Genomic DNA, 56,713 nt, shown 5'->3' with positions numbered 1-56,713 from the left:
GCACCACGGCAGAGCACGTACGCATCCTCGCCGACGTCCTCGGCCGCACCATCGAGGTGCGTACGGCCGCGACGGCCGAGGACGCCGTCCGCGCGCGTTACGCGAACGGCGCTCCGCCAGCTCTCGCCGCCGCCCTGCTGGAAGCGATCACCGCGATGCGCGCCGACACGGACGGCTTCCGGACCGACGACGTCCGACAGGTGCTCAGGCGCAGCCCGCGCACCTTCGAACCCTGGTGCGTGCGCCACGCCGAGGCATTTGATCGGTAAAGCGCAACGGCGCTCTCGGCGTGATCAGTGCAGGCCACCCTTCCCATACACGTCGCGCATGACCAGCGCCGCGATGGCACCGAAGATGCCGAAGAATATGACACGAGGAACGCATCGTCGCCGTCGCCCAGTTGGCTGGCGAGGACCGCACCGACGGCGAACGAGAACGCGCCGACCCCGGACGGCACGGTCAAGGCGTGGCGCCATGGCGAACTGGTGAGCGGCGTGAACAGCGACAGCAGCAGGGTGAGGACGAACAGAGTGCACAGCGCCGTCGCGATCATCCAGTTGAGATACAGCTGCGTCACGATGCTGGGAGCATCGAGGGTGTCGTACTCCTGGTTGAGTTCGAGTAGCCCGACGAGCCGGCCGCGCCAGACCAGCGCGCTGGACTCCGCGAGGCCGGTGAGCTGGTCCCACGAACGGGTCAGCTGGACCGCCCCGTTCGCCGGGGCATCCCCGACGAGCTGGACGTAGTAGGTGGTCGTTTTTCCATTGCCTTTGGTGGTCTGGCTCCACGCCCGCTCGACCATGATCGGAATGGTCAGCACGCAGTCGGGTCCTGCCTTAGCGGCAGACGCGCAGGCCGGAGCGTCCTGATAGGCCCGCGCGCTGGAACTGTTCTCGTCATAGCTCGCCGCCAGCCAGGTCGTCAGCGTTGCCGCGCCCGACAACAGCAGGAGCAGGACGGCCAGCATACGAGGGCTGTCCCGGTACGTTCTACGTCTGATACTTCCTTGCGCGCTCGTCCGGCGCGTTCCCCCCCGCCATGTTGGCATCTTAATGCGAGTTGATGATCGGTTGAGTGCTCGTGGGCGTGGTGGTCTGTCGGGTCGGGGTGTGGGCGGCCGCTTCGCGTCGCCCGGTTCTTCTGTCCACCCGTTGCGCTGGCAGGGCGAGCTGCGGTTTCAAGACGAAAAGCGCCGCTGGCAGGCCCTTCCCTCGGAGAGAATGCCGGGTTCGTGTGGGTGCTGTCGTTGGGAGGGCGGGCTGGGGTTGGGGGTGGTGGGGTTGCGGGGGTGTGCTCTCTCCTCGGTCGGTCCCCGGAGGCAATCAGGGACCTGCCGGGAGGTCAAGCGGCGGTGGTTTCCGCTGATGGTGGATTGTGCATCGCGCCGCTTGACCTCCCGGCAGAACCCTGATCGGGCTTCGCCTGCCCGACCGAGGAGAGAGCCCGCCCCCTGGGGAGGGGTCTGAGCTGCGCTCGGGCCGAGTCCTGTCCCGTGGCCCGGTCGCGCTCGATCCGGAAGAATCCTGCATCACCGTTCTGGGCCGCTCTCTTCTCTACTACTCGTTCAACGCCGGGGAGCGCGCTCGAGTGCCCGGAAATCTCCAGTATTTTTGCTTATCCGGTGAAAGCCGGATACGCGGCTTTTGTCGGTAGTGGCGTCTACCATGGAAGAGTACGGGGGATCGGGGCTTGCGACGGGAGGGGTGGTGGGCGGGATGGCTGCGCGGACGGCGTCAGGGGCATGGCCGAGAACGGTGCAGGAATACCCCTCGGAGTGCGACAGGGCCAGGCGATCCCGCCGACCGAATGAGCACGGGGTGGATTGGATCAGGGCGATGCAGGATTCTTCCGCGCCGAACGCGACCGGCCTGCGGGATTCTGCCGCGGGGTCTGGGATCGGGATCGACAGCATGAGGGCGATGCAGGATCCGACATCAAGCGCGATCGGACCACCGACCCTTTGCACGGATCGGGAATCGGGACGCTCGGATCAAGGTGATGCAGGATTCTTCCGCGTCGAGCGCGGCCGGGCTGCGGGACGGGACCCGGGCCCGAGCGCAGCTCGCACTGCTCCCTCAGGGGGTGGGTTCTCTCCTCGGTCGGGCAGGCGAAGCCCGGTCAGGGTTCTGCCGGGAGGTCAAGCGGCGCGATGCAAGATCGAGCATGAGCGGAAGCCTCCGCCGCTTGACCTCCCGGCAGGTTCCTGATTGCCTCCGGGGCCCGGCCGAGGAGAGAGCACGCCCCCGGCACCCGACCACCCCGAACCCCAGCCCGCCCCGCCAACGCCAGCACCCCACAAACCCCGGCATCTCTCTCCGAGAGAAGGGCCCGCGCCGGAGGCGGAATCTTGAAACCCCAGCCCGCCCCGCGACGCAACGGGTGGGCGTGCCCCTATGTCTTCCGTCAAGTCTGGGCTGCTCGCTGTAACGGGCATGTGGGTGGGTGTTGCTCGGGTTATGTGGTGGCGGTGTGGGGCGTGTAGAGCGTGGCGTTGCGGAGCATGGCGTGGAGGACGTTGATGCGTCTGCGGGCGAGGCGGATGATTGCTTGGGTGTGGGTTTTGCCTGCGGCGCGGTGTTTGTCGTAGTAGGCGCGGGAGTCGGGGTCGGCCAGGGCGGCGAAGGCGGAGAGGAACATGGCGCGTTTGAGCTGCCGGTTTCCGCGTCTGGGTGCGTGTTCGCCGCGGATGGAGCTGCCGGAGGACTTGGTGACCGGGGCAAGTCCTGCGTAGGAGGCGAGGTGGTCGGCGGTGGGGAAGGTGGCGGCGTCGCCGACGGTGGTCAGGATGGTCGCGGCGGTCCTGATCCCGATGCCGGGCATCGAGGTCAGGAGCGGGGAAAGAGGGTGGGCCTCCAGCAGGGCACTGAGCTGTCCCTCGAGCGTGCGGCGTTGGGCGAGGATCTCGGTCAGCTGGCGGGCGAGGGAGGGGATGACGAGGGCTGCGGCCCGGGTGCCGGGCACCACGACCGTCTGTTCTGCGAGGGCCTCGGCGATCTCCTCGGCCAGGCGCTCGGCCAGGCGCGGGGCCAGGGGTTTCAGGAGTTTGACGATGCGTCGGGTGCCGGCCTCGGCGAGCAGTTCAGGGGAGCCGTACCGGGCGAGTAGCGCGAGGACGGCCTGGTGCTGGATGCGTGGGCCCAGGACGCGTTCGAGGGAGGGGTGGATCTGGGTGAGCAGGCCGCGCAGCCGATTGGAGGTGCGGGTCGACTCGCCCGCGAGGTCCTGGTCGAACCCGACGAGCATGGCCAGTTCCGCCTCGGTCTCATCGAGCACGGTCAGGGTGCGCAGCGCCCTGGGTGCGGTGCGGGCGACGTCGGCGATCACGGCGGCGTCGCGGGCGTCGGTCTTGGCCTCGCCCTCGTAGAGGTCCGCGGCGCGGCGCATGGCCAGGCCGGGCAGGTAGGCGACCTGGCAGCCGACGTCGCGGGCGACGCTCAGCGGCAGCGCGCCGATGTTCGCGGGCTGATCGACGATCACCAGGACGGTGGCGAACTTCGCGATCAGCTTCTCGAACAGGGCGCGCAGTTTCGGTTCGGTGTTCGGCAGGCGCTTGTCGTAGACGGTCTTGCCGGGGCTTGTCAATTGGAGTGTGTAAGTTTGGGGACGGTTCTTCCTTCTTCGGGTCTCCGTCGGCGGTTGCCGTCGGTGACGGTTTTGCTGGTCAGACCGGGAGTTTGCCGGGGAAGCGGATCGCGAAGTCGTTCAGGGCCCGCTTCCAGCCGTAGGTTCCGGTGCCGCGTAGCTGTCCGGCCGGCACGTGGCGGCCCTCGCCGTCGATGTGGCGGCCCTCGATGCGGCGGATGCCGAGGTAGAGCAGTTTGATCGCGGCGTCGTCGTCGGGAAAGTGCCCGCGGGTCTTGCTGATTTTGCGGAGCTGGAAGTTCATCGACTCGATGGCGTTGGTCGTGTAGATGACCCGTCGCAGCTCGAGGGGGAAGTCGAGAAACGGTATGAACGTCTCCCAGGACCGCTCCCATGCGGAGATCACCCCGGGTGCGCTGCGGGCGAACGTGCCGCGCAGCGCTTCGAGCGCGGCCTCGGCGGCCGAGGCGTTCGCGGCGGTGTAGATCGGGCGCAGCGCGGCGGCGATCTTCTTGCGGTCGGCGTAGGCGACATACCGCATCGAGGTGCGGATCAAGTGGACCACGCAGGTCTGCACGATCGCCTCGGGCCATACGTGCCCGATCGCCTCGGGCAGCCCGCTCAGCCCGTCGCAGCACACGACGAGGGCGTCTTTCAGGCCCCTGTTGCGCAGGGAGGTCAGGACGTTGAGCCAGAACCGGGAGCCCTCCTTCTGCTCGATCCAGATGCCGAGCACCTGCTTGTACCCGTCGGTGTCCACGCCGATCACCAGGTGCGCGGCCTTGTTCACGACGCTGCCGGACTCGCGGACCTTCACCACGATCGCGTCGATGTAAAGGATCGGATACACCGCGTCGAGCGCGCGGTTCTGCCATTCGGCGATCTCCTCGCGCACCACCTCGGTCACGTTGGAGACCAGCGCGGGGGAGATCTCGGCGCCGTAGACCTCGGCGAGGTGGTCGCGGATGTCGCGGGTGGACATCCCCCGGGCGTAGAGCGAGAGGATCATCTCGTCGACCTGCCCGAGCCTCTTGGTGCGCTTGGGCACGATCCGCGGCTCGAACGAGCCGGCCCGATCACGCGGGACCTGCAGGCGCACCGGCCCGGACGCGGTGACCACGGTCTTGGGGTAGGAGCCGTTGCGCGAGTTGGGCGAGCCGACCCCGGCCGGATCCCCCTTCTCGTAGCCGAGGTGATCCGCCATCTCCACCTGCAGCGCCCGCTCGAGCACCGCCTTGGTGATCGCAGCCAGCAGCTCCTGCGCCCCGCCCCCGGCCTTCTCGGCCTCGGCCAGCAGAGAGTCGATCGCCTCCGGAGCCAGGATCGCAGCGACCCGACGGGCACCCTCGACCTGCTCGAGCTCCTCCACCAGATGCTCCTCGGCCTCCACCGACAGCACCTGGTCCATCTTCTTGCCACTCACAGCGTGTCACCATTTCTAGCAGCCAGGCACTACCACCTGCTGCTCAACAGGTCACCCGCTTACACACTCCATTAGACACGCTCTCTTGCCGGCCGGGGTCAGCCCGTGGGCGTGGTGCTCGCCCTTGCCCACGTCCAGGCCGAGGAAGACCCCGATACCGCTGGTGTCGTACACGCTCGCCGCCTTCTACTTCGCATGGCCCTGGCCTCGACCATCGCACCGCAGCCGGCAACCACGTTACACAGGCCGCCCCGAGAAAACGCCCGGCGTTGCGCCGGGCACGGGATGCGGACCAGGCCCCTTATCAGCGGTCAGGCAGTGCTCCAAAACCCGGCGGCAACACGCCCAAGGCCATAGACACGGCAGGGTGGCAGAGCCATACCGGGCCCGGAGGCCAGGCGCCCCCATTGCGGGGACACGTAAAAGGTAACGGGTGGTCAGACAAACCGGGCGACGCGAAGCGGCCGCCCACACCCCGACGACCACCCCGACTCAAGAGGCCACCACACCCCACCAACACCTATCCGATCATCAATTCGCCTGAGAACCTCTCGCCGTTCCCGGAAATTTCTTGAGGAGAGCGTGTGAACGCCGCCCCGCGTGGCTGACCGAGCGTCAGCCGCGCGGCATCACCCGCAGGTCGCCGACGGTGGTGTCGGCGGGCAGCCGTAGCGCGTCGGCGATGATCCGGGCGACCACGGCGGGGCGCAGATAGTCCTCTGGCCGGTACTCCTCGCCCTCGTAGGCGCGCAGCTCACGCTGCATATCCGTGGCCGTACGGCCGGAGAACACGCTGGTTACGCGCACGGCCGGCTCCTCGAGCCGGAGTGCTTCGGCGAGCGCCACCAGCGCGTGCTTGCTGGCCGAGTAGACCCCGTTGCCGCGGCCGCTCACGGCCCGGCCGGCGCCCGAGTTCACGAACACGGTCGTGCCGCGGGCCGCTCGCAGCGGGGGGAGGACCAGCCGGGTCAGCTCCGCGATCGCCGTGACGTTGACCGCGAACACCTCGTTCCAGGTCTTCAGCGAGAGCTCCTCCACCCGGCCCAGCTTGATCACCCCGGCCGCGTGCACGATCCCGTCGAGGTGCTCCGGCAGTCCGACCTCCTCCACCGCCGCGGCGATCGTCTCGGGCCGGCCGAGGTCGACCGGCATCGGCCGGGCCGCACGCAGCGTCCGGCACAGCGCCGCGAGCGCGTTGCCGTCGCGGGCGGCGAGGATCAGGTCGTCGTCGGCGAGCTCGTCGACCAGGGCTCGGCCGATACCCCTGGTGGCGCCGGTGATCAGGTAGCTTCCCATGCCTCCAATCTAGATCAACTCAGGAAGCTCAGTCTCACTTGCCGGTCCGGATTGTCGCGGTTCGTGTCGACCAGGACGACCGACTGCCAGGTGCCGAGCTCCATCCGGCCCTCGATCACGGGGAGGGTGGCGTGCGGGGCGACGAAGGCGGGGAGCACGTGGTCGCGGCCGTGTCCGGCCGAGCCGTGCCGGTGGCGCCAGCGGTCGTCCGCGGGGAGCAGGTCGCGCAGGGCGGCGAGCAGGTCGTCGTCGCTTCCGGCGCCGGTCTCGAGTATGGCCACGCCGGCGGTCGCGTGCGGAACGAAGATGTTGAGCAGGCCGTCGCCACGCTCCGCGACCTCGTCGAGGAAGGCCTCGCAGGTGCGGGTGAGGTCGTACACGGTCTCCGTCCGGCCGGTGCGCACCGGCACGACCTTCGTGCTGAAGTTCGCCATGAAGCCATGGTCTACCAGACCTTCCCGGCCGGCGTGCGCAGCGCGCGATTGATCCGGTTGAAGAAGTTCGTCAGCGCGACGCAGAGCAGGATGGACGAGATCTCGGCCGGGGCGAAGTGCTCCGCCGCGGCCTGCCAAGTCTCGTCGTCCACGCCCGGCTGGCCGTCCTCGATCCGGGTGGCGGCCTCGGCCAGGTCGAGAGCGGCGCGCTCGGCGTCGGTGAAGAACGGGGACTCGCGCCAGACGGCCACGGCGTGCAGGCGCTCGTCGGTCTCGCCGAGCTTCTTCGCCTGGGCGACACCCGCGTAGACGCAGGGGCTGCAACCGTTGATCTGGCTGACCCGCAGGTGCACCAGTTCGGTCGTCTTCTGATCGATGCCGGAGGAGCGGACCGCCTTGCTGAGCAGTTGGATCGCGTTGACGACGTCGGGGTTCACCGTGGTTTCCATACGTGCTTGCATGGTTCGTACTCCCTCGTGGCGGGGGTCGGGTGTCGGGTCGGTTACCTCGGGCCGGTTCGGCCCGTCATCCCCCATGACGGAGCGGAACCGAGGAAGGTAACACCATGGCCGACACGCCGACGCCGACACCCACGCCGACCCTGACCGACGCGTTCGAGCGTGAGCGCGGCCGCCTGCGCGCGGTCGCCCTCCGGATGCTCGGCTCGCACGCCGACGCCGAGGACGTGGTGCAGGAGGCCTGGCTGCGGCTGTCACGGCAGGACGCGGCCGAGATCGGCAACCTCGCGGGGTGGCTCACGATCGTCGTCGGACGGCTGAGCCTGGACGTCCTGCGGACGCGGCAGACGCATCCGGTCGCGTCCTCGACGGAGGCCGAAGAACGGATGCTGATCGTGCTCGACGAGGCACCTGCCCCGGACGAGGACGCGGTGCTCGCGGACGCGGTCGGGACGGCGTTGCTCGTCGTGCTCGATTCGCTCGCGCCGAGCGAGCGCCTCGCCTTCGTCCTGCACGACCTTTTCGCAGTGTCCTTCGACGAGATCGGACGGATCATCGGCAAGTCGGCCGACGCGGCCAAGATGACGGCCAGCCGGGCGAGGCGCAAAGTGCGGGCCGGCGGCCGGGTTCCGCCCGCCGCCGGGGCGAGGGAGCAGCGGGCCGCGGTCGACGCCTTTCTCGCCGCTGCCCGGGAAGGTGACTTCGAGGCCTTGCTCCGGGTGCTCGATCCGGCTGTGAAGCTCGATTTCGAGACCGCCGAAGGGAAAGTCGTGCTGCTCGGAGCCACCGAGGTCGCGGCCGGCGCGCGCCGTGCGGCGGGGGCGGCGTCGCGTGGCGTCGCCGTGTACGTCGACGGCTTGCCGGGCATCGCGGCCTTCGGCCCGGACGGCCGGGTGATCTCCGTCATGGCCTTCACCGTCGAGGGGGGCCGGATCGTCGGCATGCACGGGGTGACCGACCCGGCCAGACTCGCGGCGGTGGAAGTCCTCGGCGCCGCCTGATCCGAGTCCAGCGGCGCCGAGGAGGCAGGGGGCGGGCGCCTACACCGAGGCAGGCACCGGCTTGGCAGCCGGCACCTCCGCGCGCTGATACACCAAACGGGTGAGTACGCCGCAGACCAGGTAGCAGGCGATGAAGGCCACGTACGCTCCGGTGGCCGAATGGTAGGTCAGGAAGGACTCGCGGAAGGCCAGGTTCACCAGCACGCCGCCGAACGCGCCCACCGCCCCGGCGATCGCGATCAACGCGCCGCCGAGGGCCTGGTCCCGGGCCGGATCGCCGGTGCGGCCCTTGAAGATGCCCGGGATCAGCTTGTAGACCGAGCCGTTGCCGACGCCGCTGAGCGCGAACAGCCAGACGAAGCCGGCCACGAAGCCGGGCAACGAGTGGGTGCGCGAGGACTCCCACACGGCCGCCGCACCGACGGCCATCGCGCCGAAGCTCCACACCGTCACCCGGGCCCCGCCCCAGCGGTCGGCCGCGCGACCGCCCAGGGGCCGGGCGAGTGAGCCGATCAGCGGGCCGAGGAAGGTCAGGCCGGCCGCCTTGACCGGGGTGGCGAACTGGCCGGCGAACTGGATCTGCAGAACCTGGCCGAAGGCGAAGCTGAAGCCGATGAAGGAACCGAAGGTGCCGATGTAGAGCAGTGACACGATCCACGTGTGCGGCTCCTTGCACACCTCGCGCACCGCCCGGTACCGGGTCTCCGGCCGCGGCAGGTTGTCCATCCACAGGGCCGCGCCGGCCGCGCCGATCACGATCAAGGGCAGATAGATCCCGGCGAGCAGCCGCGGGTGCCCGGCGCCGGCCCAGGACAGCACGGCCAGGCCCACCAGCTGCACGACGGCGACGCCGAGGTTCCCGCCGCCCGCGTTCAGGCCCAGCGCCCAGCCCTTGCGATGCTGCGGATAGAAAGCATTGATATTCGTCATCGATGAGGCGAAGTTGCCACCGCCGACTCCGGCCAGCGCGGCCAGCAGCACCAGCGTCCCGTAGCTCACGCCCGGCTTGACCGCGATCGCCGCCGCTCCGCACGGGATCAACAGAAGCAGCGCACTGATGACGGTCCAGGTGCGGCCGCCGAAGCGCACCACCAGGATGCTGTAGGGCACCCGCAGGCATGAGCCGACCAGCGTCGGCACCGCGGTGAGCAGGAACTTCCCGGCCGCGTCCACATGGTCGGCCGGGCCGAGGAAGAGCACGAGCACCGACCAGAGAGACCAGACCGAGAAGCCCACGTGCTCGGTCAGGATCGAGAGGAACAGGTTGCGCCGGGCGACGCGGGCGCCGCCGTCATACCAGAATCTCGGGTCTTCCGGGCGCCAGCCGGTCAATGGTGCGCGCGACGAGGAGCGGAATGTGGCCACTAATTGCCTCCAGCGACGATCGGGGGAGCGGTGTGGATGTACACGACGCCTTCGTCGCAGCGCACGGGGAAGACGGCCAGGGCATACGGCTCGCGCCCGGCCGGACCGTCCACGCACTGGCCGGTGGCCAGGTCGTAGACGTGCTTGAGCATCGGCGAGGCCACCGTGGGCGCGCCGTCGCGGGAGCCGGTCAGACCGCGCGAGATCACGTGCGCGCCGGTGGCCGGGTCGAGGTTGCCGACGCCGAAGAGCCGGCCGTCGAAGGTGCGGAAGACGGCCGCCTGGGTCATGTCCGGCAGTAGCACGGCCACCCCGCGCCCGGCGATCAGGTCCTCGTACCGGCACACCCGTGCGGCCGGGCCGGGCGGCGTGTCTGCGGCGAACGCCACTGCGGTGTCCATCTCGGCGGTGTCCATCTCGATCGTCATCGCGCACCCACCAGGTCCTCGGCTCGTCCGATGGTCAACAAGGGTTTGATCTGCTCGCGCTCGGCGGTAAACTCGATCGAGGGATCGGCCTCGCCCGGCGCGTTCACGAAGGAGACGAAGCGGCTGAGCGTGTCCGGGTCGTCCAGCGCCGCCCGCCACTCGTCGGTGTAGTTCGCCACGTGCGCCGCCATCAGCGCGTCGAGCTCGGCGCCGAGGCCGAGGCTGTCCTGCAGCACGACCGCCTTGACGTGCTCGAGCCCGCCCTCGATCCGCTCGATCCAGGTCGCGGTGCGCTCGAGCCGGTCGGCCGTGCGGATGTAGAACATCAGGAACCTGTCGATCGCCCGGACCAGCTCGTCCTCGGTCAGGTCCTTGGCGAACAGGTCGGCGTGCCGGGGCCGGAAGCCGCCGTTGCCCCCGACGTAGAGGTTCCAGCCGTTCTCCGTGGCGATCACGCCGATGTCCTTGCCCTGCGCTTCGGCGCACTCCCGGGCGCAGCCGGAGACCGCGGCCTTGATCTTGTGCGGGGAACGCAGGCCGCGGTAGCGCAGCTCCAAGTCGATGGCCATCCGCAGCGAGTCCTGGACGCCGTAGCGGCACCAGCTCGAGCCGACGCAGGATTTCACCGTGCGCACGGCCTTGCCGTAGGCGTGCCCTGATTCGAAGCCGGCGTCCACCAGCCGCTGCCAGATCGCCGGGAGCTGCTCGACCCGCGCGCCGAGCAGGTCGATCCGCTGGCCGCCGGTGATCTTCGTGTAGAGCCCGAAGTCGCGCGCCACCTCGCCGATCACGATCAGCTTCTCCGGGGTGATCTCGCCGCCGGGCACGCGCGGGACCACCGAGTACGAGCCGTTGCGCTGCAGGTTGCCCAGGAAGTGGTCGTTGGTGTCCTGGAGTGCGGCCTGCTCGCCGGTCAGGATGTGCGTCTGGCCGAACAGGCGGCCGGAGAGCGAGGCGAGGATCGAGGCGACGGCCGGCTTGCAGATCTCGCAGCCCTCTGATCCCGCCGCCGCGACTCCGTGTTCTGCGATGAGCTGCGCGAAGGTCGTGACGCCGCGCACCAGCACGATCTCGTAGAGCTCGGCGCGGGACTGGGAGAAGTGCGCGCACAGCGCCGAGGACTGCTCCACGCCCGCCGCATCCAGCAGCTTCGTCAGCATCGGCACGCACGAGCCACAGCCGGTGCCGGCCTTGGTGCACGACTTCAGCGCGCTGACGGTACCGCAGCCCTCTGTTGTGATCGCCTGCAGCAGTTCGCCCTTGCTGACGTTGTGGCAGCTGCAGATCGTCGCCGACTCCGGCAGCGAGCCGACGCCGAGGCCTGCCGCGCCCTCGCCGTCCGCGGCAGGCAGCAGCAGCTGGATCGGCGCGGCCGGGAGCTTGGCGCCGCTGCCGACCATCGGCTTGAGCACGTCGTAGGATGCTGCGTCGCCGACGAGGATGCCGCCGAGCAGTTCGCCCTCCTCGGTGACCACGAGCTTTTTGTACAGTCCTTGTGACTCGTCCGCATACAGTGTGTTCAACGCGCCGGGCGTGGCGCCGAAGGCGTCGCCGAACGAGGCCACGTCCACGCCGAGCAGCTTGAGCTTGGTGGACAGATCCGCTCCGGTGAACGGCCTCGGCTCGCGGTCCAGGATGTGCCGAACCGCCGTCTCGGCCTGCGCGTAACCGGGTGCCACCAGGCCGTAGACGCGGCCGTCCACGGCCTGCGCGCACTCGCCGATGGCGTAGACGTGCGGGTCGGAGGTTCGGCAGTGCTCGTTGACGCGGATGCCGCCGCGCTCGCCGAGTTCGAGCCCGTACTCGCGGGCGAGCGTGTCCCACGGTCGCACGCCCGCAGCGAAGACGACGACGTCGGTCTTCAGCTCGCGCTGCTCCTCGCCCGCGGCCAGCAGCATCACGGCGGCCGAGCCGTCCTCGCCCGCGCGCACCGCCTCGGTCCGGGTGCTGGTGTGCACGGACACGCCGAGCTCCTCGATCCGCTGGCGCAGCGCGAGGCCACCGGCGTCGTCGACCTGGAGGGGCATCAGCCGCGGCGAGAACTCGATCACGTGCGTGGTCAGGCCCAGCGAGCTGAGCGCGCCCGCGGCCTCGAGGCCGAGCAGGCCGCCGCCGACCACCGCCCCGACCGCGCCGGAGCCGTCCCCGGCGCGGGCCGCCGCGTACGCCTTGATCGCGTCCACGTCCTCGACCGTGCGGTAGACGAAGCAGCCGGTCAGGTCGTGGCCGGGCACCGGTGGCACGAAAGGCTTCGAGCCGGTGGCCAGGATCAGCACGTCATACGGGTGGACCGCGCCGGAGGCGGTCGTGACGGTCCGAGCGTCGCGGTCGAGGAGGACAGCCTCGTCGCCGAGGTGCACGGTGACGCCGGGCGGGTCCGGATAACCCAGGTCGGCCTCGGTGGCGCCGCTGAACAGAGAGGTCAGATGGACCCGGTCGTAGGCCGGGCGGGCCTCCTTGGCCAGCACGGAGACCTCGGCCTCCGGTCCGAGCTGGGCGAGCAGTTCGGCACACCGGTGTCCGACCATGCCGTATCCGACGATCAGGATTCTCATGGGTGACTTCCCTTCACTGGCGCGATGAGCAGGTCGAGCGGATCGGCCGGCAGCGGTCCCGGCCGGGTGAGCAGGTGGCTCAGGTGCGCGGCCGCGGACACGTCGCCGACCAGCACCGAGCCGAGCAGGCGGCCGCCGCCGACGGTGACGGAGCGGTAGGTCCCGGCGACCGGGTCCACCAGCCGCACGGTGCGCGGCCGTTCCAACGGTTCGTGCGCGTCCAGGACGGCGAGGTCCAGGCCGTCGCCGCCGAGCCGGATGACGCTGCCGGCGCCCTGGTACCGCGGGGTTCGGGTGGGCCGTCCGGCCAGTCGCGCGGCCAGGAACTCGGCCTGGGCCAGGGCCGGGGCGGCGAGGCCGGGCCAGGCGCCGGAGATCGGCGCGGCGCAGTCGCCGATGGCGTAGACCGCCGTGTCGGTGACCGTGCGCAGCCAGTCGTCGACGATGACGCCGCCGGTGCTCGGGCGCACGGCCAGGCCTGCCGCGACGGCCGGCGCGCTCGCCGGGGCGGCGCCGCAGGCGAACAGCACCAGATCGCAGTCGAGGGTCACGCCGTCGGCCAGCCGCACTCCGCGCGCGGGTCCGGGCCCGTCCGCGACGCCGTCGGCCGTGATGACGCCGCGCACGCGGCATTCGGTGTGCACCTCGACGCCGTGGCCGCGCAGCGTGCGCGCCAGGATCGCCCCGGCGACGTCGTCGATCCGATGATCGAGCAGATGAGGGCCCTGATGCAGCAGCTCCACCTTGGGGCCGAGCGAGATCAGAGCCCTGGCGCACTGCACGCCGAGCAGGCCGCCGCCGATGACGACGGCGCGGTGCGCGGCCAAGGCTGCCGGGCGCAGGCCGTCGAGGTCGGCGAGGGTGCGCAGGGTGTGGACTCCTTCGCGCAGCCCGCCCGGGCCGGACGGATCGCGAAGGCCCGTGAGCGCGGGCAGAACCGGATTGGCGCCAGTGGCCAGTACGAGGGTGTCGTAGTGTTCTGAGTCGCCCGACGCGGTGGTCACGGTCTTCGCGGCGCGGTCGATGCGTGAGACGCGCGCTCCGGTGCGCAGCCGCAGCCCCGGGCCTTCCGGCGTGGGCAACGCCAGCAGCGAGCGGTCGGTGCGGCCGGCCAGCACGTCCGGCAGCAGGACTCTGTTGTACGCGGGAGCGGTGTCGGCGCCGAATACGGTGATCTGCGCTTGCGGCAGGTAGGTCAGCAGCCTCCGGGCGAACATGTTCCCGGCCAGACCGTCGCCGACCACGCAGATGTGTCCCAGGCTCATGGCGCCACCCCGTCCGGCCCGGCCGCCGCCCCGATCCGCACGGCGCAGACCTTGAACGCGGGCATCTTCGAGTGGGGATCCAGCGCCGGGTTGGTCACTGTGTTCGCCCGGCCTGCGCCAGGCCAGTGGAAAGGCATGAATACGGTGTCCGGCCGGATGGCCCGGGAGAGCCGAGCCGGCGCGGTGGCCGTGCCGCGTCGGCTGGTCACCGCCACCAGCTCGCCCTCGGCGATGGCATGGGCGGCCGCGAGATCCGGGTGCAGCTCCACGAACGGCTCCGGCGCCGCGCGGTTGAGCACGTCGACCCGGCGGGTCTGGGCGCCGGACTGGTACTGCGAGAGCACTCGGCCGGTGGTGAGCCGATAAGGGTAGGCGGCGTCCGGCTCCTCGGCAGCGCCCTGGTACTGCACGGCGTTGAACCGGGCGCGGCCGTCCGGCGTGGCGAAGCGTTCCGTGAACAGGCGCGGCGTACCCTCGGGGGTGTCGATGCCGCACGGCCAGTACAACTCCGCGCCGTCGCGCAAGCGTTGATGCGTGACTGCGGAGTAGTCGGCCATACCGCCGCGGCTCGCCTCGCCCAGCTCGGCGAAGACCTCGGCGGGGTCGTCGCCGAGCGGGCGTCCGAGCCGGGCCGCCAGACCGTCGATGATCTGCAGGTCGGTGCGCACGCCGGGCGGGGGAGTCAGGGCCCTTTCCCGAAGCAGGATCCTGCCTTCCAGGTTCGTGGTGGTGCCCGTCTCCTCGGCCCACTGCGCGGCCGGCAGCACCACGTCCGCGAGCGCCGCCGTCTCGGAGAGCACGAGGTCTGCGACGGCCAGGAAGCCGATGTCGCGCAGCCGGTCCTCGAGGTCGCCGGCCGCGGGCGCGGAGACCACCGGGTTCGAGCCCATGACCAGCAGCGCGTCGATCCGGTCCGCACGCTCGGCGCCGCAGCGGTCGAGCAGTTCGACCGCGGAAGGCCCCGGGCCGGGCAGGTCGGACGGGTCGATGCCCCAGACCGCGGCGACGTGCTTGCGCGCATCCGGGTCGTCGAGCTTGCGGTAGCCGGGCAGCTGATCGCACTTCTGCCCGTGCTCGCGCCCGCCCTGCCCGTTGCCCTGGCCGGTCACCGGCGCGTAGCCGGAGTGCGGCCGGCCCGGCAGCCCGAGTGCGAGGGCCAGGTTGATCCAGGCCGAGACGGTCGCCGCGCCGTCGCTGTGCTGCTCGCTTCCGCGCGCGGTCAGGATCATCGCGCCGCGCCCGGACCGCGCGGCGTCCGCCAGCTCCTCGGCGACCAGCCGCAGCTGCGCCGCCGGCACCCCGGTAATCTGCTCGACTCGCTCCGGCCAGTAACCGGCCACCATCCGGCGTACCTCCTCGAACCCTGAGGTACGAGCCGCGACGTACTCTTCGTCACAGAGCCCTGTCGCAACCACGATGTGCAGCAATCCGTTGGCCAGAGCCAGATCCGTGCCCGGCACCGGCTGCACGTGCACGTCCGCCTGCTCCGCGGTCCGAGTGCGGCGCGGGTCCACCACGGCGAACCAGCCCCCTGCGTCGCGCTGCGCGGTGAAGTGCCGCAGGATCGGCGGCATCGTGTCCGCGACGTTCGCCCCGACCAGCAGGATCGCGCCGGTCTCGCGCAGGTCGCGGACGGGGAAGGGCAGCCCGCGGTCGACGCCGAAGGCGCGCAGCTGGGCGAAGGCGGCCGAGGACATGCAGAACCGGCCGTTGTAATCGATGTTCGGCGTGCGCAGCACCGCCCGGGCGAACTTGCCGAGCAGATAAGCCTTCTCATTCGTCAGCCCGCCGCCGCCGAAGATCCCCACCGCCGCGGCCGGACGCGCGGCGAACTCGCGGGCCACCCGTTCCAGCGCCTCGTCCCAGGTCGCCGGGCGCAGCGGCGCGTCCTTGGCGTCGCGCACGAGCGGCACCGTCAGCCGGACGGCCGGGTCGAGCACCGCGGCCGCGGCCGCGCCCTTCCCGCACAGCGCGCCCTCGTTGACCGGGAAGTCCTCCCGACCGGCCACCCGGGCCGGCTCGGCCCCGGAGCCCGGCGCGACGGTCATGCCGCACTGCAGCGCGCAGTAAGGGCAGTGCGTCGCCGCGGGAGTCGTTCGCTTCAGGTCCACGCCTCGAGAGTGCGCGACCCGGATGACGCCGCGTTCTCACCCCGGTTTCGCCGGCGGACCAAGATTTGGATGCGGCGTCGGCGACGGATCGCAGCGGGTCCTTACCGGCGCGTAGCGATGAGGCAACCTCCCGGAAACAGTGATCATGGAGATTGCGACCATGACCCGCGCCGTCCCCGTCCTCGCCGAGCAGCCGCTGCTCGGGCTCACGGTCGCGGTCACCGCGGACCGGCGCCGGGAGGACCTCACCGCCCTGCTGCGCCGCCGCGGCGCACGCGTGCTCGAGGCGCCCACGCTGCGCCTGGTCCCGCTCGAAGACGACGCCGAGCTGCGCGCGGCCACCGGCGAGTGCCTGCGCGAGCAGCTGGACTACGTCGTGGCCACCACCGGGCGCGGCTGGCGCGGCTGGATCTCCGCGGCCGAAGGCTGGGGCCTGGCCGAGGAGCTCGACCGCGCCCTGCACCGGACGGTCGTGGTCTCACGCGGCCCGAAGGCCACCGGCGCGGTGCGCGCGAGCGGGCTGCGCGAGGAGTTCTCGGCCGCCTCGGAGCTGTGCAGCGAGGTGCGCGACTACCTGATCGGCCGAGGCGTGGCGGGCAAGCGCATCGCGGTGCAGCAGTACGGCTCGCTCGACCCGGGCGCCGACTGCGACCTGGCGCTGGAGCTGCGCGCGGCCGGCGCGCAGGTGGTCGCGGTGCCGGTGTACCGGTGGGTCGAGCCCGAGGACAAGTTGGCGGTGGACCGGCTGGTGGAGGCGATTGTCGCGCGCGAGGTGCACGCGGTCGCGTTCACCTCCGCGCCCGGCGTCAGCGCCCTGCTGGACGCGGCCGCCGCCCGAGACGCCGTCTTCGGCCGGGACCGCGTGCTCGCGGCCCTGCGCGAACAGGTCGCGGCCGCCTGCGTCGGCCCGGTGTGCGCGGGCCCGCTGCTCGCGCACGAGATCCCGGTCATCCAGCCCGACCGCGCCCGCCTGGGCGCGCTGGCCGCGCAGATCTGCCGCGACCTGCCCGAGCGGATGCGCCAGGAGATCGCGGTGGAGCAGGGGAGAACCCTGATCATCCAGGGCAACGCCGTGCTCGTGCAGGCCGAGCGCGAGCCGGACGTCGAACACCCCGACCCCGACCCGGTGCTGCTGCCCCCGCTGCTCGCCGCGGTGTTGGCCGCACTGGCGCAACGCCCCGGCTGGGTGCTCTCGCGTGCCGAGCTGCTGCGACGGGTCTGGCACCCGCGCCCGCTCGGCGGCAGCGCGGTGCTCGCGCCCGGGCCGCAGCGCGACCAGCACCTGGTCGAGTCGACCATCGCGCGCCTGCGAACCGCCCTCGGTGAGCACGGCGACCTGATCCGCACGGTCACCAAGCGCGGTTACCGTCTGGCCGCCGACGTCTGACGGCCCCTCGAGCGAGTTCTTCGTCCACTGACTCAGCGCTCGCGCTCGTGTCGCTCCGGGCAAAAGGAGCAGACGGCCATATATTGGAATCCATGGCTGATTCCCTCACGCCCGCACCGACCGGTATCGGCCTCAAGCGGGAGATCGGGCTGATCGGCCTGACCTGGTCGTCGATGGGTTCGATCATCGGCTCCGGCTGGCTCTTCGGCGCGCTGTTCGCGGCGCAGGCGGCCGGCACCGCGGCGCTGCTGTCCTGGGGCATCGGCGTCACGGCGATCATCATCCTGGCCTTCGTGCACGCCGAGCTCGGCGGCGCGTATCCGGTGGCCGGCGGCACCGGCCGCTTCCCGCACTACGCCTACGGCTCGGTGGCCGGAGCGTCCTTCGGCTGGTTCTCCTACCTGCAGGCCGTCACCGTCGCGCCGATCGAGGTCTACGCCGCGATCAGCTACGCGTCGGTGCACCTGGGCTGGCTGCAGAAGGCCGACGGCACCCTCACCTGGCAGGGCCTGCTGATCGCGATCGGGCTGATGGCCCTGTTCACCGTGGTCAACTTCCTCGGCGTGCGCCGGCTGGCGAACACCAACTCGGCCGCGACCTGGTGGAAGATCGCCATCCCGACGCTGGTGATCATCGTGTTCGCGGCGAGCCACTTCCACGGCTCGAACTTCGGCATCGACGGCTTCGCCCCCTCCGGCAGCGAGGGCGTGCTCTCGGCCGTCTCCACCGGCGGCATCATGTTCGCGCTGCTCGGCTTCGAGCAGGCCGACCAGCTCGCCGGCGAGAGCCGCAACCCGCAGCACGACATCCCGCGCGCCGTGCTCGGGTCGGTGCTGCTCGGCGCTCTGATCTACATCCTGCTGCAGGTGGTGTTCATCGCCGCGCTGCCGAGCTCGGCCTTCGCGCACGGCTGGGCGAACCTCTCCTTCCAGGGCGACGCCGGGCCGTTCGCCGGCCTGGCCACCCTGCTCGGCCTCGGCTGGCTGGGCACGATCCTCTACGCCGACGCGATCATCTCGCCCTCGGGCACCGGGCTGATCTACACCACCGCGTCCTCGCGCGTGTCCTACGGCCTGTCCCGCAACGGCTACGTCCCCTACCTGTTCGAGAAGACCAACTCCCGCCGCGTGCCCTGGTTCGGACTGCTGATCGCGTTCCTCATCGGCTGCATCGCGTTCCTGCCGTTCCCGACCTGGAAGTCGCTGGTCGGCTTCATCACCTCGGCCAGTGTGCTGATGTACGCGGGCGCGCCGCTCGCCTTCGGCGCGCTGCGCCGGCAGGACCGCGACCGCTTCCGGCCGTTCCGGCTGGCCGCCGGGGGCTTCTGGGCGCCGGTCGCGTTCATGGTCTCCGGGCTGATCATCTACTGGTCCGGCTGGGACACGCTGCAGAAGCTCGGCTACGCGATCATCCTCGGCTACCTGATCATCGGCGCGAACTTCCTGTTCAAGCTCAACCCGCACCTGCCGCAGCCGGACTGGCGCGCGGCCCAGTGGCTGCCGGTCTACCTCGTCGGCATGGGCCTGCTCTCGTGGCAGGGCCGTTACTGCTCGAAGGGCCCGGCCCGGACGACCTCCTGCGGCGCCACGGCCGCGATCGCGCAGTGGTGGGATCTGCTGCTCGTGGCCGCGTTCAGCCTCGGCATCTACTACTGGGCGCTCGCCGTGCGGCTGCCCGACGACGAGGCGCACGGCTACATCGGCGACGTCGACGCGCAGATCGGCTCCGGGGTGGAGACCACCCACGCCTGACGGCCGGTCACGCGGCGTGAGAGCACCGCGCGCGCCCGGTGACTGATGCCGCCTCAGCCCGTATATTCCTCCTCGACGAGGCGGTGGACGATGAGCGGCGATTGGCTGGCCGAGACCGGCGCAGACCCCGCGGCGAGCGCGCGCGAGATCGCCCGCGCGCGAGACGCGTTCCTCTCCGGCACTCCGCGATCAGGCCCGGGTTCGGGCGAATGCGCGATCCGCGACGTGGTGGCGCGCTCCTGGGAGCGCTCGGCCCGCGCCCGAGTCGATCCGGCCAAGGATCCGCCCGTCACCCTCGCCGGTGCGGAACTCGATGCTTACCGCCGGACCCACCCGCTTGCTGAAGTCATCGACCTGCTGCGGGAACTCGTCGGCTCGGTCGCCGAGGACGGCAGACACCTGATGGCCGTCTCGGACGCCTCCGGCCGGCTGCTGTGGGTCGAAGGGCACGCGGCCGCGCGCCGCCGGGCCGAGGCGATGAACTTCGTCGAGGGCGCCGTCTGGGACGAGTCGCACGCCGGAACCAACGCGCCGGGCACCGCGCTGGCCCTCGACCACGCCGTGCAGATCTTCTCGGCCGAGCACTTCCGCCCCACCGTCCAAGCTTGGACCTGCGCGGCCGCGCCCATCCACGACCCGGCCACCGGCCGCATCCTCGGCATCGTGGACATCACCGGCGGCCACATCGTCGCTCATCCGCACAGCCTGGCCCTGGTCGCCGCGGCGGCCCGCGCGGCCGAGACCCAGCTCGCCGCCGGCCCGGTGGTCGGCACCCGGACACTCTGGCTGCCGCCCGCGCCGAGGCTGCTCGCCCTCGGACGCGACCACGCCATGGTCGGGCCCACGCGGCTCAACCGCAGGCACAGCGAAATGGCCGTCATCCTCGCGCTCCACCCCGAGGGCCTGACCGGGGATCAGCTCACATCCGGGCTCTACGACGACGACGCGGCCGAGGCCACCGTGCGGGTCGAGGTCAACCGGCTGCGCCACGCGCTCGGCGGGCTGGTGCGCTCCCGCCCCTACCGGCTCGCCACGGATCTGCCGGCCGACTTCCTCGATGTCGCCAGAGCCTTGCGCGAGAAGGACGCCGCGGCCGCGCTCGCCGCGTACGCGGGCTCGCTGCTGCCGCGCTCCGAGGCGCCCGCGGTGGTCGCCGAGCGCCACTGGATCGACGTACGGCTGCGCTCGTGCGTGCTCGAGTCCGGCGACCCCGGCCTGCTCGAGGACTGGATCGCCCGCTTCGGCGCCGAGGACGCCGACGCTCGCGCGGCGCTGGCCGGGGCCCGGCGCCACGCAACGTTCGGGTAACCTTCGCCGGTCTAGGTTCACCCGCGTGGGCGGCCGTCCGACGGCGGGCGGCCGGACGACACGTGGAGGTCTTCCATGACCCGCTTCGCCGCGCCGGGCACTGCCGACGCGCTGATGAGCTATCAGAACCGTTACGACCACTGGATCGGCGGCGAGTCGCGCCCGCCGGCCGGCGGCAAGTACTTCGAGAACCCGACCCCGGTCACCGGAGCCGCCTTCTGCGAGATCGCCCGCGGCACCGCCGAGGACGTCGAGCGCGCCCTCGACGCCGCGCACCGCGCCGCGCCGGCCTGGGGCCGCACCTCGCCCGCCGCCCGCGCCGAGATCCTCAACAAGATCGCGGACCGGATGGAGGGCAAGCTGGCCGAGCTCGCCGTGGCCGAGAGCTGGGAGAACGGCAAGCCGATCCGGGAGACGATGGCCGCCGACATCCCGCTGGCGATCGACCACCTGCGCTACTTCGCCGGCGCGATCCGGGCGCAGGAGGGCAGCCTGGCCGAGCTGGACGAGGACACCGTCGCCTACCACTTCCACGAGCCGCTGGGCGTGGTGGCGCAGATCATCCCGTGGAACTTCCCGATCCTGATGGCGATCTGGAAGCTGGCCCCGGCCCTGGCCGCGGGCAACGCGGTGGTGCTCAAGCCGGCCGAGCAGACCCCGGCCTCGATCCACTACCTGATGAGCCTGATCGCCGACCTGCTCCCGCCCGGCGTGGTCAACATCGTCAACGGCTTCGGGGTGGAGGCGGGCAAACCGCTGGCCTCCAGCGCCCGGGTGGCCAAGGTCGCCTTCACCGGCGAGACCACCACCGGCCGGCTGATCATGCAGTATGCCAGCGAGAACATCAAGCCAGTGACGCTGGAGCTGGGCGGTAAGAGCCCGAACATCTTCTTCGAGGACGTCTCCCGGGAGCGCGACGACTTCTTCGACAAGGCGCTTGAGGGGTTCACCATGTTCGCGCTCAACCAGGGCGAGGTGTGCACCTGCCCCAGCAGGGCCCTGATCCAGCGCGGCCACTACGACGAGTTCATGGCCGAGGCGATCGCCCGCACCGAGCGGATCGTGCAGGGCCACCCGCTCGACACCGCCACCATGATCGGCGCCCAGGCGTCCAACGACCAGCTCGAGAAGATCCTGTCCTACCTGGACATCGGCCAGGCCGAGGGCGCGAAGGTGCTGCTCGGCGGCGAGCGGGTGGACCTCGGCGGCGAGCTGAGCGGCGGCTACTACGTGCAGCCGACCATCTTCGAGGGCGCCAACCACATGCGCATCTTCCAGGAGGAGATCTTCGGCCCGGTGGTCTCGGTGGCCGCCTTCTCCGACTTCGACGACGCGATCCGCATCGCCAACGACACGCTCTACGGCCTCGGCGCGGGCGTGTGGACCCGGGACTCCGCGCAGGCCTACCGGGCCGGCCGGGCGATCCAGGCCGGCCGGGTGTGGACCAACTGCTACCACCTCTACCCGGCGCACGCGGCGTTCGGCGGGTATAAGGGTTCGGGCATCGGCCGGGAGAACCACAAGATGATGCTCGACCACTATCAGCAGACGAAGAACCTGCTGGTCAGCTACAGCCCGAAGGCCATGGGCTTCTTCTAGGCCGACGACGGTTCGGCGACGGTGCGCAGCGGAAGGGGCGAAGCCATGACGATGCCGCAGGAGCGGTCCGTATCCCGGGTCGCGGTCACGGATGCGGCCGCCGCGCTGATGCGCAGCCTCTACCAGGCCAACGGCCCGCTGATGTTCCATCAGTCCGGCGGCTGCTGCGACGGCAGCTCACCGATGTGCTACCTGGAGGGCGAGTTCCGCACTGGCGGCTCGGACGTCCTGCTCGCCCGGATCGAGGTGCCCGGGGTGGGGGAGCCGGTGGCGTTCTGGATGGGCGCCGCCCAGTTCGAGCGCTGGCGCCACACCCACCTGACCGTGGACGTGGTGCCGGGCCGGGGCAGCGGCTTCTCGCTCGAGGCGCCCGAGGGCGTCAGGTTCCTGATCCGGTCGCGTCTGTTGACCGACGCCGAGGAGGCGGCACTGGCCGAGTGAGGGCGGACGCGGCGGGACGGCGCCGGCTCGGCGCGCCGGCCCGCCGCGGTCTCGCGGGCACAGTGAGCCGGTTACTCAGCCCACATAGGTGGCGAGCAGGGCCGACCACTCGGGCGTCACGCGGACCTGCGTCGCGCGTAGCCGGGGGTGGGCCAGCCAGTGCAGCCGAGGCAGGTCGACGGCCTCGCCGAACCGCGGCGGCCAGCTGGTGAGCGGGCTGAAGTCGTCCATCACGATCAGCCCGCCCGGCGCCAGCCACTGCGCCGGATCGATCGGCCCGTCGTCCGGTCCCTTGCCCTGGCCGCCGCCGTCGAGCACGAGCAGATCGAAGGGTCCGTACTTGCGCAGCCGGCTCACGTCGCCTTGGACGACCTCGACGTTGGGCCGGGCGTCGAAGAGCTCTGCGGCCAGTGCGGCGCGCTCCGGATCCCGTTCCACGCTGACCACCTGGGCATCCTGATGCGCTCCGGCGGAAAGCCAGGCCAGCCCGACCCCGCAGCCGGTGCCGGTCTCGCCGATCCGGCCGGCCCCGACGCCGCGGGCGAGCACCCGCAGCAGCTCGCCGTGCTCCGGCAGGCAGCTGTAGTCGAAGCCCTGCCCGCGGGCGAGGCGCACCGCCGCGGGCACCAGCCCGGGCAGGTCTTCGAGCCCTGAGTATGCCGCTGTTCCATCGACTGTCACAGAGTTCTACGATACACGGCGGAACCCCGCGCACCCGGGAAGGGATGCGCGGGGTTCGGTGTCGCGGACCGGCTGTGCGGGTGTCGGCTTAGTAGCCGGACCAGCAGGAGCCGCCGCAGCGCTCGGCCACCACGTTGTCCAGGCCGCCGTAGGTGTCCTGGGCGTAGATGACCGCCGCGATGATGTTGTCGACCGGGTTCCAGATGTCGTCGTAGCCGGAGAGCGCGTAGGCGTCGAAGGTCGGCTGGATGACCTGCATGAGGCCGATCGACGGGGTGCCGGCGGCGGCGTTGGAGTCCCAGTCGTTCTCCGCGTTCGGGTTGCCGGAGGACTCGTTCATCGCGGTCTGGTAGATCGCGTTGTAGGTCACCGAGTAGCCGTGCGCGCTCAGGATCGAGATCGCCTGGTTGATCCAGCCGTCGAGGTCGTCGGCGTAGCCGGAGGACGAGGACGAGCTGCTGCTCGACGAGGAGCTCGAGCTCGCGGAAGAGCTGCTCGAGGAGCTGGAGGAGGAGCTCGAGGACGAGGAGGCGGACGCCTTCGAGCCGCTGGGCAGCGCGATCTTCCAGCCGATCTCGATCAGGTCGGGGTCGGTCAGCTTGCCGCCGTCGGACTGGGCCTTGCCCTTGTTGAGCTTGTAGATCTGCGGGTAGTCGTAGCCGTCGCCGAGGGCGGCCTTGGCTATACCGAAGAGCGTGTCGCCCGCGACGACGGTGTGGACCTGCTGCTTCGTGGAGCTGCTGGACTTGGAGCCGGTGCTGTCCGAGACGGCGACCGCGTGCACGGTGACCGAGTGCGCGGTCGTGGCCTGCGGAACCGTGGCGGTGGCCGGAGCGGCGGTCGCCGCCGAGGCGATGCCGGGCAGCGCCGCCGTCCCGAACGTGGCCGCGCAGAGAGTGAGGGCGCGGGCACGATTCCGGACGAAGGAGAGCCTGGGCTTGCGGTGCGATGACATGCGTGCTCTTTCCTCTTCGCCCGCCTACCGGGTTAGCTGACGGGTTCGGGCGTAAGAGGTCGCCCTACCGCGCCGGCACGGCGCGGATTCACCCCAAGGGGATTGGGTCCCCGGCTCCGCGAGGGCACGTCAAGGCCGGTGCGGATTCGGCGGTTGCGCTGCCGGTCGAGTATTTACGCGACTTGACAGCAGCGACTGAATGGAACCTTAGAGGCAATGCGCTCCGATATGCGAGCCAGGGCAGTAACTGCTTAATAACGATGCGGTCTGTGAGGGGAAGAGATGGAAAGGGTGATGTGGCCGGTGTGGGTTCCGGTGTCCCTTATGGGGTTCCGCCTCATCGTCTGTTGGTAAGATACTGGTGAATAAGTCATGGTATTCACTGCTAAAACGGGCGAAACGGACATCGTTCGAGTCCCCTTCGGATTGTTCAGGATCTTTTTAAAGCGGCCCGCCCGCCCTTACTCCCGGAGCTCCGGTGTCGTATCGTCGATGGCGCAGTGGCTCGGCTGCAGTCGGTAGCGGCGGCGAGGAAGTTCTCATGTCCGACACTCAAGGTGACCGCCTCGCGACGGGCGGCTGGCACCGGCGGGCCGTCGAGGTCGGCGGCCTCACCTTCGATCTCGCCGAGCAGGGCCCGGCCGACGGTCGGCCGGTGCTGCTGCTGCACGGCTTCCCGCAGACGCACCGGGCCTACGACGCGTTGGCCGCCGTGCTCGCCGCGGACGGCGCGAACCTGCGCCTGATCGCCCTCGACCAGCGCGGCTACTCGCCGGGCGCGCGGCCCGCGGACCCCGGCGCCTATACACTGCCCGAACTGGCCGGAGACGCGGCCGGGATCCTCGAGGCGCTGCACCTGAGCGCGGTCGACGTCGTCGGCCACGACTGGGGCTCGCTGGTCGGCTGGTTCCTCGCCGCGCACTACCCCGACCGCGTGCGCACCTTCACCGCCGTCTCCGTGCCGCACCCGGCCGCCTTCGCCGCCGCGCTCGCCGCGAGCGCCCAGCAGCGCCGCATGTCGTCTTACGTCTCGCTCTTCCGCGACCCGGCGAAGGCGGCGCGCGTGCTCCTCGAGGACGACGCCCGCCGGCTGCGCGCGCTCTACCGTCCGCTCGACGACCGCGCCGCGGCGCCGCACCTCGCGGCGCTCAGCGACCCCGTGGCGCTGACCGCCGCGTTGAGCTGGTATCAGGCCACGAAGTTCGGCGAGGGCGCGCACACCCCGACCGTGGACGTCCCGGTCACCTACGTCTGGTCCACCGCCGACGCCGCGATCTCCCGGGACGCGGCCGAACGCTGCGTCGAGCACGTGGCCGGGCCGTACCGCTTCGTCGAGCTCGAGGGGATCAGCCACTGGATCCCGGACGAGGCCCCCGAGGCCCTGGCCGCCGCTCTGCCGTTCCCCGCCTGAGCCGGCCGCCGCCGTCGGCGCCTCGCCCCACCCGTAGCACGCGTGCCCCAGGCATCTTCCGTCGCCGCCACCTCCCGCACCGCCCCAGAATTCCCGGAACATCCATCTCGTCGCAGAGCATTGCGATCTGGTCGGCTTCGCCCCGATAGTGAATACGCAATCGCTCTCCCACAGCGAGAAAGGATGTCAGTATGGTGCTGCTCCATAAGCTCCACCCCATCGCGGCGATGGCCGCCGCGTCGGGGGCCGCCATGGCGCTGTCCCTGGTGGCCGGCTGCCCCAGCGCGGAGGCCGCCGCCGCCCCCGCCGACGGTTCCGCCGTATGCGCGGCGAGCTTCCCGATCGCCCTCAACGGCTTCGCCTTCACCCCCGCCACGGTCGTGCCCGGCGGCTCCGCCACCGCCGACCTGATCACCACGAACTGCAGCAACGCCGCCGTCGACACCACCGAGATGTGGTCCGGCCAGTGGCTCCCGCTCAGCTCCTCGGGCGCCCTGCCCACCGGCTGCCCCATCATCGACCCGCTGCTGCGCGCGGTCGACTACCGGGCCGGCCAAGAGGTGGCCGAGAACACCGTCTACACCGTACCGACCGGCTGCCACGCCGCGGAGCTGCAGGTCACCGTGCGCATCACCGGCTCGAACGGCGCGCTCGGCCTGACCGCGACCGCGGTGCTCGACATCGTCCAGATCACCCCGGGCAGCTGAGCGCCGCCGGTGATCCGCAACGCGCGAGCCTGAGCGAGTAGCGTGGAGCGGTATCCGCCCGGCCGGCCGGGCGGATACCCTCCGCCATCCGCCCGAGCAGCACCCGAGGAGGGCTCGCCGCCATGGCCGACCGCTCCACCGCGCCGTCTCTCATCGGCCCCGCCGACGTCGCGGCCGCCGCCGACCGCGTCTCCGGCCGCATCCGCCCGGTCACCCTCGCGCCCGCCGACCCCGGATCGTCCGGCACCGAGGGCGCGCACGTGACGTTCGCTCTCGAATACCTCCAGCACACCGGCAGCTTCAAAGCCCGCGGCGCCGCGAACCTGGCCGCCGCGCATCAGCAGGCCGGCACGCTGCCGGAAGTCGGCGTGGCCATCGCCTCGGGCGGGAACGCCGGCCTCGCGTGCGCCTGGGCCGCCCGGGCCACCGGCACCCGCGCCACCGTCTTCGTCCCGCTGAGCGCCCCGGCCGTCAAGGTGGAAAAGCTACGGGGTTACGGCGCCGATGTGCACCAGGTCGGATCAGAGTACGCCGACGCCCTCGCCGCCTCGCGCACCTTCGCGGCGGCGTCGGGCGCGCTGCTCTCCCACGCCTATGACAATCCCCTGATCGCGGCCGGAGCCGGCACGCTGGCCGCCGAGATCCTGGCCGCCTCGCCGCGGAAAGTGGACACCATCGTCGTCGCGGTCGGCGGGGGAGGGCTGTTCGCCGGTGTGGCCGCGGCCGTGTCCGGTACCGGGATCCGCACCGTCGCGGTCGAACCGGAGAACTGCCGCGCCCTCAACGCCGCCCTGGCCGCCGCGGGCCCCGTCGACGTAGCGGTGGAATCAGTGGCCGCAGACGCACTCGGTGCGCGCCGCACATCGCAGATGGCTTATGAACTCGCGCGCGGCGAGCACGTCAGCAGTGTCCTGGTACCCGACGCCGCGATCGTCGAGGCCCGCCGGCACCTGTGGGAGACCTACCGGATCACCGTCGAACCAGGCGGCGCCACCGCGTGGGCAGCGCTGCGATCGGGTTCATACAAGCCGGAAGAAGGCGAGCACGTCGTGGCAGTGCTCTGCGGAGCGAACACCGACCCGGCGGACCTGGTGAACCGATGAGCGAAGCGACGATCGAAGCCTGGATGGCGCTGACCGGCGCAGAGCACGCCCGGCCGGCCGGCGAAGACCTGCTCGCGCGCTATGCGGAACCGCATCGGCGCTACCACACGCTCAAACACCTGGACGAAGTGCTCGCGATCGTGGCGGAGCTTTCCGCGGAAGCGCAGGACGCCGACGCCGTGCGACTGGCCGCGTGGTTCCATGACGCGATCTACACGATCGGGTCATCCTCCGGGGTCTCGAACGAAGAAGCCAGCGCGCGCCTCGCGGAGCAAGTGCTCGGCGAGCTCGGTATACCCGCGGCGCGCACCGCGGAGACAGCGCGCCTCGTGCGTCTCACCCAGGCGCACAAGTCCGAGCCGGGTGACCGGAACGCCGCAGTGCTCTGCGACGCAGACCTGGCGATCCTCGGCGCCTCCCCGGAGCGTTACCGGCAGTACGCGCTAGAGGTGAGGCAGGAGTACGCCGAGATACCCGACGAGGCGTTCCGCCGCGGAAGGGCGGAGATCCTGCGGTCGCTGCTCGAAGAGCCCACGCTCTTCCGCACCGCCGCCGCTCGCGAGCGCTACGAGGAGCCCGCGAGGAAGAACCTCACTGCTGAAATCGATGCGCTTACGTCCTGAGCTCACTCGCCCGCGCGTGCCCCTGCTCGGCTTTGCCGGGAGGGGTCGTTCACGGGGCGAAGCCTGGCAGTCGCGTGCGCCGTGGTGCGGTACCTCAGACCCGCGTCGGTCAGCTGACCCTGGCAGCGCGCCGGCGCAGCAGGAACCAGGCGGCCCCGCCCGACGCCACCAGCCCGATGCCCTCGGCCAGCCCGCCCGGCGTGGTCAGCGAGGCGCCGTCGCCGGTCCCCGCGCCACCGATCGGGGTCAGCCCGGTGCTCGCGCCGTTCGCGACCACGAGCGTGCCGTAGAACGGCCCCTGCTTCCGGCCGCTGTTCGAGGTGCAGATGAGCGTCACCTGGTACGAGCCGGGCGCGATGTTCCTGGGCACCTGCCCGGTGCCGCCGATCATGCTCTTGAGCGGCCCGATCGTGATCGCCGGGATCCCCGGCACGCTCCCGGTCTGGAAGGTGACGGTGCCGGTCGAGGGGTAGTCGCAGTTGCCGCCGTCGAACACGGAGATGGTGCCGCCGGGGGCGACCGGGTTCGGCTGGATGATGATCGAGTTGTTCACTCCGCCGCCGCCTGAGGCGAGCGCGGGTCCCGCCGCGCAGAGGGTTGCCAGAACCGATCCGCCGAGCGCTATCGCCGTCCGCTTGCCGTTCATACCAGCCTTACCGCCTTAGTCCGTGAGTGGGCTGCGATCGTTGGTCGCGCGCGAAGGGCACGCACCCTCCACGCTGCGCCACCTGACGCGGCGGCACGAACCGGGATACGCCGTTGGACTGACCGTCAGCGGGCGGGCCGCCGCCCGTCCAGGCGGGCGGCGTATGGGCCGAACGAGTTACGCGCCCGCCGCGCTACCTCGCCTCGGAACTCGGCCGCCCCGAGAACTTCCGGACGTAGCGCTTCTGCCAAGGCGTCTCGACGGCATGAGCGTCGTAGTGCGCGCGCACGTAGGCGACCGCCTCGCCCGGGTCGACGCCGTCGAGCACGGCCATGCAGGCCAGCGCCGTCCCCGTTCGCCCGTGCCCGCCGGCGCAGGCGACCTCCACCCGCTCGTGCGCCGCCCGCGTCCACGCCTCGACGATCGCGTCGAGCGCGTCGGCGCGGTCGGACGGCAGCCGGAAGTCCGGCCAGCGCACCCACCGGGCCGTCCAGGTGAACTCGGGCGGCTGCTCGCCGAGGAGGTAGAGGCCGAAATCAGGGCTTCGATGCGTGGCGACCGTGCCTGCTGCGCTTGCTGCGCCCTCGCCGCTGCTCCCACCGGCGCCTTGTCCGTTTGTCGCGGCAGCTTCCTCCGGCGTCGTCGGCCGCCGTAGCCCGCGACCCCGCACGAGCCGTCCGGAGGGCAGTTGCAGCAATCCGGGAAGCCCTGGTTCCCACAGTTCGTCGTTGCTCACTCGTTCAGCCTAATCGTCGGCCGCTGCCAACGCTGGATCAAACCGCGAGCGCCGCATTCGCCTTGCATGTCAGACTGGCCGCCATGACTGACGACCGCCGTAACCGTGCCGTCGCGTCGCTGCGCGGCCTGGCCGTCGGCGACGCGTTCGGATCCTGCTTCTTCGTGCCAGAGAACTACGACGCCCTCGTCGCGCGCCGCCTGCCGGCCGACCCCTGGCGTTGGACGGACGATGCCGAGATGGCCTGCTCGATCTTCGCTGTGCTCGACCGCCTCGGCGAGGTCGACCAGGACGCGCTGGCCGCGTCCTTCGCCGCGCACCACGACTTCGACCGCGGATACGGCCCGGGCGTCAACCGGATGCTGCGGCTGATCCGGCAGGAGGGCGGCGACTGGCGCAAGCTCGTCGCAGAGTCCTGGGATGGGCGCGGATCGTGGGGGAACGGCGCCGCCATGCGGGTCGCCCCGCTCGGCGCCTACTTCGCCGACGATCCGGAGCGGGCCGCAGCGCAGGCCGCTGCCTCCGCCGAAGTGACGCATGCTCACCCCGAAGGCCTTGCCGGCGCTGTCGCCGTGGCAGTCGCCACCGCGTTGGCCACCACGAGGCCACGGGTCGAGGGCGCGCAGTGGCTGCGCGACGTCGCGGCGCACGTCGCGCCCGGCCTGGTGCGCGACGGCATCGCCAACGCCATCAGTCTGCTGCCGCTCGAAGACTCACAAAGCGCGGCCGCGACGCTCGGAAACGGCCGGGAGGTCTCGGCGCAGGACACCGTCCCGTTCTGTCTGTGGATCGTGGCCAAGCACCCGGACGACTACGTCGAGGCCTTGTGGGCGACGGCCGTCGCAGGAGGCGACATCGACACGACCTGCGCGATCGTCGGCGGCATCCTCGGCGCCCGGCCCGGCCGCGGTCAGGGCGGAGTGCCGGACGGGTGGCTGCGCCGCTGCGAGCGACTGCCGGACTGGGCGGGCGTCGACGACGCGTCTTAGCCGGGTAGCCGCGCGGCCGGACCATCACGCAGCGCGGTGCCGAGACTCAGCCCTCGTTCACTCGTTCATCAGCGCCCGTCCTCCTGCCGCCTGGTAGAGGTCGCGCAGCAGCGCCACTTCGGCGGCGTGGTGGATCACCTCGTCGGCCGCGTGCAGTACCAGCGCGTGCACCGAGTCGTCGGCGTAGGGGCCGAAGTTCGGCCCGATCGGACGCTCGAGCCCGGCCTGGTCCAGCTTCTTGACGTGTCCGACGAACCGGTCCCACTCGCTGTCCACGAGGGCCGTGGCCGCGGCCGGGGACGTCGTCCACTCGCGGCCGCCGCCGTCCTTGTCCTCGAACAGGCGGTCGGTGTAGCTGCGCAAGCAGTCCGTGATGTGCCACAGCCGCCAGGCGATGGTGGTCAGCGGGGCCGGCTCGGGCTGCCCGGGCTCGAGGTCGACCCGCTCGACGCCGTCATCGCCCTCGCGCACCGACCAGCAGCCGGGAGCCGGCTCCCACAGGTACTCCCGCTCCTCGAGCCCGTCGATCCGATGGTCGAACCGCTGATGGGCGTACTCGAGCAGGGCGACGAGCTCTTCGGTGGTCGACTTGGCCATCGCAGCCTCCGGATCCGGTGCGCGGATCGGGGCGATTCCCGATCTTCGCCCTCACGCTAACACCGGCCTCCGACAATTCCCGGACCCCCGCCGGGCCGTCAGTCCTGATCGTCGGCGTACACCTGCGGTCCGGATTCCTTGACCGCCTCCGCCGTGGCCGTCTTCTCCCACTTGTAGGCCACCGACGTGTCCTGCGTCATGTTCGTGTAGACCGCCGTCGCCTCGACCACGTACCGGTACTCCGATTGCAGCGACCACCACGTCGCCGCGGTGTAATAGTTCTGGCTGTTGCACGGGGCCGCACCCGGCCCGGAGTCGGGGCACCAGATGCTGAACTGCTTGGAGCTCGCCTTCGCCAGCGCCTTCTCCGCCTTGTCCGCGGTCGCGGCGTCGGGGAAGGGCCAGATCTGGACCGAGACGAGGATGTCGTTGTTCGATTCCACCTTGTCGACGCTCGAATCCACCACGTAGCTGCCGGTCATCGCGTTCTTACAGCCGTACTCGTTGAGTACGTTCTGCACGCTCTTCGACATCGTGGACTGCACGCACTTCTTCTCGCCGGCGGCTTCGAGCGTGTAGGTGATGTTCTGCGAGTCGGTGAACGAGTGCATCAGCAGGGCGTCCTGCGTGAAGGGCGTCGGGTCCGTGCCGCTGTCGTTGAGCGCGTCCCAGTCGAACGCGTCCGCGGTGGGGGAGTCGAACTCGTCGCTGGAGTCCGGAGAGGCCTGCGTGGAGGTCTGGTCGCTCGGCTCGGGTGAGGCCGATATCAGTGGTGCTCCGGAGCGGGTGGGCAACGGATCGGTGTTCTGGAACGACACCGGGGTCTGATGCTTGTTCGAACCGGACGAGTAGATCACGGCCGTGACCGCGGTACCGATGACGGCCAGGGCACTGATGATCGCCACTGCCGTGCGCGCGCCGTTCTGCCGGGGCGGCGTCGGTCCGGTGGGGTATCCGGCGGGGTACGAGGCGTACTGCGCGCCCGGGTCGGAGTAGCCGCCGCCGTATCCGCCGTCCGCGCCCGGCCAGGAGGCTCCGGGACCCGGCTCGGCGCCGGGCTGTTGCTGAGGTGGCGCGAAGGGGAACCCCGGCAGCGGCGCGGTCGGCTCCGGTTGAGCCGGCGGCACGGCCCACGCCGGTACGGTCGGTTGGTCCTCGTGCGGCTGGTCGCCCATGCGGCTTCGCCCCTCATCATTCCCGCGCCGTGCCTCCGGTGTACCCGACCGGATCCGGCCACCCTGCTGCCCTAGCAGAATGATGATAGATCCGGTCAGGGACCGGTCCCTACGAAAGCGTAGTGTCCGGCCGGGCGCGCGCCCCTTCTCGACACACACCTCCCGTTTCGCACCCGGGCGCCGCCACCCCGCGCCCGAACTCCGCTCAGCCGCTTGAGCGCGTGCCCTCGTCCGTTGGCGCGGGGGGTTCGAGGTCCGAGTGCGTCGAGGCCGGCTGACGTCGCCGGCCGATGGTCAGGCTGGCCACGGTCGTGACCGCGAGGACGCCGCCGATGACCGCGAGCGAAAGCCCGGTCGAGATGTGCGGAGGGTGCACGCCCACCGAGGGCATCGCCTCGAGGAAGAGCTTCACGCCGATGAAGCCGAGGATCGCGGCCAGGCCGTACGAGAGGTAGACCAGCCGGTCGAGCAGCCCGCCGATGAGGAAGTACAGCTGGCGCAGGCCCATCAGCGCGAACGCGTTCGCGGTGAAGACGATGTAGGGGTCCTTGGTCAGGCCGAAGATCGCCGGGATCGAGTCGAGCGCGAACAGCAGGTCGGTCGTGCCGATCGCGACGACGACCACGAACAGCGGCGTCATCAGCCGGCGGCCGCCCTCGTGGACGAACATCCGGGTGCCCCGGTAGTCGTCCGTGCTCGGCACGGTGCGCCGGATCCGGCGCAGCAGCCGGTTCTCGTGGAACTCCTCCTCGGACTCCCCGCCGCCGGTCACCAGCTTCCAGGCCGTGTAGACCAGCACCGCGCCGAAGATGAAGAACACCCAGGTGAAGGACGCCACGACGGCGGCGCCGAGCGCGATGAAGATCGAGCGCAGCAGCAGGGCTAGCATCACGCCGATCAGCAGTACCCGTTGCCGCAGCTCGGGCGGCACGGCGAACCGGGTCATGATCAGCACGAAGACGAAGAGGTTGTCGACCGACAGGGATTTCTCGGTGACGAATCCGGCGAAGAACGCGCCGGCTTCCTCGCCGTGGCCGAGCCAGGCCAAGCCTCCGCCGAACAGGGCCGCGGCCGCCACCCAAAACACGCCCCACCACGCGGCCTCGCGCAGGCTCACTTCGTGCGGTTTGCGTCCGACCAGGAAGTCGACGGCGATCAGGATCAGCAGCCCGGCGACCGTAGCGGCCCAGATCCAGACGGGAACGTGCATGATGTGCTCCTCCGGCGGCAGGTGTCATCGCCGGAGGTCTCTTCCACCCGCAGCGCGGGCCGACCGGCCGGGACGACGGCCGCAGGGCCGGGTCCGTGATGACGACCAGGTCGTCGGGGAATACTCCCCTCCTTCCGTCCATCATCGCGTAACCGGGCACGGCCTGTCGAGCCGGGCCGGTCATTCGGGGGACGGCGGTTCCTCGGCCTCCGTCGCCGCTCCGTCCGCCGCTCCGTCCGCCGCCTCGCCGCGCCCGGGCGGCCGGCCCCGGCGCGGCAGGCCGCCGAGTTCGCCGGGGAGCCGGCCGGCCCGCGCGAGGCTCTGCCGCAGCAGGAACTCGATCTGCGCGGTGGTGCTGCGCAGTTCGTCGGCGGCCCAACGGGACAGCGCCTCGTGCACCGCCGGATCCAGCCGCAGCAGGATGCTCTTGCGCTCGGTCACCTCTGCCGTCAGCTCACTGGTACAGCGTCCCGGCGTTGACCACCGGCTGGGCCGGCTGGTCGCCGCACAGCACGACCAGCAGGTTGCTGACCATCGCGGCCTTGCGCTCCTCGTCCAGGTCCACCAGGCCCTCCTCGGAGAGCTGGTGCAGGGCGGTGCGCACCATGCCGACGGCGCCCTCGACCAGCCGCTCGCGCGCGGCCACGACGGCGTCGGCCTGCTGGCGGCGCAGCATCGCCTGCGCGATCTCGGGGGCGTAGGAGAGCCGGGTGATCCGGGACTCGACGACGGCCACCCCGGCCGCGGCCACCCGCTGCGAGAGCTCGTCGGACAGTTGCGTGGTGATCTGATCTGCGTTGTCCCGCAACGAGATCCGCTCTGCACCGCGCGCGTCATAGGGGTAGTGCCCGGCGATGTGGCGCACCGCGGTCTCGGCCTGCGTGGTGACGAAGGTGCGCACGTCCTCGACCGCGTAGGAGGCCTTCGCGGTGTCGGCCACCTGCCAGACCACGACCGCCGCCATCTCGATCGGGTTGCCGTCGGCGTCGTTGACCTTCAGGGTGGCCGTCTCGTGGTTGCGGATCCGGGTGGACATGCGCTTGCGCACGGTGAACGGGTTCACCCAGCGCAGCCCGGTCACCCGGACCGTGCCCTGGTAGCGGCCGAACAGCGCCACCACCCGCGCCTGTCCGGGCGCGACCGCGTTGAGGCCGGCCAGCACCAGCGCCGCCACTACGATCAGCCCGGCCCCGCCCCAGATCGTCGCCGTCTCGTGCTGCTTGATCAGCACGATGCCGGCGACCCCCAGCGCCACCCCGAACACCAGCAGCGGCACGCCGGGCGCGCTGCCGATCTCCCGCTCCTGTATCTGCTGGGGCGTCCCAGCCGCCCCCACCGCCCCTGTGCTCATACCGTCCGCCCTCGATTCACCCGCTCCGGCGCAGCCTTCCCGCGTCGGATACATCTAGCATAGTGATATCACTTTTATGGGCGGGCGCAAAGAGCGGGGCCGGCGCCCTCACCACGGCCCGGCGTCCGCCTTCTTGGTCACCACCTCGGCGACTGTGGCGATCCGCGCGAACCGGCCCGCCAGCGCGTACTCGACCCGCTCGAGGATCTGGTCGGAGCCGAGCGTGCGCGGGTCGGCCAGGACCTGCTCGACGGTCGGCTGCTCGCCGCCGAGTTCGGCGAGCAGGTCGCGGTGGGCGATCGGGTTGGTGGCGGTGGCGTCGATGACGAAGGTGACGCTGTAGCCCAGGTCGTAGGCCAGCCGCGCGGTGGACTCGCAGCACTGCTCGGTCTGAATGCCGCAGATCACGAGCTCGCGCACGCCGCGCTCGGTGAGGATCTGGCCGAGGTTGGTGGTGGTGAAGGCGTTGTGCGAGGTCTTGCGCAGTTCCGGCTCGCCGGGCAGTGGCTCGAGCCCGTCCTGGTAGCGCACCAGACCCGACTCCGGATCGAAAGGTCCGCCGCTGCCGAGCTTGGCGTGCAGCACCCAGACCACCAGATCGCCCTGCGCCCGGGCGTGGCCGACGAGTTGGTTGACGTCGGCCACGATGTCGGGGTTGGAGGTGTGGCGCCAGAGGGGGCGGGAGGCGAACGACTCCTGGACGTCGATGACGATCAGTGCTCGGGTCATGAAACGAGTCTGCGGCCGTGCGTCACCCGTCGCCACGTCGCCTCGGGCCGCAGCCGCCTCACAGTGTGACGCGCGGGGTCTCCGACCGGAACGTGTGTCCGAGCTCGGGGCCGAGTCCGAAGTAGTGCCGGAAGTTATAGATGAGCGGGCTCCACGCGGCCGGGTCGACGTGGTCCGTGCCGGGCACGACCAGGCGTGGGTCGGCATGCACGCGCAGGACGGTCGCTTCGACGATGACGAACGCGCCGCCGCCGCCCTCGTGCAGCTTCTCGGCCCGGGCTTCGAACTGCAGCGGGCACTCGGCGACGCGCGGGGGCGAGACGAGCTGCGAGGGCTCGGGCCGCAGCTCGGCGGCGCCGAACTTGTCCGGCTCGTAGCGGAACGTGCCGCGCTTCGACTCCGGCACGGGGTGACGTCCCGTCAGCGGCGCCAGCCGTTCGACCTGCGGCCACAGTTCCGGTGACGGGATGTTGATCACGACCTCCGGCCGCTCGCGCAGGTTCAGCGCCGTCTGGCCGGGCGCGCCGATGCCCAGCACGATGCTCTGGCCGAGCGCCCAGGCCGAGGACATGGGCGCGAGATTGGCCGAGCCGTCCGCGTTCAGGGTGCTCAGGAGCACCACCGGCGTGCCGAAGTAGAGGATCTTGGGGCTGATCGCAACGTGCTCCGAACGAGTGAACGTCGTGGTGGAAGTCTCCATACCGCGACCGTAGATCGCCGACGTTTCGGTGGCGGGCGAAGGTTCGGCCTCACTCGTTCGTGGGATCGGTGCCGCGACACGGCGGCCGTACGGCGGCGCTGGTCCTGCTGCGTGCCGACGATGGGCGGGTGTCTAGGAACACGAGGGCTACCGCGGTCCGCGCCGGGGTACGCCTGTTCGCCGGGCTGTGCCTCCTCGCCGGCGTGAGCGCGGCCGGACCGGCCGAGGCCAGTTCGCATCCGGTCATCCGCAGCGTCAGCCCGGCGACGGTCGACACCGACGGCGGCACCGTCACCGTCTCGGGCTACGGCTTCACCGGAACGGACTCAGTCAAATTACTGAGTCTGCCCTCGTCGACGGTGACGGCGCGGCCGGCATACGTGTACTACAAGGTGATCTCCGACGACACCCTGAGGCTGACGGTGCCCACGCACACGGCCGGGACGGTGTGGATCAGCATCACCACCGCGTCGGGTTCGAACACGTACAGCTCCCACGACCGGCTTCAGTTCTCTGAGAACGCCAGCACGTCGAACCCGCCGGGCAAGGACACGCTCGGTGCACTGCTGCTGGCCATGCTGATCGGCATGATCTTCGGCCGCAATCGAGACGAGTAGCCCACCCCGACGGGTCGGCAGCTGGCATCAGAGCTCGATGACGAGTCCTTCATCCGCGGAACGCCGAGCCGCCTCGATCACCTCGAGCGTCGCGACGGCGTCCGCCGGATCGACGGGGATGGGGCCGTCGCCGCGCAGGGCTTCGGCCATCTGAGCGTAATAGTCCGTGTAGCGGCCGGGAAGCGTCGGATACGGGCTCTCCTCGTCGACCGATCCGAGCACGCCGTATCGCTCAGGCGGCACCGAACCGAAGTCCTCGTCCGCAGGAGTGCGCCCGGCACGCAGTTCGTCTTCCTGGCCGTCCAGTCCGTACGTCACATACGCGGCCTTGCTCCCGAGCACGCGGAAGCGCGGCCCGAGCTGCGCGGCGGTGGCACTGGCCCACAGGTGCGAGCGGACGCCGTTCGCGTGGGTGAGCGCGAGGAAAGTGTCGTCATCGGCCTGGGCGCCGGCGCGGCGCACATCGGCCTCGGCGTAGACGTGGGTGGCCGCGCCGAAGAGCGTGAGCGCCTGGTCGACGAGGTGGCTGCCGAGATCGTAAAGCAGCCCGCCGGCCTCGGCCCGGTCGCCCTGCTCCCGCCAGCCGCCCTTGAGCTGCGGGCGCCAGCGCTCGAAGCGCGACTCGAACCGGCGGACCTCGCCGAGCCGGTCGGCCTCGATCAGGTGCGCGACCGTGCGGAAGTCGCCGTCCCAACGGCGGTTCTGGAAGACGCTGAGCAGCCTGCCGTGGCGGTCCGCCGCCGCCATCAGCGCCCGGCCCTGATCCGAGGTGACCGCGAACGGCTTGTCCACGACCACCGCGGACCCGGCCTCCAGCGCTGCTTCGGCCAGCGCCGCATGCGTCTTGTTGGGCGAGGCCACCACGACCAGGTCCAGGCCGAGTGCCCACAGATCCTGCGGCTTGCCCACGATGGTCACGCCCGGGTAGGCCGCGACCGCCTGGCCGCCCCGCTCCGGGTCGGAGGTGACGATCGCGGTCAGCGCGAGGCCGGGCGTGGTGGTCAGCAGCGGGGCGTGGAAGAAGCGTCCGGCCGTGCCGAAGCCGATGAGGCCGACGCGCAGGTCCGCGGAGGATTTCGCCATGGCTCTCAGTCAACCACTCCCGTGCGGACCCGGCGCGTCGGCCCCCTCGGGACGCGGGGGTCTCGAGGGGGCCGACGCTCTATCGGACGCTATCGGACGCGGAGTCCGGGCTCAGCCCTGTGATCAGGGCAGCTTCCACTGCTGGTTGGCGGTGTCGGCGCAGTCCCAGATCTGCAGCTGCGTGCCCGATCCACCGTACGCAGTGTCGTCAAGACACTTATTCGATTGTGGATTGTAGAGCTCGCCGTTCGATTCCGGGATGAACACCTGCGAACCTGTGCCGTTGCAGGTGTAGAGATCCACCTTCGTGCCATCGGCTGTGCCGGCCGCATCGACGTCCAAGCACATGCCGAAGACCTTGATCAGGCTGCCCGCCTGCACGACGCTCCACTGCTGGGCCGCGGTGCCGTTGCAGGTGTAGACCTGCACCGGGTTGTACAGCGCGGTGCTGGCGCTGCGGTCGTCCAGGCACAGGCCCTGGTAGCCGGTGATCGGGCCGGTCCCGGAAGCGCCGGTGCCGCCGCCGCCCCCGCCACCGCTGCTACCGCTGCTGGTGGAGTAGGCCGCGACGTAGGCCACGCTCATGGTGCCGCCGGAGCTCGTGGCGCCGGTCGGACTGGTGCAGCCGCACACCCCGTTCGGGTAGCCGCCGCCCATCGCCAGGTCGAGGATGATCGAGAGGTTGTGGTCGAACGCCGCCTGCCAGGTGCTGGTGCCGACCTGGCTCTCGTTGACCGTGAAGTAGGACGCGCCGTCGAGGTAGAAGGTGATCGACTCGGCGGAGGTGTTGGTCCGGTTCAGGATCATCGTGTAGGTGTGGAAGCCGGACTGGCAGCCGGAGCAGGCGCGCAGGCCGCTGCCGATGCCGTTGGACTCGTTGCACGGGCCGCCCGGGTCGGTGCCGCAGTGGATGGTCCCGGACACCTCGGACAGGGCGTTGACATCCTCCATGATGTCGATCTCGCCGTTCTCCGGCCACTGGCCGGGCCCGAGCATCCAGAACGCCGGCCAGTAGCCGAGGCCGCCGGTGGGCTGCTGGATCGAGGCGGTCACCTCGAGCTCGCCGCCGGCCGGGGCGCCGACGTTGGCGCTGGTGGTCTGCACGCGGCCGGAGGTCCAGTTGCCGCCGCTCCCGAGAGCGGTGATGTCCAGGTGCCCGGCGCCGTCCTGGTGCACGTTCGAGGTCGAGTTCGTCATCGTCTCGATCTCGCCGGTGCCGAAGGTGGAGCCGGCGCCGGTGTCGTACATCCACTGCGAGTCGATGCCGCTGCCGGACGAGCCGGAGAAGCTGTCGCTGAACACCGTGGACCAGCCCGACGGGGGACCGGGGACGGTGGTGGCCGAGGCGGAGGTGCCGAGGGCGAAGACGTCGGTCAGCAGACCGAGCGAGATCGCGGCGATGACCGCGGCCACGCGCCGGAGCGCGGGTGCGGATATGCGGGTTCTGACGGTCCGGTCGGGGGCCGACCGGGCGGTGAAGCGGGTTCGAAACACCGTCGTTCCGATCTACTCTGAGCGGGCCCCGGGCTCCGTAAACGTTTACGGAGACCTACGGCCGGAACCCCGCTCGGTGGGTGGGTACCTGCCGGGATTATGAGAACGACGGGAACGGAGGTCAACGCCTCGGCGCGGTTTCGGAACCAGTATTCTGGTTCCGCAACCCCGGGCGGTTCCTCGGGCGGCGCCGGCCGGCGGCTATCCGCCCACGTGGGAGCGCGCTTTCCGGCCTGCCGGGCCGGTTGCCCGCGGATCGTCGACGAACGCGACCACGGCCTCGATCACCGCCTCGTCCCGCAGCAGCCGGTTGTGTCCGAGCCCTGCGGTCTCGATCATCCGGGACTCACGCCAGGAGCCGGCCAGCGAGAGTCCGGCCGCCACCGGGACGGTCGGGTCGTCGCGGTCGTGCACGATCAGGGCCGGCGGCAGATCGGTGCGGCCGGCGGCGAGGGGCGGAACGACGAAATCGGCCGCGTCCAAGCCGATCCGGCGGCGTCCGCGTTCGAGCATGCGGGTCCTGATGCGGTCGCCGAAGCCGAGCATCCGGGCCAGCTGGCGGGTGAAGCCGATGGGGTCGGCGGCGGGGGAGATGAACACGACGCGCTCGGCCTTGAGCCCTTCGACCAGGGCGAGCGCGACGCAGCCGCCGCCGAGCGAGTGGCCGATCACGGCGTGCGCCGGGCCGAAGCGCTCGACGGCCGCGGTGAGCGCGAAGGTGAAGTCCGGCGGCATGGACAGGCCCGGCCCGAGCGTGCCGGGATCCGAGTCGCCGTGGCTGGGCGCGTCGATCAGCACCACGCGATACCCGGACGCGGCCAGCGCCCGGCCGATCGGTGCGAACTGGCCGCGCCAGCCGCTCCACCCGTGCAGCAGGTAGACGAGCGGGCCGCCGGCCGGACCGAGCAGCTCCACGGCGATCTCGGCATGCAGCGGTGGCTTGGTCTTCCCGTCACGTCCGACCGGGCGCGGCCCGGTCCAGTCGGGTAGCTCCACCGGTAGCCGGAGCACTTCGCCCGTGCCCGCCGCCCGCGACTTGGCCACCGCAGCTGGGCTGGGCCGGGTCGGTGTGCACCACAGCCGCCAGGCCCACCGGGAGCCGAGGCCGGGCGCCGCGCGTTCGAGCGCTCCGAAGACCGGGCGTATCCGATCTATCCGTGCCTGCGCAGAAGAACGAACGATCGTGCTTTTTTCTGGCGACGGATTCACGGATCTCTCCTTGCTCGGGGGTCAGCGGGCCTGCGCCGCTGCGGGCGTGGCGTCGGGCGTCTGTTGCGTCTGTTCCTGCGGCGCGACGAGGCAGTCCGCGAGGGCGGCCTCGAAGGCGCGCCGGGCACGCTCGTCCGCCCGCGGATCGTTCAGCAGCCGGTAAGCGTGGAAGTAGGCGAGCATGATGCCGTGCAGCTCGAAGGCGAACTGCTCGGGGTCGGCGTCCGCGCGGAACTCGCCCTCGGCGATCCCGGTGCGGAACATCTGCGCGATCGAGTCCATCAGGTCCCGGTGGTCGCGCACGAGCTGGTCGCGTACCGGACCGGGCTGGTCGTCGAACTCCATCGCGGCCGAGGTGAACAGGCACTCGGCCTTGCCGTGCGCGCCGATCTCGGCCCAGTGCTCGAACAGGGCGCGCACCCGGGCCAGACCGCGCGAGGTGTGGGTGGCCGGGCGGATCACCTCGTCCACGAACCGGTCCCGGGCGTAGGCCAGCACGTCGAGCTGCAGCGCCTCTTTGGAGTGGAAATGCGCGAACAGGCCCGACTTGGACAGGTGCGTGCGCGCGGCGAGGTCGCCGATGGTCAAAGCGCCGAGGCCCTGGCGCGCGGCCACCTCCGCGGCCTGCGTCAGCACCGCCATCCGGGTCTGCTCACCCTTGCCCATACCGCTATTAGAGCACGATCGTTCGGTTAGTTCCACCCGGGTTCTTGACGCCGGGCCGGGCCACTCGGGATACTAAGCGAGCGCTTAGCCAAGGGAGTCCGCAGTGCCGCACACAGTGCTCGACGAGGTGCCGACGGCCGCGCCCGAGTACGCAGGCCTGCTGGTCGACTGGGGCGGGGTGATGACGACGGACGTCTTCGCCTCCTTCGCCGCGTTCGCCGAAGCCGAAGGGCTCGCCGCGGACGCCGTGGCCCGGCTCTTGCGCCACGACGCCGGCGCCCGCGCCCTGCTCGACGGCCTCGAAACCGGCGCGGCGGACCCGGCCGAGTTCGAGCGCGGCCTGGCCGCGCTCCTCGGCGTGGCCGCGGACGGCCTGATCAGAAGGCTGATGGCCGGTGTCCGCGTGGACGAACGGATGATCGCCGCCGTGCGCGCGGCCCGGCAGGCGGGCGCCGCCACCGGCCTGGTCTCCAACTCCTGGGGCCCGTCCGGATACCCGCGCGAACTGATCGCCGAGATGTTCGACGGCGTCGTGATCTCCGGCGAGGTCGGCGTGCGCAAGCCGCGGCCGGAGATCTACCGGCTCGGCGCGGACGCGATCGGAGTGCCGCCGGCCCAGTGCGTCTTCGTCGACGATCTCCGCGGCAACCTGCGCCCGGCCGAAGAGCTGGGTATGACGGTGATCCACCACACCTCGGCGGACGAGACCGCGAGCCGGCTGGCCGCGCTGTTCGCAGCCAAGCGGCCCCAACCCGGCCATCATCAGGAAAGGGCGTCATGAGCCACTACCGAAGCAATCTACGCGACCTGCGCTTCAACCTGTTCGAGGTCTTCGACACCGCCGAGGTGCTCGGTCGCGGCCCCTTCGCCGACCACGACGCGGACGGCGCGCGGGACCTGCTGACCGAGGTGGAACGGCTCGCCGTCGGCCCGATCGCCGAGTCCTACGCCGCCGCCGACCGCACGCCGCCGGTCTATGACCCGGCGGCCCGCGCGGTCGCGATGCCCGAGGCCTTCCGCCGCTCCTACCGCGCCTACATGGACGCCGAGTACTGGCGCCTGGACATCCCGGCCGAACTCGGCGGCAGCCCCGCGCCGCGTGCGCTGTGGTGGTCGCTGGTGGAACTCGTGCAGGGCGCGCAGGCCGCGGTGTTCATGTTCGGCGGCGGACCCGCGTTCGCCGGCCTGCTGCACCAGATCGGCACGCCTGAGCAGCAGCGCACGGCCGAACTCATGGTGGAGCGCGGGTGGGGCGCCAGTATGGTGCTGACCGAGCCGGACGCCGGTTCCGACGTCGGCGCCGGCGTGACCAGGGCGTTGCGCCAGGAGGACGGCACCTGGCACATCACCGGCGTCAAGAGGTTCATCACCTCAGGTGAGCACGACCTCGAAGAGAACATCATGCACTACGTGCTGGCCCGTCCCGAGGGCGCCGGCCCCGGGACCAAGGGACTGTCGCTGTTCCTCGTGCCCAAGTACCACTTCGACCCTGCCACCGGCGAACTCGGCGAGCGCAACGGCGTCTATGCCACCAACGTCGAGAAGAAGATGGGCCTGAAGGTCTCCACCACCTGCGAGCTGACCTTCGGCCAGGACCGGCCCGCGGTCGGCGTCCTGCTGGGCGAGGTGCACGACGGCATCGCGCAGATGTTCAAGGTGATCGAGTTCGCCAGGATGCAGGTGGGGGTCAAGGCGATCGCCGCGCTCTCCAGCGGCTATCTCAATGCCCTGGATTACGCCCGGACCCGTGTGCAGGGCGCTGATCTGACCCGGGCCGCGGACAAGACCGCTCCGCGCGTCACCATCGACCGCCACCCCGACGTCCGCAATATGCTGATGGGCCTCAAGGCGTACGCGGAAGGCTTGCGGGCGCTGTACATCTACACCGCCGCCTGGCTCGACCGCGCCACCATCGCAGAGCTCGACGGCCAGGACGAGGCCGCCGCGCTGGCCCACAGTGTCAATGATCTGCTTCTCCCGGTGGTGAAGGGCTTCGGATCGGAGCGTTCCTACGCGCAGCTGGCCACGGCCTTGCAGATCTTCGGCGGATCCGGCTTCCTGCAGGACTACCCGATCGAGCAGTACATCCGGGACACGAAGATCGACACCCTCTACGAGGGCACCACCGGCATCCAGGGCCAGGACTTCTTCTTCCGCAAGATCGTGCGTGACCGCCAGGTCGCGTGGACCACGCTGAGCGGCGAGATCGACGACTTCCTCGCCTCGGTCGAGGGCGAGGACCGGCTCAAGACCGAGCGTGGGCACCTCGCCGCCGCGCTCGCCGACGTGCGCGCCATGGTCGCGACGCTGAGCGAGTGGAGCCGGGGCTCGCGCGAGGACGCCGAGCAGGTGTACCTGGTCGGGCAGAACACCACCAGGCTGCTGATGAGCGTCGGCGATCTGCTCGTCGGCTGGCTGCTGACCCGGCAGGCCGCGGTCGCGGTCGAGGCCCTGGATTCCGGCGCCGATCAGGGTGCTGACGCCGACTTCTACCGCGGCAAGCTCGCCGTGGCCTGCTTCTTCACCACGACGGTGCTGCCCGAGCTCAGCGCGCGCCGCTCGGTGCTCGAGCACACCGACAATGCCCTGATGGACGTGGCCGACGGCTCGTTCTGAGCCCGGTCCAAGAAGAAGGAGGCGGGCCGGATGAGGGCCTGGCAGGCGCTCGCGCAAGGCGAGCCGGAGAAGGTGCTGAGCCTCGCCGAGATCCCCGTGCCCGAGCCGGGCCCGGGCCAGATGCTGGTCCGGGTGCGCGCGGCGGCGCTGAACTTCCCGGACGTGCTGCTATGCCGCGGGGATTACCAGATCCGCCCCGAGCTGCCGTTCACCCCGGGCGTCGAGCTCTGCGGCGAAGTCACGGCCGTCGGCGACGGGGTGGACCCGGGCCGCGTGGGCAGCCGCGTGATCGGCAACCCGGTGCTCCCGCACGGCGCGCTCGCCGACTTCACGCTGATGCACACCGCCGAGGCGTTCGACGCCCCGGAATCGCTCGACGACGCCGAGGCGGCCGCGCTGCACATCGCGTATCAGACCGCGTGGTTCGCGCTGCACCGGCGGGCCGGTCTCAAGCCGGGCGAAACAGTGCTCGTACACGCTGCGGCCGGAGGCGTCGGCAGTGCGACCGTGCAACTGGCGAAGGCGGCCGGGGCCCGGGTGATCGGCGTCGTCGGCGGCCCGGAGAAGGCGCAGGTCGCTCGCGAACTGGGCGCTGATCTGGTGGTGGACCGCACAACTGAGGATTTCGTCGGCGCGGTCAAGGAGGCCACCGGCGGCAGGGGAGCGGATGTGGTCTTCGACCCGGTCGGCGGCGCTGCGTTCGCGGGCTCGACCAAGTGCATCGCGTTCGAGGGCCGGATCGTGGTGGTCGGTTTCGCCGGCGGCACCGTGCCGGCGCCGCCGCTCAACCACGCGCTGGTGAAGAACTACTCGATCCTCGGGCTGCACTGGGGCCTGTACAAGCTGCGTGACCCGGCATCGATCGTGGCCGCCCACGAGGAGCTCTGCGCGCTCGCTGATCAGGGCGTCGTCAAGCCATTGATCAGCGAGCGAGTCGGACTGGAGCGCGCCCCGGAAGCCCTCGCGGCGCTCGGCGCGGGCAGCACCACCGGCCGAGTGGCCGTGCTGCTGGGCTAGCGCTTTTCGCCGAGCACGTAGAGGTTCACGCCGTAGCACGCCATGGCGACGAAGGTGAGCACAGCCATCGTCAGCGAGTCTGCCTTCGCGCCACCGGCGTTCACGGACGCCGCGCCCGCCACGGCCGCGCCGGCGATGCACAGCCAGCCGAGCACCGAGGCGATCCGCACGGCCGTGTAGCGCACGGTGAGACCGAAGACGACCACCAGGCACGCGCCGATGAACAGCAGCATGCCGAACCCGGCGTGCATCGCGACCGACGCCGGGCCCTTGGTGACGGAGTCGCCGAAGGAGGCGAGCAGGCCCTTGCCCTTGTCGGCGTGCGGCAGCGGGCCGTACAGGGCCGCGCACATGCCCAGGATCGCCTGGATCACCAGCAGGAACAGCGCGCCGAGGCTGGAGCGGCGCATGCGGACCACGGCCACCGCGTGCTCGTCGTCGGCACCGGCGGCGGACGGACGGGCGACGGCCGGCGCGGCTGCGGGGGTGGTGGACTCGCTCACGGACTCGACCTCTCGGGACGGCTCAGGCCCGGCGCCCCTTGATGGGCCCGGTCGAGATCGACTATATGCCGCGGGCCGCCGGGGACCGTGAGGCGGGCCGTCCGCACCGCTAAAGTCCTTCCATGACCCATGAGGGGACCCTGGCCAACGCCGTCGTCTACGGCGATCCGGCCGCTACGCACGTGCTCGACCTGTTCGAGGACATGCGCTGCTCCTACAGCGCCGACGTCGAGCACGACCTCGGCGCGGCCATCACCGAACTGGCCGACCGCGGCGTGCTGCGGGTGCGCTATCAGGTCGCGAACTTCCTCGACCGCGGCGACGCGGCGGGCCCGTCGACCTGCGCCCTCGCCGCGCTCGGATGGGCTGCGCGGCAAGGGATCCAGGAGTTCCGGGCGCTCCGCTCGGCCATCCTGGCGTACCGGCGGCAAAACGGCAGCGCCGGCCTGGCGAATCAGGATACGTTGATCGAGATCGCGAAGCGGGCGCCCGTGCTCCACCTCGAGGCGCTGCGCGCGGATCTGGCCGCGAACACCTACCGGCCGTGGGCGGTCGAGGCGGGCGCGGCGTCCCTGGCCGCGCTCAAGGTCGCGTGGGCGGCGGCCGAGGTGGAAGGCCAGGCCGGCGTACCCACGGCGTTCGTCGACGGCACGTTCGTGGAGCTGTTCACGCCGGACGACAAGCCGATCTCGCCATCGGAGTTCGCCGCAGAAGTCGAGGCAATCCTCAGCCGCTGACGCTCTCGCCGGTACCCGGGCGACGCACGAGCGCGGCCAGCAGCCCGCGATAGTGGGCGAACTCCGGCACGTCGGCGTCCGGGTCCTTCGCGGCCTCGTCCCAGCGACGAAGCGCGACGGCCTGTTCGGCGTACGGGCCGGCCTCGAACGCCGCGGCCTCCTCGGCCGACATCGGACCACCCTGGACGTTGAGGGTGTAGACGGACGCCTCGGAGAGCCGGTCGAAGTAGCTCGGCTCGACCGCGCATAGGTAGCGCTTGGCCGCCACGTGCAGCCGCACCGGCTCGGTCACTGACTCCGGGAACCACGTCGCGAGCCAGTCCGCGCCCGCGTGGCTGTGCCGATTGTCAGTGCCCTCCATCAGCTGCGCCCCGCTGATCGTGCCAGTGAAGTGGCCGACGTCGTGCAGTAGCGCCGCGGCGACGAGTGCGTCACCCGCCCCCTCCGCCTGCGCGCAGGCCGCGGCCTGGAGCATGTGAGCAGCCTGAGTCACCGGCTCGCCGAGGTACTCGCCCGCGCCCTGCTCCGTGAAGAACCGCTCGAGTTCGGCCACGACGGATTCGGCCTGCCCGGTTACAGCATTCACCTGTCGACTCCTTGTATCGCGCTGGATTCCCGACCGGTCCCCAGCATGCCGCGCAGCAGTTCCTCGAGGCCGGTCCGCAGCTCCGCCTCGGCAGGCGGCGTCGCGGCGCCCGCCCCGGCGATGGCGTCGAACTGAACGCCCTCGCACCAAGCGATCAACATCTTGGCATGTCGCTGCGGCTCTGCGGAACCCGAGGCCGCGAGCATGGCCGCAACCGGCCCTCGGAACGGCAGCGACGCCTCGTCGTACAGGGCGCGCAGGGCGGGCCGGCGGGTGGACTCCAGCGCCAGTTCGTAGCGGGCGAGCAGCCGGGTCCGGCCGCGGCTCAGGCCGCGATACAGCATGGCCGCGATCGGTGCGGCGAGCGCGGTCCGCACGTCCCCTCCCGTGTCGAATACGGGCTGGCCGGCCGTGGCTGCTGCCGCATCCGCCGCCTCGAGCTCGGTGATGCGCGTCAACGCGCAGGTCAGCAGTGCCTCACGGGTGCGGGCATGGTTGGATGTGGAGCCCGGCGGCAGGCCTGCCGCCCGGTCCACGGCGCGGTGGGTCAGGCCGCGCGCGCCCTGCGCGGCGAGCACCGCGATCGCCGTGTCGCCGACGATTTCGGCCCGGGAGCGCGGTGTCGCAGTCACCCGTCTATGGTAACCGGCCTACTACAGGTGTAGTGTTCCTACTACACCTGTAGTAGGAAAAACGAGAGGACGGTCCGATGGCAGTCGGGGATACCCGCGGCGCGAGGCCGAGCGGGCCCACGGTCGCGGGCAGCAGCCGGGCCGGCACCGCGATCGTCGTCGGCGCGGGCATCAGCGGGCTCACCGCCGCCGTCGCCCTGCGCCGCCGTGGCTGGCGGGTCGACGTCTACGAGCGCGCCCCCGTCCTCGAGCCCGTCGGCGCCGGAATCGCCCTCGCCCCGAACGCCGTGAAAGCGCTCGACAGCCTCGGTATGCGCGAGTGGATCGACCAGGCCGCGGTGATTCAGGGCTCCGGCGGAGTACGCCGGCCCGACGGCCGCTGGCTCGTGCGCACCGACCTCGGCGCCGTCGCAAAAGCCTTCGGCCGTCCGCTCGTCGTGGTGCCGCGCCCGGAGCTGATCGACGCCTTGCGTTCCCAGCTCCCGCAGGCGGCCATCCACCTCGACACGTCGGTCGAGGAGGTGCTGCCGGGCGACGAGACCCGCCTGGCGCGCGTGCGCACGAAACAGGGCGAGAAGAGCGCCGACCTCGTCGTCGCGGCCGACGGCATCCGCTCGCCGATCCGCGAAGCCCTCTTCCCTGAACATCCCGGCCCGGTCTACGCGGGCTTCACCGCTTGGCGCATGATCGTCGAGGCTGGCAGCCACACGAAGGTCGAACCCAGTGAGACCTGGGGCCGCGGCGCGGTCTTCGGCATCGTCCCGCTACCCGGCGGCCGCCTGTACTGCTACGCGACCGCGAACCTTCCGGAAGGCACGAAGTTCGCCGACGAGCACGCGGCACTGCTCGAACGCTTCGCCGACTGGCACTCGCCGATCCCCGACCTGATCCGCCGCACGCCGCGAGAAGCGCTGCTACGCAACGACATCTACTGGCTCGACAAGCCGTTGTCGGCGTACCACTCCGGCCGGGTCGCCTTCGTCGGAGACGCCGCGCACGCGATGACGCCCAACCTCGGCCAGGGCGGCTGCCAGGCGATCGAGGACGCAGTGGTGCTCGCCCACGAACTCGAGGCGGAGGACGGCGGCGGCGGCCTCGACGTGGCCATGGCCCTGAACGCCTACACCGTGGCCCGCCGCGCCCGCACCGTCTCGATCGCCCGGCAGTCCGCGCGCGCTGGCCGGATGCAGCAGCTGCACGCACCGCTCGGAACCGCCCTGCGCAACGGGGCCATCAGCCTCGCCGGCCACCTCGGCTCCGGGTTCATGCTGCGCCAGATGGCCGCCGTGGCCAAGTGGGCCCCGCCTGAGCCGCCGGAGCGGCCCTAGCCGCTTGAGCTGCCGGAACTGCCGGATAAGGACGGCGCGAAGTTCCTGTTCTGATTGTGCTCCTAGTATGCCGCTCGCTAAGATCCGCACGCGATCGAACACAGGCGCACATGAAGGGACGGGTCGATGGTGGGCTCCGAGGACGCGGACTTCAGCTACGTCGAGTCCCGGCAGCCAGGCCGGGGACGGCGGCCCGCGCGCGCCTTCTTCGAAACGAGCCTGCCCGGCATCGACCTCGACGGGCCATGGCGGTTCCGGTTGGCCGGAGGCCTCAGCGACGTCACGGCGGGCTTCGAGGCGGAGGACTTCGCCGAGGGCGAGGGAGCCGACGGCTGGACCGATCTGCCCGTCCCCGCGCTGTGGCAGCTGCAAGGGCACGGCACCCCGGCCTACACGAACATCGTCTACCCGTTCCCTGTCGACCCGCCACGTGTGCCCGATGAGAACCCGACCGGCGAGTACCGCCGCGTCTTCGAGGTGCCGGACGACTTCCCGATTCATCGGGGAGCGGTGCTGCGCTTCGAAGGTGTCGACTCGTGTTTCGCCGTGTGGCTCAACGGGATCCTGCTCGGTGACGGTAAGGGAAGTCGGCTGCCCACCGAGTTCGACGTCTCCGGCACCCTGCGCCCGGGACGCAACGTCCTGGCCGTGCGGGTGCATCAGTGGTCTGCCGGGAGCTATCTCGAAGACCAGGACATGTGGTGGCTGTCGGGGATCTTCCGGTCCGTCCGGATCATCCCGTGCGGAATCGCAGATTTCTTCATCCACGCCGACTTCGACGCCGAGTCCGGCGCCGGAACACTCCGTGTGGACGTCAGCGGCCCCGCCACGTTGTCAGTGCCCGAACTCGGGATCCTGGACGCGGACCCGGCCGGCCCGCACGTGTGCCCGGACGTCGAGCCCTGGTCGGACGAGACGCCGCGCCTATACGAGGCCGAACTCGCCGCCGACGGCGAGCGGATACTTCTGCGCATCGGCTTCCGCAGCGTGGCCGTCGACGACGGCGGACGGATCCTCGTCAACGGTAAGCCGATCACGTTCCGCGGCGTCAACCGGCACGAATGGCACCCGCGCACCGGCCGCACACTGGACCGGGCGACCATGCTCGAAGACGTACTGATGATGAAGCGGCACAACATCAACGCCGTACGCGCCAGCCACTACCCGCCGCATCCCGACTTCCTCGAACTCTGCGACACTTACGGCCTGTGGGTGATCGACGAATGCGACCTCGAGACGCACGGCTTCGAGCTGGTCGGCTGGCGCGGCAACCCGAGCGACGACGCTGCCTGGCGCGAGGCGTATCTGGATCGCGCGGAGCGCATGGTCGAGCGTGACAAGAACCACCCGTCGATCGTCATGTGGTCGCTGGGCAACGAGTCCGGCGTCGGCGAGAACCTCGCGGCCATGGCAAAGTGGATCCGCAACCGCGACGGCAGCAGGCTGATCCACTACGAAGGCGACCGCGCCAGCTGCGCCTACGTCGACGTCTTCTCCGAGATGTATACGGGCCCTGACTCTGTGAGGCTGCGCGGGCAGCAGGAAGAGCCGCCGCCCGAAGACCCGGCCGACGACGCGCACCGCCGCAGACTGCCGTTCATGCTGTGCGAGTACGCCCACGCCATGGGCAACGGTCCGGGTGGGCTGCGCGAGTACCGTGACCTGTTCGACGAGTATCCGAGGCTCGCAGGCGGCTTCGTTTGGGAGTGGATCGACCATGGGATCGAGCAGACAGCGGCGGATGGCACGACGTATTTCGCGTACGGCGGAGACTTCGGCGAGGAGGTCCACGACGGCAACTTCGTGGCGGACGGCCTCGTCTTCCCCGACCGCACCCCATCCCCGGGCCTGCTGGACTACAAGCGGATCAGCGAACCTGTGCGCGTACTCTGCGACGCGGACGCGCGGACGCTGACGATCGCCAACCGGCACCACAGCCGCGACACCGGCTACCTGGCTTGGACGTGGCGCGCGGAGGACGACGGCGTCCTCGTCGCGCAGGGCGTGCTCGAACTGTCGCCCGTCGCGCCCGGATCCGAAGCCACCGTGCATTGGCCGGAGTTGCCGGCGGCGAAGCCCACAGGCGAGCGCTGGCTCACCATCTCCGGCTCGCTCCGCGCAGACGAGGCGTGGGCTGAAGCCGGACACGAAGTCACCTGGGCCCAAGCGCGAACGAACGAGCCCGCAGCCGCGTCGCCATCGCGCCCCGCCCCGGCCACCCCAGCCCGCGTCGCCGCCGACTCGATCCACCTCGGCGACGCCACCTTCGACGCGCACAGCGGCGTGCTCCGCAGCATCGCCGGAATCGACGTCGACGGCCCCCGCCTCGACCTCTGGCGCGCCCCGATCGACAACGACGAGCGCAGCCTGTACGCCACCCCGCTCGCCGCGGCCTGGCGCCACGCAGGACTGCATCGCATGCGGCACAAGACTTTGAGCGTCGAGCCGAGCGAATCCGGCCTCGTCGTCCGCGCGCGGGTCGCAGCCGCAGGCGTCGACCACGGCATGGACGTGAAGTACCGCTGGACGACAGCCGAAGACGGCACCCTGTGGCTGACGGTCGAGCTCGATCCGTACGGCCAATGGCCCTGCACCCTCCCGCGCCGAGGCGTCGCCCTGACACTCCCCGCCACCCTCGACCAGGTGGAATGGTTCGGCGAAGGCCCAGGCGAGGCATACCGCGACACCGGCAACGACGCGCGCGTCGGCAGATTCCGCGCGTCCGTGGCAGGGATGCAGACCCCGTACGTGCGCCCCCAGGAAAACGGCAACCGCCGCGCCGTACGTTGGGCCCAGTTCACCCCAGTTAACGGCGCCACCGAGGACGCCGCCGACGACGACGCAGTGAGCGGACTGGAAGTCCTCGCCGCCCCGACCACGAACCTGACGGCGCGTCCGTGGAGCACCCGAGCCCTCGAAGCCGCCCAGCACCGAAGCGACCTGCGCCCCGACGGCCGCATCCACGTCCACCTCGACCAGGACCAATGCGGCATCGGCAGCTCGTCCTGCGGCGACCCGCTCCACGAAAGCGAGCAGATCCACCCCGCCCCGACCACCTTCACCGTCGGTTTCCGGAGGATTGCGGTTTTTGTCGGTGGTCGCGGCTAGCGTGATCTCCATGAACGAACTCACGGGGATCACGTACCTGAAGGGCGACGCCACCTCGCCCCACGGCAAAGGTAGAAAGCTGATCGCGCACGTCTGCAACGACGCCGGCGGGTGGGGCAAAGGCTTCGTGCTGGCGGTCTCGAAGCGCTGGCCAAAGCCGGAGCAGGAGTACCGCCGCTGGCATCGCGACCGAGCAAGCAGCGGCTTCGCCCTCGGCGCGGTGCAGGTGGTTCAGGTCGAGCAGTATGTCTGGGTGGCCAACATGGTTGGCCAGCACGGCATACGCACCGGCAGCAATGGCCCGCCCGTCCGCTACGACGCAATAGACACTGCGCTGGCCCAACTTGCCGCCGAAGCCCGGGACCTCGCCGTCAGCGTGCACATGCCCCGCATCGGCTGCGGCCTGGCCGGAGGCAACTGGGAACGCGTCGAGCCGCTGATCACGGCCCGGCTGACGACGGCTCGCATACCAGTGAGCGTGTACGACTACGAGGAGGCCGCCTGATCACCGAGACCCTGAGGAACATCGGGCGCTGCCAGACGGGCTATTTGCTGCGCGTTGATGATCGGTTGGGTGGTCGTCGTGGTGTGGGCGGCCGCTTCGCGTCGCCTGGTTCGTCTGACCACCCGTTACCTTTTACGTGTCCCCGCAATGGGGGCGCCTGGCCTCCGGGCCCGGTATGGCTCTGCCACCCTGCCGTGTCTATGGCCTTGGGCGTGTTGCCGCCGGGTTTTGGAGCACTGCCTGACCGCTGATAAGGGGCCTGGTCCGCATCCCGTGCCCGGCGCAACGCCGGGCGTTTTCTCGGGGCGGCCTGTGTAACGTGGTTGCCGGCTGCGGTGCGATGGTCGAGGCCAGGGCCATGCGAAGTAGAAGGCGGCGAGCGTGTACGACACCAGCGGTATCGGGGTCTTCCTCGGCCTGGACGTGGGCAAGGGCGAGCACCACGCCCACGGGCTGACCCCGGCCGGCAAGACCGTCTACGACAAGCGCCTGCCGAACACCGAACCGAAACTGCGCGCCCTGTTCGAGAAGCTGATCGCGAAGTTCGCCACCGTCCTGGTGATCGTCGATCAGCCCGCGAACATCGGCGCGCTGCCGCTGAGCGTCGCCCGCGACGTCGGCTGCCAGGTCGCCTACCTGCCCGGCCTGGCCATGCGCCGCGCCGCGGACCTCTACGAGGGCGAGGCCAAGACCGACGCCCGCGACGCCGCCGTGATCGCCGACGTCGCCCGCACCGCACCCAGGGCGCTGCGCACCCTGACCGTGCTCGATGAGACCGAGGCGGAACTGGCCATGCTCGTCGGGTTCGACCAGGACCTCGCGGGCGAGTCGACCCGCACCTCCAATCGGCTGCGCGGCCTGCTCACCCAGATCCACCCCTCCCTCGAACGCGTCCTGGGCCCACGCATCCAGCACCAGGCCGTCCTCGCGCTACTCGCCCGGTACGGCTCCCCTGAACTGCTCGCCGAGGCCGGCACCCGACGCATCGTCAAACTCCTGAAACCCCTGGCCCCGCGCCTGGCCGAGCGCCTGGCCGAGGAGATCGCCGAGGCCCTCGCAGAACAGACGGTCGTGGTGCCCGGCACCCGGGCCGCAGCCCCTCGTCCATCCCCTCCCTCGCCCGCCAGCTGACCGAGATCCTCGCCCAACGCCGCACGCTCGAGGGACAGCTCAGTGCCCTGCTGGAGGCCCACCCTCTTTCCCCGCTCCTGACCTCGATGCCCGGCATCGGGATCAGGACCGCCGCGACCATCCTGACCACCGTCGGCGACGCCGCCACCTTCCCCACCGCCGACCACCTCGCCTCCTACGCAGGACTTGCCCCGGTCACCAAGTCCTCCGGCAGCTCCATCCGCGGCGAACACGCACCCAGACGCGGAAACCGGCAGCTCAAACGCGCCATGTTCCTCTCCGCCTTCGCCGCCCTGGCCGACCCCGACTCCCGCGCCTACTACGACAAACACCGCGCCGCAGGCAAAACCCACACCCAAGCAATCATCCGCCTCGCCCGCAGACGCATCAACGTCCTCCACGCCATGCTCCGCAACGCCACGCTCTACACGCCCCACACCGCCACCACATAACCCGAGCAACACCCACCCACATGCCCGTTACAGCGAGCAGCCCAGACTTGACGGAAGACATAGGGGCACGGCCCACCCGTTACGTTGGTGGGGTGGGTTGCAGTTTCAAGATCTCGCCTCCGGCGGAGGCCCTTCTCTCGGAGAGAGATGCCGGGTTCGCGTGGGTGCTGTTGTTGGTGGGGCGGGTTGGGGTTTGGGGTGGTGGGGTTGCGGGGGTGTGCTCTCTCCTCGGTCGGTCCCCGGAGGAAATCAGGGACCTGCCGGGAGGTCAAGCGGCGGTGGCTTGGGTTGATGCCTCGATTTTGCATCGCGCCGCTTGCTTAAGATTTAACCATTAGTGATCATGGTCGGGTGTTTTCGATGTCGCTCGTTCATGGCTTGTGCCGGTCTTCTTACCGGCTGGGTGGCGTGTGCGCGGTGGCCGGGTCGTGCCCGTCGGGCGGCCGGGGCCGGCGGTGGTGGGTTTCGGCTTTGCGGCGGGGGTGCCGATTTTCCGTGCCAGTACGGGGAAACCCCGGCGGACCCGGCCGGGTGTCGGGATCCGGTCTGGGGGTGTCGGGCGCTGCCAGGGCAGGCGCAGGTGAGCGCCGAGCCGGCGGGCGAGCCTGAGCTGGGTGTATGCGGTGATGGTCAGCCAGGTCCAGCGGTCGGCCTGCTCCGGGGTGCCCACCTGCGGCGCGGTCCAGCCGAGCGACTGCTTGAAGAACCTGAATGTATGCTCGATATCGAATCTCCGCAGATAGGCCGTCCAGAGCTGATCGAGGTCGAACCCGGTCCCGGGCCTCGCGTGGTGCCAGAGCCACAGGTCCTGCGGTGCGCGGCCGCCGGGCAGGCGCTGGGTCTGGACCCTGATCAGGGTGCCGGGCAGGCGCGGCAGTTGCTGCGCGTGCTCGCGCCAGGCGCCCTGGCGCTCGAGCTTCTGGTGCAGCCCGTGCCAGGCGGTCACGATCGTGCGCCCGCAGCGCGGCGAGTCCCGCTCGACGCGCAGGTCCGGGTCGTGCCAGGTGCCCGGGTCGGCGATCGCGAAGCGTCGGCCGTGCACGGGCGGGCGTCCCGGGGCACCGCGCGGGCGCGGCACCGGGTCGCCGTAGTAGACCCGGTCGCGGCGCACCCGTCCGAGAATCTGCCTCTCCAGGCCCCGGCCGGCGGTCAGATAGGCGATCCGGGTCAGGTCGTAGCCGGAGTCGAACACGAACAGTGCGGCAGGGCGCCCGTGCGAGAGCCCGGCGGCGGCGCAGCGCTCGAGCACCGCTTCGACCTGCGCGACGGTGACCGCGGTCGCGTCCTCGGCCACGGCGAGGCGGCGCGCGTCGAGCGGTGCGCACCACGAGTGCGCGCCCCACTCCAGCCCGACCGCGACCGAGTACGGCCATCCCGGCACGGTGCCGCGCCGGTTGCCGCACGCACACGAGTGATGGCAGTGGTGGCGCTCGCGTGCGCACTCGGCGTGCGGACGATGCCACGAAGAGACATCGATCGCGAATTTCAATGGTCCGTCATCCAAGGGTTCCCACACGCTGGTGATCAATCCGGCCAATGCCGGCACGTCGATCTCGCCACTGGCCACGGCGTCGTACAGGGCCCCGTGACCACGACGAAACGGCCGCTGCAGCGACAACTCGGCGAGCGAGCGCACCCGACCGTCCGTCGCGAGTACCGCATCGACGAGATCGAACAAAGAATCCGCGCGCCGCGCGAAGCAGCCGTGCACCCCGGCCCGAAACCCCCGCAGAACCTTCAACGACCCCCCGCCCCCGGCCGCGCGGGACTGGCCGGGCTCCTCACGGCATGGCATCATGAGACCCACGGCCACCTACCTTCTTCGTATCCTTCGACAGAAACGAAGAATCGCAGGTGGCCGTGCCGCGCGTCAGCAGAACACCGAAACTCCCCCAGAAACGATCTCGCCGAGGTTAAATCTCAAGGCTTGACCTCCCGGCAGAACCCTGATCGGGCTTCGCCTGCCCGACCGAGGAGAGAGCCCACCCCCTGGGGAGTGGTGCGAGCTGCGCTCGGGCCGAGTCCTGTCCCGCGGCCCGACCGCGCTCGGTGCGGAAGGATTCTGCATCGGCCTGATCCGGGCATCTCGATTCTCGATCCGCGGGAGGTTCAGTCCAGTGGTCCGGTCGCTCGGTGTGGAAGGATTCTGCATCACCCTGATCCGGCCATCCCAATTCTCGATTAGCGCGAAGAGGTCGGTGGTCTGGTCGGCGCTTGATGCTGAATCTTCCATTGACCTGGTGCGATCCACCCGGTGCTCACGCGATGCGCAGGATCACGTGGCTCGGTCGCACCCGAGGGGAATTCCTGCATCGCATCCGTACTGAAGAGTGACGATGCCGTGCGGCATACAGCCCGGGATCTTCCGACCCGGCGCCGTGCACGAGCAAGCGGGCGCACCACTCGGTCATCTCCACCACCGCATTCGGCCACCCCTCCCGCCACAAGTCCCGACAACCCTCGTACGCTTCCATGCTAGACGCTGCTACCGACAAAAGCTGCGTATCTGGCCTTTACTGAAAAAGGGAAGCTTCCGAAGATTTCTGGGGAACTCGGGCGTGCTCCCCGGCGTTGAAGGAGCAGAGAAGAAAACAGCGACCCCGAACGGCGATGCTGAAGTCCACATCAGGCTTGGCCGGGCCACCGGCCCCGTCGCGCGGATCGAGGATCCGGATGCTCGATCAGGGTGATACAGAATCCGACATCGGGCGCGACCGGGCCACCCGGCTCGGCCCGAGTGCAGCTCGCACTGCTCCCCAGGGGGTGGGCTCTCTCCTCGGTCGGGCAGGCGAAGCCCGGTCAGGGTTCTGCCGGGAGGTCAAGCGGCGCGATGCAAGATCGAGCATGAGCGGAAGCTACCCGCCGCTTGACCTCCCGGCAGGTCCCTGATTGCCTCCGGGGACCGGCCGAGGAGAGAGCACACGCCCGGCACACGCCCGGCACACGCCCGGCACACGCCCGGCACACGCCCGGCACACGCCCGGCACACGCCCGGCACACGCCCGGCACACG

The 56,713-nt window shown here is 70.7% G+C and carries 49 protein-coding genes, 2 pseudogenes and 1 riboswitch (1 of these 52 cut by a window edge); of the genes and pseudogenes, 21 read left to right on the top strand and 30 right to left on the bottom strand.

Annotation, left to right across the window (positions count from 1 at the left end; all coding sequences use genetic code 11):
* Positions 1-269, top strand: the 3' portion of a protein-coding gene (locus ACTRO_RS00250; protein ID WP_034260336.1) for an NAD(P)H-binding protein. Its footprint begins 583 nt before the window's first position; the window shows 269 of its 852 coding nt (coding positions 584-852); its start codon lies beyond the left edge, outside the window; its stop codon occupies positions 267-269.
* A gap of 2,185 nt (positions 270-2,454) precedes the next feature.
* Here the strand turns inward: ACTRO_RS00250 and ACTRO_RS00245 are convergent.
* The 6 genes and pseudogenes from ACTRO_RS00245 to ACTRO_RS00225 all read right to left on the bottom strand — a co-directional run.
* Positions 2,455-3,582: pseudogene (locus tag ACTRO_RS00245) on the bottom strand (IS110 family RNA-guided transposase); the annotation flags it as partial.
* A gap of 79 nt (positions 3,583-3,661) precedes the next feature.
* On the bottom strand, positions 3,662-4,990 hold the full coding sequence (locus tag ACTRO_RS00240) for an IS256 family transposase (protein WP_051450066.1): 1,329 nt from the start codon (positions 4,988-4,990) through the stop codon (positions 3,662-3,664).
* Positions 4,991-5,056: 66 nt separating this feature from the next.
* Entirely contained in the window at positions 5,057-5,179 is a 123-nt protein-coding gene (locus ACTRO_RS49330) for an IS110 family transposase (RefSeq protein ID WP_245594262.1), read from the bottom strand.
* 441 nt (positions 5,180-5,620) lie between these two features.
* A complete protein-coding gene (locus ACTRO_RS00235; protein WP_034260333.1) occupies positions 5,621-6,301 on the bottom strand; it encodes an SDR family oxidoreductase in 681 nt (226 codons plus the stop codon).
* 14 nt (positions 6,302-6,315) lie between these two features.
* A complete protein-coding gene (locus ACTRO_RS00230; RefSeq protein WP_034260331.1) occupies positions 6,316-6,735 on the bottom strand; it encodes a secondary thiamine-phosphate synthase enzyme YjbQ in 420 nt (139 codons plus the stop codon).
* Between the two features lie 11 nt (positions 6,736-6,746).
* Complete coding sequence (locus tag ACTRO_RS00225) at positions 6,747-7,196, bottom strand: carboxymuconolactone decarboxylase family protein (RefSeq protein WP_034260329.1); 450 nt, start codon at positions 7,194-7,196, stop codon at positions 6,747-6,749.
* 104 nt (positions 7,197-7,300) lie between these two features.
* On the opposite strand from ACTRO_RS00225, the gene ACTRO_RS00220 reads away from it, so the two are divergent.
* Positions 7,301-8,194: a sigma-70 family RNA polymerase sigma factor gene (locus ACTRO_RS00220; protein WP_034260327.1), complete on the top strand. Its 894-nt coding sequence runs from the start codon at positions 7,301-7,303 to the stop codon at positions 8,192-8,194.
* Positions 8,195-8,233: 39 nt separating this feature from the next.
* Here ACTRO_RS00220 and ACTRO_RS00215 read toward each other — a convergent pair whose 3' ends face one another.
* Genes ACTRO_RS00215 through ACTRO_RS00195 form a run of 5 tightly spaced genes read right to left on the bottom strand, consistent with a single transcriptional unit; the run spans position 8,234 to position 15,912 of the window.
* Positions 8,234-9,559 carry a nitrate/nitrite transporter gene (locus ACTRO_RS00215; RefSeq protein ID WP_051450065.1) on the bottom strand — a complete coding sequence of 442 codons (1,326 nt, stop codon included), beginning with the start codon at positions 9,557-9,559 and terminating at the stop codon, positions 8,234-8,236.
* Positions 9,559-9,987 carry a nitrite reductase (NAD(P)H) small subunit gene (locus tag ACTRO_RS00210; protein ID WP_084315838.1) on the bottom strand — a complete coding sequence of 143 codons (429 nt, stop codon included), beginning with the start codon at positions 9,985-9,987 and terminating at the stop codon, positions 9,559-9,561. Before ACTRO_RS00210 ends, ACTRO_RS00215 begins: the two co-directional genes overlap by 1 nt.
* Positions 9,984-12,542 carry a nitrite reductase large subunit NirB gene (nirB, locus tag ACTRO_RS00205; RefSeq protein ID WP_034260325.1) on the bottom strand — a complete coding sequence of 853 codons (2,559 nt, stop codon included), beginning with the start codon at positions 12,540-12,542 and terminating at the stop codon, positions 9,984-9,986. Before nirB ends, ACTRO_RS00210 begins: the two co-directional genes overlap by 4 nt.
* On the bottom strand, positions 12,539-13,807 hold the full coding sequence (locus ACTRO_RS00200; RefSeq protein ID WP_051450064.1) for an NAD(P)/FAD-dependent oxidoreductase: 1,269 nt from the start codon (positions 13,805-13,807) through the stop codon (positions 12,539-12,541). The genes nirB and ACTRO_RS00200 overlap by 4 nt, the downstream gene beginning before the upstream one ends.
* Complete coding sequence (locus ACTRO_RS00195) at positions 13,804-15,912, bottom strand: molybdopterin oxidoreductase family protein (RefSeq protein WP_034272306.1); 2,109 nt, start codon at positions 15,910-15,912, stop codon at positions 13,804-13,806. The genes ACTRO_RS00200 and ACTRO_RS00195 overlap by 4 nt, the downstream gene beginning before the upstream one ends.
* Positions 15,913-16,063: 151 nt before the next feature.
* Between ACTRO_RS00195 and ACTRO_RS00190 the strand changes: the two genes are divergently transcribed.
* The 5 genes from ACTRO_RS00190 to ACTRO_RS00170 all read left to right on the top strand — a co-directional run bounded on the left by ACTRO_RS00190 (position 16,064) and on the right by ACTRO_RS00170 (position 22,404).
* Positions 16,064-17,305, top strand: a complete 1,242-nt coding sequence (locus ACTRO_RS00190; protein WP_211244010.1) for a uroporphyrinogen-III synthase — start codon at positions 16,064-16,066, stop codon at positions 17,303-17,305.
* A gap of 92 nt (positions 17,306-17,397) precedes the next feature.
* Positions 17,398-19,056 carry an APC family permease gene (locus ACTRO_RS00185; protein ID WP_034260323.1) on the top strand — a complete coding sequence of 553 codons (1,659 nt, stop codon included), beginning with the start codon at positions 17,398-17,400 and terminating at the stop codon, positions 19,054-19,056.
* Between the two features lie 90 nt (positions 19,057-19,146).
* Positions 19,147-20,364: a helix-turn-helix domain-containing protein gene (locus tag ACTRO_RS00180; RefSeq protein ID WP_051450063.1), complete on the top strand. Its 1,218-nt coding sequence runs from the start codon at positions 19,147-19,149 to the stop codon at positions 20,362-20,364.
* Positions 20,365-20,439: 75 nt separating this feature from the next.
* Complete coding sequence (gene exaC / locus ACTRO_RS00175; RefSeq protein ID WP_034260321.1) at positions 20,440-21,963, top strand: acetaldehyde dehydrogenase ExaC; 1,524 nt, start codon at positions 20,440-20,442, stop codon at positions 21,961-21,963.
* 45 nt (positions 21,964-22,008) lie between these two features.
* On the top strand, positions 22,009-22,404 hold the full coding sequence (locus tag ACTRO_RS00170; protein ID WP_034260319.1) for a DUF779 domain-containing protein: 396 nt from the start codon (positions 22,009-22,011) through the stop codon (positions 22,402-22,404).
* A 75-nt stretch (positions 22,405-22,479) separates the two neighbouring features.
* Here ACTRO_RS00170 and ACTRO_RS00165 read toward each other — a convergent pair whose 3' ends face one another.
* Together ACTRO_RS00165 and ACTRO_RS00160 are read right to left on the bottom strand one after the other, a co-directional pair.
* Complete coding sequence (locus ACTRO_RS00165; protein WP_034260317.1) at positions 22,480-23,085, bottom strand: O-methyltransferase; 606 nt, start codon at positions 23,083-23,085, stop codon at positions 22,480-22,482.
* Between the two features lie 88 nt (positions 23,086-23,173).
* Positions 23,174-24,040: a transglycosylase SLT domain-containing protein gene (locus ACTRO_RS00160; protein ID WP_051450062.1), complete on the bottom strand. Its 867-nt coding sequence runs from the start codon at positions 24,038-24,040 to the stop codon at positions 23,174-23,176.
* A 5-nt stretch (positions 24,041-24,045) separates the two neighbouring features.
* A riboswitch (cyclic di-AMP (ydaO/yuaA leader) is annotated at positions 24,046-24,202 on the bottom strand.
* A 379-nt stretch (positions 24,203-24,581) separates the two neighbouring features.
* Between ACTRO_RS00160 and ACTRO_RS00155 the strand changes: the two genes are divergently transcribed.
* The 4 genes from ACTRO_RS00155 to ACTRO_RS00140 all read left to right on the top strand — a co-directional run bounded on the left by ACTRO_RS00155 (position 24,582) and on the right by ACTRO_RS00140 (position 27,884).
* Positions 24,582-25,451: an alpha/beta fold hydrolase gene (locus ACTRO_RS00155; RefSeq protein ID WP_051450061.1), complete on the top strand. Its 870-nt coding sequence runs from the start codon at positions 24,582-24,584 to the stop codon at positions 25,449-25,451.
* A gap of 191 nt (positions 25,452-25,642) precedes the next feature.
* On the top strand, positions 25,643-26,158 hold the full coding sequence (locus tag ACTRO_RS00150) for a hypothetical protein (RefSeq protein WP_034260315.1): 516 nt from the start codon (positions 25,643-25,645) through the stop codon (positions 26,156-26,158).
* Positions 26,159-26,280: 122 nt separating this feature from the next.
* Entirely contained in the window at positions 26,281-27,261 is a 981-nt protein-coding gene (locus ACTRO_RS00145; protein WP_051450060.1) for a serine/threonine dehydratase, read from the top strand.
* Positions 27,258-27,884 carry an HD domain-containing protein gene (locus tag ACTRO_RS00140; RefSeq protein ID WP_034260313.1) on the top strand — a complete coding sequence of 209 codons (627 nt, stop codon included), beginning with the start codon at positions 27,258-27,260 and terminating at the stop codon, positions 27,882-27,884. Before ACTRO_RS00145 ends, ACTRO_RS00140 begins: the two co-directional genes overlap by 4 nt.
* Before the next feature lie 109 nt (positions 27,885-27,993).
* Here ACTRO_RS00140 and ACTRO_RS00135 read toward each other — a convergent pair whose 3' ends face one another.
* Both ACTRO_RS00135 and ACTRO_RS00130 read right to left on the bottom strand, forming a co-directional pair.
* Complete coding sequence (locus ACTRO_RS00135; RefSeq protein WP_034260311.1) at positions 27,994-28,530, bottom strand: hypothetical protein; 537 nt, start codon at positions 28,528-28,530, stop codon at positions 27,994-27,996.
* Positions 28,531-28,723: 193 nt separating this feature from the next.
* The gene (locus ACTRO_RS00130) at positions 28,724-29,266 is read right to left on the bottom strand and encodes a protein-tyrosine phosphatase family protein (protein ID WP_034260309.1); all 543 of its coding nucleotides are present in this window, start codon (positions 29,264-29,266) and stop codon (positions 28,724-28,726) included.
* Positions 29,267-29,349: 83 nt separating this feature from the next.
* Between ACTRO_RS00130 and ACTRO_RS00125 the strand changes: the two genes are divergently transcribed.
* Entirely contained in the window at positions 29,350-30,255 is a 906-nt protein-coding gene (locus tag ACTRO_RS00125; protein ID WP_034260307.1) for an ADP-ribosylglycohydrolase family protein, read from the top strand.
* A 57-nt stretch (positions 30,256-30,312) separates the two neighbouring features.
* On the opposite strand, the gene ACTRO_RS00120 is transcribed toward ACTRO_RS00125, so the two are convergent.
* The 7 genes from ACTRO_RS00120 to ACTRO_RS00090 form a co-directional block, all read right to left on the bottom strand.
* A complete protein-coding gene (locus tag ACTRO_RS00120) occupies positions 30,313-30,852 on the bottom strand; it encodes a DinB family protein (protein ID WP_034260305.1) in 540 nt (179 codons plus the stop codon).
* Positions 30,853-30,950: 98 nt separating this feature from the next.
* Positions 30,951-32,027 (bottom strand): hypothetical protein, encoded by a 1,077-nt coding sequence (locus tag ACTRO_RS00115; protein ID WP_034260303.1) that lies wholly within the window; start codon positions 32,025-32,027, stop codon positions 30,951-30,953.
* A 205-nt stretch (positions 32,028-32,232) separates the two neighbouring features.
* A complete protein-coding gene (locus ACTRO_RS00110; protein ID WP_034260301.1) occupies positions 32,233-33,237 on the bottom strand; it encodes a TerC family protein in 1,005 nt (334 codons plus the stop codon).
* A gap of 180 nt (positions 33,238-33,417) precedes the next feature.
* Complete coding sequence (locus tag ACTRO_RS00105) at positions 33,418-33,678, bottom strand: type II toxin-antitoxin system antitoxin (RefSeq protein WP_051450059.1); 261 nt, start codon at positions 33,676-33,678, stop codon at positions 33,418-33,420.
* Positions 33,679-33,691: 13 nt separating this feature from the next.
* Positions 33,692-34,588 carry an SPFH domain-containing protein gene (locus ACTRO_RS00100; protein ID WP_034260299.1) on the bottom strand — a complete coding sequence of 299 codons (897 nt, stop codon included), beginning with the start codon at positions 34,586-34,588 and terminating at the stop codon, positions 33,692-33,694.
* 108 nt (positions 34,589-34,696) lie between these two features.
* Positions 34,697-35,317, bottom strand: coding sequence for a cysteine hydrolase family protein (locus ACTRO_RS00095; RefSeq protein ID WP_034260297.1), 621 nt, complete (start codon positions 35,315-35,317; stop codon positions 34,697-34,699).
* A gap of 58 nt (positions 35,318-35,375) precedes the next feature.
* Complete coding sequence (locus tag ACTRO_RS00090; RefSeq protein ID WP_034260295.1) at positions 35,376-36,017, bottom strand: flavin reductase family protein; 642 nt, start codon at positions 36,015-36,017, stop codon at positions 35,376-35,378.
* Between the two features lie 128 nt (positions 36,018-36,145).
* Between ACTRO_RS00090 and ACTRO_RS00085 the strand changes: the two genes are divergently transcribed.
* Entirely contained in the window at positions 36,146-36,634 is a 489-nt protein-coding gene (locus ACTRO_RS00085) for an IPT/TIG domain-containing protein (protein ID WP_169739774.1), read from the top strand.
* A 27-nt stretch (positions 36,635-36,661) separates the two neighbouring features.
* Here ACTRO_RS00085 and ACTRO_RS00080 read toward each other — a convergent pair whose 3' ends face one another.
* The 4 genes from ACTRO_RS00080 to ACTRO_RS00065 all read right to left on the bottom strand — a co-directional run bounded on the left by ACTRO_RS00080 (position 36,662) and on the right by ACTRO_RS00065 (position 41,086).
* Positions 36,662-37,717, bottom strand: coding sequence for a Gfo/Idh/MocA family oxidoreductase (locus ACTRO_RS00080; protein ID WP_034260291.1), 1,056 nt, complete (start codon positions 37,715-37,717; stop codon positions 36,662-36,664).
* Positions 37,718-37,840: 123 nt separating this feature from the next.
* Positions 37,841-39,130 carry a ricin-type beta-trefoil lectin domain protein gene (locus ACTRO_RS00075; protein ID WP_211244009.1) on the bottom strand — a complete coding sequence of 430 codons (1,290 nt, stop codon included), beginning with the start codon at positions 39,128-39,130 and terminating at the stop codon, positions 37,841-37,843.
* 282 nt (positions 39,131-39,412) lie between these two features.
* Positions 39,413-40,255, bottom strand: coding sequence for an alpha/beta fold hydrolase (locus tag ACTRO_RS00070; protein ID WP_169739773.1), 843 nt, complete (start codon positions 40,253-40,255; stop codon positions 39,413-39,415).
* Between the two features lie 186 nt (positions 40,256-40,441).
* Positions 40,442-41,086 (bottom strand): TetR/AcrR family transcriptional regulator, encoded by a 645-nt coding sequence (locus ACTRO_RS00065; RefSeq protein ID WP_051450057.1) that lies wholly within the window; start codon positions 41,084-41,086, stop codon positions 40,442-40,444.
* Positions 41,087-41,189: 103 nt separating this feature from the next.
* On the opposite strand from ACTRO_RS00065, the gene ACTRO_RS00060 reads away from it, so the two are divergent.
* From ACTRO_RS00060 to ACTRO_RS00050, 3 genes are read left to right on the top strand one after another with little or no spacing between them, the layout of a single operon-like run.
* Complete coding sequence (locus ACTRO_RS00060; RefSeq protein ID WP_157435603.1) at positions 41,190-41,867, top strand: HAD family hydrolase; 678 nt, start codon at positions 41,190-41,192, stop codon at positions 41,865-41,867.
* Entirely contained in the window at positions 41,864-43,702 is a 1,839-nt protein-coding gene (locus tag ACTRO_RS00055) for an acyl-CoA dehydrogenase (protein ID WP_034260289.1), read from the top strand. The genes ACTRO_RS00060 and ACTRO_RS00055 overlap by 4 nt, the downstream gene beginning before the upstream one ends.
* A 30-nt stretch (positions 43,703-43,732) precedes the next feature.
* Positions 43,733-44,719 carry an NADPH:quinone oxidoreductase family protein gene (locus ACTRO_RS00050; RefSeq protein ID WP_034260287.1) on the top strand — a complete coding sequence of 329 codons (987 nt, stop codon included), beginning with the start codon at positions 43,733-43,735 and terminating at the stop codon, positions 44,717-44,719.
* On the opposite strand, the gene ACTRO_RS00045 is transcribed toward ACTRO_RS00050, so the two are convergent.
* Entirely contained in the window at positions 44,716-45,222 is a 507-nt protein-coding gene (locus ACTRO_RS00045) for a hypothetical protein (RefSeq protein WP_034260285.1), read from the bottom strand. The genes ACTRO_RS00050 and ACTRO_RS00045 overlap by 4 nt on opposite strands.
* Positions 45,223-45,344: 122 nt before the next feature.
* On the opposite strand from ACTRO_RS00045, the gene ACTRO_RS00040 reads away from it, so the two are divergent.
* The gene (locus tag ACTRO_RS00040; RefSeq protein ID WP_034260283.1) at positions 45,345-45,959 is read left to right on the top strand and encodes a thioredoxin domain-containing protein; all 615 of its coding nucleotides are present in this window, start codon (positions 45,345-45,347) and stop codon (positions 45,957-45,959) included.
* On the opposite strand, the gene ACTRO_RS00035 is transcribed toward ACTRO_RS00040, so the two are convergent.
* Positions 45,949-46,545, bottom strand: a complete 597-nt coding sequence (locus ACTRO_RS00035; protein WP_034260281.1) for a phosphonate degradation HD-domain oxygenase — start codon at positions 46,543-46,545, stop codon at positions 45,949-45,951. The genes ACTRO_RS00040 and ACTRO_RS00035 overlap by 11 nt on opposite strands.
* Positions 46,542-47,177 carry a TetR/AcrR family transcriptional regulator gene (locus ACTRO_RS00030; RefSeq protein ID WP_034260279.1) on the bottom strand — a complete coding sequence of 212 codons (636 nt, stop codon included), beginning with the start codon at positions 47,175-47,177 and terminating at the stop codon, positions 46,542-46,544. The genes ACTRO_RS00035 and ACTRO_RS00030 overlap by 4 nt, the downstream gene beginning before the upstream one ends.
* A 77-nt stretch (positions 47,178-47,254) precedes the next feature.
* Here ACTRO_RS00030 and ACTRO_RS00025 point away from each other — a divergent pair, with 77 nt between their 5' ends.
* From ACTRO_RS00025 to ACTRO_RS00010, 4 genes and pseudogenes are all read left to right on the top strand, one after another.
* Complete coding sequence (locus ACTRO_RS00025; protein WP_084315836.1) at positions 47,255-48,505, top strand: FAD-dependent monooxygenase; 1,251 nt, start codon at positions 47,255-47,257, stop codon at positions 48,503-48,505.
* Positions 48,506-48,631: 126 nt separating this feature from the next.
* Entirely contained in the window at positions 48,632-51,613 is a 2,982-nt protein-coding gene (locus ACTRO_RS00020) for a glycoside hydrolase family 2 TIM barrel-domain containing protein (protein WP_034260277.1), read from the top strand.
* 10 nt (positions 51,614-51,623) lie between these two features.
* A complete protein-coding gene (locus tag ACTRO_RS00015; RefSeq protein ID WP_034272270.1) occupies positions 51,624-52,118 on the top strand; it encodes a macro domain-containing protein in 495 nt (164 codons plus the stop codon).
* A 381-nt stretch (positions 52,119-52,499) separates the two neighbouring features.
* Positions 52,500-53,701: pseudogene (locus ACTRO_RS00010) on the top strand (IS110 family RNA-guided transposase).
* Between the two features lie 334 nt (positions 53,702-54,035).
* On the opposite strand, the gene ACTRO_RS00005 reads toward ACTRO_RS00010, so the two are convergent.
* The gene (locus ACTRO_RS00005) at positions 54,036-55,442 is read right to left on the bottom strand and encodes an NF041680 family putative transposase (RefSeq protein ID WP_084315835.1); all 1,407 of its coding nucleotides are present in this window, start codon (positions 55,440-55,442) and stop codon (positions 54,036-54,038) included.
* Positions 55,443-56,713 lie beyond the last annotated feature (1,271 nt).

The sequence above is a fragment of the Actinospica robiniae DSM 44927 genome (assembly GCF_000504285.1).
Classification (GTDB): Bacteria; Actinomycetota; Actinomycetes; order Streptomycetales; family Catenulisporaceae; genus Actinospica; species Actinospica robiniae.
The sequence above is the reverse complement of the archived record's forward strand: the minus strand, read 5'-3'. Positions and strand labels throughout refer to the sequence as shown.

Excerpts from the sequence above, each read along its gene's own strand:
- ACTRO_RS00240 (WP_051450066.1), bottom strand. The coding sequence starts at position 4,990 with ATGGACCAGGTGCTGTCGGTGGAGGCCGAGGAGCATCTGGTGGAGGAG.
- ACTRO_RS00235 (WP_034260333.1), bottom strand. The coding sequence starts at position 6,301 with ATGGGAAGCTACCTGATCACCGGCGCCACCAGGGGTATCGGCCGAGCC.
- ACTRO_RS00230 (WP_034260331.1), bottom strand. The coding sequence starts at position 6,735 with ATGGCGAACTTCAGCACGAAGGTCGTGCCGGTGCGCACCGGCCGGACG.
- ACTRO_RS00225 (WP_034260329.1), bottom strand. The coding sequence starts at position 7,196 with ATGCAAGCACGTATGGAAACCACGGTGAACCCCGACGTCGTCAACGCG.
- ACTRO_RS00220 (WP_034260327.1), top strand. The coding sequence starts at position 7,301 with ATGGCCGACACGCCGACGCCGACACCCACGCCGACCCTGACCGACGCG.
- ACTRO_RS00210 (WP_084315838.1), bottom strand. The coding sequence starts at position 9,987 with ATGACGATCGAGATGGACACCGCCGAGATGGACACCGCAGTGGCGTTC.
- nirB (WP_034260325.1), bottom strand. The coding sequence starts at position 12,542 with ATGAGAATCCTGATCGTCGGATACGGCATGGTCGGACACCGGTGTGCC.
- ACTRO_RS00200 (WP_051450064.1), bottom strand. The coding sequence starts at position 13,807 with ATGAGCCTGGGACACATCTGCGTGGTCGGCGACGGTCTGGCCGGGAAC.
- ACTRO_RS00190 (WP_211244010.1), top strand. The coding sequence starts at position 16,064 with ATGGAGATTGCGACCATGACCCGCGCCGTCCCCGTCCTCGCCGAGCAG.
- ACTRO_RS00185 (WP_034260323.1), top strand. The coding sequence starts at position 17,398 with ATGGCTGATTCCCTCACGCCCGCACCGACCGGTATCGGCCTCAAGCGG.
- ACTRO_RS00180 (WP_051450063.1), top strand. The coding sequence starts at position 19,147 with ATGAGCGGCGATTGGCTGGCCGAGACCGGCGCAGACCCCGCGGCGAGC.
- exaC (WP_034260321.1), top strand. The coding sequence starts at position 20,440 with ATGACCCGCTTCGCCGCGCCGGGCACTGCCGACGCGCTGATGAGCTAT.
- ACTRO_RS00170 (WP_034260319.1), top strand. The coding sequence starts at position 22,009 with ATGACGATGCCGCAGGAGCGGTCCGTATCCCGGGTCGCGGTCACGGAT.
- ACTRO_RS00160 (WP_051450062.1), bottom strand. The coding sequence starts at position 24,040 with ATGTCATCGCACCGCAAGCCCAGGCTCTCCTTCGTCCGGAATCGTGCC.
- ACTRO_RS00155 (WP_051450061.1), top strand. The coding sequence starts at position 24,582 with ATGTCCGACACTCAAGGTGACCGCCTCGCGACGGGCGGCTGGCACCGG.
- ACTRO_RS00150 (WP_034260315.1), top strand. The coding sequence starts at position 25,643 with ATGGTGCTGCTCCATAAGCTCCACCCCATCGCGGCGATGGCCGCCGCG.
- ACTRO_RS00145 (WP_051450060.1), top strand. The coding sequence starts at position 26,281 with ATGGCCGACCGCTCCACCGCGCCGTCTCTCATCGGCCCCGCCGACGTC.
- ACTRO_RS00140 (WP_034260313.1), top strand. The coding sequence starts at position 27,258 with ATGAGCGAAGCGACGATCGAAGCCTGGATGGCGCTGACCGGCGCAGAG.
- ACTRO_RS00135 (WP_034260311.1), bottom strand. The coding sequence starts at position 28,530 with ATGAACGGCAAGCGGACGGCGATAGCGCTCGGCGGATCGGTTCTGGCA.
- ACTRO_RS00125 (WP_034260307.1), top strand. The coding sequence starts at position 29,350 with ATGACTGACGACCGCCGTAACCGTGCCGTCGCGTCGCTGCGCGGCCTG.
- ACTRO_RS00120 (WP_034260305.1), bottom strand. The coding sequence starts at position 30,852 with ATGGCCAAGTCGACCACCGAAGAGCTCGTCGCCCTGCTCGAGTACGCC.
- ACTRO_RS00115 (WP_034260303.1), bottom strand. The coding sequence starts at position 32,027 with ATGGGCGACCAGCCGCACGAGGACCAACCGACCGTACCGGCGTGGGCC.
- ACTRO_RS00110 (WP_034260301.1), bottom strand. The coding sequence starts at position 33,237 with ATGCACGTTCCCGTCTGGATCTGGGCCGCTACGGTCGCCGGGCTGCTG.
- ACTRO_RS00100 (WP_034260299.1), bottom strand. The coding sequence starts at position 34,588 with ATGAGCACAGGGGCGGTGGGGGCGGCTGGGACGCCCCAGCAGATACAG.
- ACTRO_RS00095 (WP_034260297.1), bottom strand. The coding sequence starts at position 35,317 with ATGACCCGAGCACTGATCGTCATCGACGTCCAGGAGTCGTTCGCCTCC.
- ACTRO_RS00090 (WP_034260295.1), bottom strand. The coding sequence starts at position 36,017 with ATGGAGACTTCCACCACGACGTTCACTCGTTCGGAGCACGTTGCGATC.
- ACTRO_RS00080 (WP_034260291.1), bottom strand. The coding sequence starts at position 37,717 with ATGGCGAAATCCTCCGCGGACCTGCGCGTCGGCCTCATCGGCTTCGGC.
- ACTRO_RS00065 (WP_051450057.1), bottom strand. The coding sequence starts at position 41,086 with ATGGGCAAGGGTGAGCAGACCCGGATGGCGGTGCTGACGCAGGCCGCG.
- ACTRO_RS00055 (WP_034260289.1), top strand. The coding sequence starts at position 41,864 with ATGAGCCACTACCGAAGCAATCTACGCGACCTGCGCTTCAACCTGTTC.
- ACTRO_RS00050 (WP_034260287.1), top strand. The coding sequence starts at position 43,733 with ATGAGGGCCTGGCAGGCGCTCGCGCAAGGCGAGCCGGAGAAGGTGCTG.
- ACTRO_RS00040 (WP_034260283.1), top strand. The coding sequence starts at position 45,345 with ATGACCCATGAGGGGACCCTGGCCAACGCCGTCGTCTACGGCGATCCG.
- ACTRO_RS00025 (WP_084315836.1), top strand. The coding sequence starts at position 47,255 with ATGGCAGTCGGGGATACCCGCGGCGCGAGGCCGAGCGGGCCCACGGTC.
- ACTRO_RS00020 (WP_034260277.1), top strand. The coding sequence starts at position 48,632 with ATGGTGGGCTCCGAGGACGCGGACTTCAGCTACGTCGAGTCCCGGCAG.
- ACTRO_RS00015 (WP_034272270.1), top strand. The coding sequence starts at position 51,624 with ATGAACGAACTCACGGGGATCACGTACCTGAAGGGCGACGCCACCTCG.